Source organism: Salinicola salarius (assembly GCF_002179555.1).
In the GTDB taxonomy this organism is placed as follows: domain Bacteria; phylum Pseudomonadota; class Gammaproteobacteria; order Pseudomonadales; family Halomonadaceae; genus Salinicola; species Salinicola salarius_A.
In genome coordinates this window covers 1-57,671 of sequence record NZ_NHOU01000019.1, presented here as the reverse complement: position 1 = coordinate 57,671, position 57,671 = coordinate 1, and the positions used below count along the sequence as shown (strand labels likewise).

The 57,671-nt window shown below is 61.3% G+C and carries 48 protein-coding genes, 1 tRNA gene and 2 pseudogenes (1 of these 51 running past the window's edge); 28 read left to right on the top strand and 23 right to left on the bottom strand.

All coding sequences use genetic code 11. The annotated features are described in order from the left end of the window. The 6 genes from adk to fabV all read right to left on the bottom strand — a co-directional run. Positions 1 to 80 carry the start of an adenylate kinase gene (gene adk, locus CCD76_RS13910; RefSeq protein WP_087720055.1) on the bottom strand. 577 nt of this gene lie to the left of the window's left edge, so only the first 80 of its 657 coding nucleotides appear in the window; it begins with the start codon at positions 78 to 80; its stop codon lies off the left edge, out of view. A 268-nt stretch (positions 81 to 348) separates the two neighbouring features. Beyond that, a complete protein-coding gene (aceF, locus tag CCD76_RS13905) occupies positions 349 to 2,439 on the bottom strand; it encodes a dihydrolipoyllysine-residue acetyltransferase (protein ID WP_087720054.1) in 2,091 nt (696 codons plus the stop codon). Positions 2,440 to 2,565: 126 nt separating this feature from the next. Further along, complete coding sequence (aceE, locus tag CCD76_RS13900) at positions 2,566 to 5,256, bottom strand: pyruvate dehydrogenase (acetyl-transferring), homodimeric type (protein ID WP_087720053.1); 2,691 nt, start codon at positions 5,254 to 5,256, stop codon at positions 2,566 to 2,568. 374 nt (positions 5,257 to 5,630) lie between these two features. Beyond that, positions 5,631 to 6,281, bottom strand: a complete 651-nt coding sequence (locus CCD76_RS13895; protein WP_087720052.1) for an N-acetylmuramoyl-L-alanine amidase — start codon at positions 6,279 to 6,281, stop codon at positions 5,631 to 5,633. Beyond that, a complete protein-coding gene (locus CCD76_RS13890; RefSeq protein WP_087720051.1) occupies positions 6,278 to 7,264 on the bottom strand; it encodes a GlxA family transcriptional regulator in 987 nt (328 codons plus the stop codon). The genes CCD76_RS13895 and CCD76_RS13890 overlap by 4 nt, the downstream gene beginning before the upstream one ends. A 44-nt stretch (positions 7,265 to 7,308) precedes the next feature. Next, entirely contained in the window at positions 7,309 to 8,508 is a 1,200-nt protein-coding gene (fabV, locus tag CCD76_RS13885; protein WP_087720050.1) for an enoyl-ACP reductase FabV, read from the bottom strand. A 305-nt stretch (positions 8,509 to 8,813) separates the two neighbouring features. On the opposite strand from fabV, the gene CCD76_RS13880 reads away from it, so the two are divergent. Continuing rightward, a complete protein-coding gene (locus CCD76_RS13880; protein WP_087720049.1) occupies positions 8,814 to 9,221 on the top strand; it encodes a DUF7079 family protein in 408 nt (135 codons plus the stop codon). 94 nt (positions 9,222 to 9,315) lie between these two features. Here the strand turns inward: CCD76_RS13880 and CCD76_RS13875 are convergent, their stop codons facing one another. Both CCD76_RS13875 and CCD76_RS13870 read right to left on the bottom strand, forming a co-directional pair. Then, entirely contained in the window at positions 9,316 to 9,810 is a 495-nt protein-coding gene (locus CCD76_RS13875) for a glutathione peroxidase (protein WP_087720048.1), read from the bottom strand. A 138-nt stretch (positions 9,811 to 9,948) separates the two neighbouring features. Continuing rightward, entirely contained in the window at positions 9,949 to 10,470 is a 522-nt protein-coding gene (locus tag CCD76_RS13870; protein WP_256961312.1) for an NUDIX hydrolase, read from the bottom strand. 179 nt (positions 10,471 to 10,649) lie between these two features. Here CCD76_RS13870 and CCD76_RS13865 point away from each other — a divergent pair, with 179 nt between their 5' ends. Further along, the gene (locus CCD76_RS13865; RefSeq protein ID WP_087720046.1) at positions 10,650 to 12,314 is read left to right on the top strand and encodes an acyl-CoA dehydrogenase family protein; all 1,665 of its coding nucleotides are present in this window, start codon (positions 10,650 to 10,652) and stop codon (positions 12,312 to 12,314) included. A gap of 45 nt (positions 12,315 to 12,359) precedes the next feature. Here the strand turns inward: CCD76_RS13865 and CCD76_RS13860 are convergent, their stop codons facing one another. Further along, positions 12,360 to 12,968 carry a LysE family translocator gene (locus CCD76_RS13860; RefSeq protein ID WP_087720045.1) on the bottom strand — a complete coding sequence of 203 codons (609 nt, stop codon included), beginning with the start codon at positions 12,966 to 12,968 and terminating at the stop codon, positions 12,360 to 12,362. Positions 12,969 to 13,148: 180 nt separating this feature from the next. On the opposite strand from CCD76_RS13860, the gene CCD76_RS13855 reads away from it, so the two are divergent. Together CCD76_RS13855 and CCD76_RS13850 are read left to right on the top strand one after the other, a co-directional pair. Then, entirely contained in the window at positions 13,149 to 13,472 is a 324-nt protein-coding gene (locus CCD76_RS13855; protein WP_087720044.1) for a DUF883 family protein, read from the top strand. Positions 13,473 to 13,629: 157 nt separating this feature from the next. Continuing rightward, positions 13,630 to 14,040, top strand: a complete 411-nt coding sequence (locus CCD76_RS13850; RefSeq protein WP_087720043.1) for a carboxymuconolactone decarboxylase family protein — start codon at positions 13,630 to 13,632, stop codon at positions 14,038 to 14,040. 188 nt (positions 14,041 to 14,228) lie between these two features. Here CCD76_RS13850 and CCD76_RS13845 read toward each other — a convergent pair whose 3' ends face one another. The 3 genes from CCD76_RS13845 to CCD76_RS13835 form a co-directional block, all read right to left on the bottom strand. After that, positions 14,229 to 14,957: a Crp/Fnr family transcriptional regulator gene (locus CCD76_RS13845; protein ID WP_087720042.1), complete on the bottom strand. Its 729-nt coding sequence runs from the start codon at positions 14,955 to 14,957 to the stop codon at positions 14,229 to 14,231. 374 nt (positions 14,958 to 15,331) lie between these two features. Beyond that, entirely contained in the window at positions 15,332 to 15,946 is a 615-nt protein-coding gene (locus tag CCD76_RS13840; RefSeq protein ID WP_087720041.1) for a hypothetical protein, read from the bottom strand. Between the two features lie 175 nt (positions 15,947 to 16,121). Continuing rightward, the gene (locus tag CCD76_RS13835; protein WP_087720040.1) at positions 16,122 to 17,198 is read right to left on the bottom strand and encodes a glycosyltransferase family 4 protein; all 1,077 of its coding nucleotides are present in this window, start codon (positions 17,196 to 17,198) and stop codon (positions 16,122 to 16,124) included. A gap of 39 nt (positions 17,199 to 17,237) precedes the next feature. Here CCD76_RS13835 and CCD76_RS13830 point away from each other — a divergent pair, with 39 nt between their 5' ends. Together CCD76_RS13830 and CCD76_RS13825 are read left to right on the top strand one after the other, a co-directional pair. After that, positions 17,238 to 19,343, top strand: a complete 2,106-nt coding sequence (locus CCD76_RS13830) for an HAD-IIB family hydrolase (RefSeq protein ID WP_087720039.1) — start codon at positions 17,238 to 17,240, stop codon at positions 19,341 to 19,343. Beyond that, complete coding sequence (locus CCD76_RS13825) at positions 19,340 to 20,215, top strand: glycosyltransferase family 2 protein (protein ID WP_087720038.1); 876 nt, start codon at positions 19,340 to 19,342, stop codon at positions 20,213 to 20,215. Before CCD76_RS13830 ends, CCD76_RS13825 begins: the two co-directional genes overlap by 4 nt. On the opposite strand, the gene CCD76_RS13820 is transcribed toward CCD76_RS13825, so the two are convergent. From CCD76_RS13820 to CCD76_RS13795, 4 genes and pseudogenes are all read right to left on the bottom strand, one after another. Further along, the gene (locus CCD76_RS13820) at positions 20,206 to 21,405 is read right to left on the bottom strand and encodes a glycosyltransferase (RefSeq protein ID WP_143543295.1); all 1,200 of its coding nucleotides are present in this window, start codon (positions 21,403 to 21,405) and stop codon (positions 20,206 to 20,208) included. The genes CCD76_RS13825 and CCD76_RS13820 overlap by 10 nt on opposite strands. A gap of 984 nt (positions 21,406 to 22,389) precedes the next feature. Further along, positions 22,390 to 24,033, bottom strand: coding sequence for an alpha-glucosidase (locus CCD76_RS13810; protein ID WP_218777038.1), 1,644 nt, complete (start codon positions 24,031 to 24,033; stop codon positions 22,390 to 22,392). A 255-nt stretch (positions 24,034 to 24,288) separates the two neighbouring features. Then, positions 24,289 to 25,924 (bottom strand): annotated as a pseudogene (locus CCD76_RS13805) (alpha-amylase family glycosyl hydrolase). A 52-nt stretch (positions 25,925 to 25,976) separates the two neighbouring features. After that, positions 25,977 to 26,486 (bottom strand): DUF892 family protein, encoded by a 510-nt coding sequence (locus tag CCD76_RS13795; RefSeq protein ID WP_087720033.1) that lies wholly within the window; start codon positions 26,484 to 26,486, stop codon positions 25,977 to 25,979. 431 nt (positions 26,487 to 26,917) lie between these two features. Here CCD76_RS13795 and CCD76_RS13790 point away from each other — a divergent pair, with 431 nt between their 5' ends. From CCD76_RS13790 to CCD76_RS13740, 11 genes are all read left to right on the top strand, one after another. Continuing rightward, positions 26,918 to 27,271 (top strand): general stress protein, encoded by a 354-nt coding sequence (locus tag CCD76_RS13790; RefSeq protein WP_087720032.1) that lies wholly within the window; start codon positions 26,918 to 26,920, stop codon positions 27,269 to 27,271. Positions 27,272 to 27,616: 345 nt separating this feature from the next. Further along, positions 27,617 to 28,447 (top strand): Crp/Fnr family transcriptional regulator, encoded by an 831-nt coding sequence (locus tag CCD76_RS13785; protein WP_087720031.1) that lies wholly within the window; start codon positions 27,617 to 27,619, stop codon positions 28,445 to 28,447. 111 nt (positions 28,448 to 28,558) lie between these two features. Then, on the top strand, positions 28,559 to 30,349 hold the full coding sequence (locus CCD76_RS13780; protein WP_087720030.1) for a thiamine pyrophosphate-requiring protein: 1,791 nt from the start codon (positions 28,559 to 28,561) through the stop codon (positions 30,347 to 30,349). A gap of 13 nt (positions 30,350 to 30,362) precedes the next feature. Next, entirely contained in the window at positions 30,363 to 31,631 is a 1,269-nt protein-coding gene (locus CCD76_RS13775) for a cytochrome P450 (RefSeq protein WP_087720029.1), read from the top strand. Between the two features lie 195 nt (positions 31,632 to 31,826). After that, positions 31,827 to 32,309, top strand: coding sequence for a hypothetical protein (locus CCD76_RS19805; protein WP_143543294.1), 483 nt, complete (start codon positions 31,827 to 31,829; stop codon positions 32,307 to 32,309). Positions 32,310 to 32,597: 288 nt separating this feature from the next. Further along, complete coding sequence (fdhF, locus tag CCD76_RS13765) at positions 32,598 to 35,564, top strand: formate dehydrogenase subunit alpha (RefSeq protein ID WP_087720027.1); 2,967 nt, start codon at positions 32,598 to 32,600, stop codon at positions 35,562 to 35,564. Next, the gene (locus CCD76_RS13760; RefSeq protein ID WP_087720026.1) at positions 35,564 to 36,055 is read left to right on the top strand and encodes a hypothetical protein; all 492 of its coding nucleotides are present in this window, start codon (positions 35,564 to 35,566) and stop codon (positions 36,053 to 36,055) included. Before fdhF ends, CCD76_RS13760 begins: the two co-directional genes overlap by 1 nt. Before the next feature lie 51 nt (positions 36,056 to 36,106). Then, positions 36,107 to 37,459 carry a cytochrome ubiquinol oxidase subunit I gene (locus CCD76_RS13755; RefSeq protein ID WP_087720025.1) on the top strand — a complete coding sequence of 451 codons (1,353 nt, stop codon included), beginning with the start codon at positions 36,107 to 36,109 and terminating at the stop codon, positions 37,457 to 37,459. Continuing rightward, positions 37,459 to 38,412, top strand: coding sequence for a cytochrome d ubiquinol oxidase subunit II (locus tag CCD76_RS13750; protein ID WP_087720024.1), 954 nt, complete (start codon positions 37,459 to 37,461; stop codon positions 38,410 to 38,412). Before CCD76_RS13755 ends, CCD76_RS13750 begins: the two co-directional genes overlap by 1 nt. A 341-nt stretch (positions 38,413 to 38,753) precedes the next feature. After that, the gene (locus CCD76_RS13745) at positions 38,754 to 39,068 is read left to right on the top strand and encodes a hypothetical protein (protein WP_087720023.1); all 315 of its coding nucleotides are present in this window, start codon (positions 38,754 to 38,756) and stop codon (positions 39,066 to 39,068) included. A gap of 76 nt (positions 39,069 to 39,144) precedes the next feature. After that, complete coding sequence (locus tag CCD76_RS13740; RefSeq protein ID WP_087720022.1) at positions 39,145 to 39,975, top strand: MBL fold metallo-hydrolase; 831 nt, start codon at positions 39,145 to 39,147, stop codon at positions 39,973 to 39,975. Positions 39,976 to 40,164: 189 nt separating this feature from the next. Here the strand turns inward: CCD76_RS13740 and CCD76_RS13735 are convergent, their stop codons facing one another. Continuing rightward, a complete protein-coding gene (locus tag CCD76_RS13735) occupies positions 40,165 to 40,635 on the bottom strand; it encodes a universal stress protein (RefSeq protein ID WP_087720021.1) in 471 nt (156 codons plus the stop codon). A gap of 332 nt (positions 40,636 to 40,967) precedes the next feature. Here CCD76_RS13735 and greB point away from each other — a divergent pair, with 332 nt between their 5' ends. Both greB and CCD76_RS13725 read left to right on the top strand, forming a co-directional pair. Then, positions 40,968 to 41,507, top strand: coding sequence for a transcription elongation factor GreB (greB, locus tag CCD76_RS13730; RefSeq protein ID WP_087720020.1), 540 nt, complete (start codon positions 40,968 to 40,970; stop codon positions 41,505 to 41,507). A 124-nt stretch (positions 41,508 to 41,631) separates the two neighbouring features. After that, complete coding sequence (locus tag CCD76_RS13725; protein ID WP_087720019.1) at positions 41,632 to 42,873, top strand: EAL and HDOD domain-containing protein; 1,242 nt, start codon at positions 41,632 to 41,634, stop codon at positions 42,871 to 42,873. Here CCD76_RS13725 and CCD76_RS13720 read toward each other — a convergent pair. Together CCD76_RS13720 and CCD76_RS13715 are read right to left on the bottom strand one after the other, a co-directional pair. Further along, complete coding sequence (locus CCD76_RS13720) at positions 42,857 to 43,864, bottom strand: methyltransferase (RefSeq protein WP_087720018.1); 1,008 nt, start codon at positions 43,862 to 43,864, stop codon at positions 42,857 to 42,859. The two genes, CCD76_RS13725 and CCD76_RS13720, sit on opposite strands and share 17 nt — an antisense overlap. Continuing rightward, entirely contained in the window at positions 43,864 to 44,712 is an 849-nt protein-coding gene (locus CCD76_RS13715; protein ID WP_087720017.1) for a methyltransferase domain-containing protein, read from the bottom strand. The genes CCD76_RS13720 and CCD76_RS13715 overlap by 1 nt, the downstream gene beginning before the upstream one ends. A 183-nt stretch (positions 44,713 to 44,895) precedes the next feature. Here CCD76_RS13715 and CCD76_RS13710 point away from each other — a divergent pair. From CCD76_RS13710 to CCD76_RS13695, 4 genes are all read left to right on the top strand, one after another. Continuing rightward, positions 44,896 to 44,972 (top strand) — tRNA-Arg (locus CCD76_RS13710). A gap of 630 nt (positions 44,973 to 45,602) precedes the next feature. Continuing rightward, entirely contained in the window at positions 45,603 to 45,983 is a 381-nt protein-coding gene (locus CCD76_RS13705; RefSeq protein WP_087720016.1) for a hypothetical protein, read from the top strand. 264 nt (positions 45,984 to 46,247) lie between these two features. Beyond that, positions 46,248 to 47,492, top strand: a complete 1,245-nt coding sequence (locus CCD76_RS13700) for a hypothetical protein (protein WP_087720015.1) — start codon at positions 46,248 to 46,250, stop codon at positions 47,490 to 47,492. Positions 47,493 to 47,751: 259 nt separating this feature from the next. After that, complete coding sequence (locus CCD76_RS13695; RefSeq protein WP_087720014.1) at positions 47,752 to 48,339, top strand: hypothetical protein; 588 nt, start codon at positions 47,752 to 47,754, stop codon at positions 48,337 to 48,339. 135 nt (positions 48,340 to 48,474) lie between these two features. Here the strand turns inward: CCD76_RS13695 and CCD76_RS13690 are convergent, their stop codons facing one another. After that, on the bottom strand, positions 48,475 to 48,927 hold the full coding sequence (locus CCD76_RS13690) for a GNAT family N-acetyltransferase (RefSeq protein ID WP_087720013.1): 453 nt from the start codon (positions 48,925 to 48,927) through the stop codon (positions 48,475 to 48,477). Between the two features lie 450 nt (positions 48,928 to 49,377). Here CCD76_RS13690 and CCD76_RS13685 point away from each other — a divergent pair, with 450 nt between their 5' ends. The 3 genes from CCD76_RS13685 (at position 49,378) to acuI (ending at position 52,045) form a co-directional block, all read left to right on the top strand. Next, complete coding sequence (locus CCD76_RS13685; protein ID WP_087720012.1) at positions 49,378 to 49,611, top strand: hypothetical protein; 234 nt, start codon at positions 49,378 to 49,380, stop codon at positions 49,609 to 49,611. A gap of 251 nt (positions 49,612 to 49,862) precedes the next feature. Next, complete coding sequence (locus tag CCD76_RS13680; RefSeq protein WP_087720011.1) at positions 49,863 to 50,999, top strand: MFS transporter; 1,137 nt, start codon at positions 49,863 to 49,865, stop codon at positions 50,997 to 50,999. Between the two features lie 59 nt (positions 51,000 to 51,058). After that, a complete protein-coding gene (acuI, locus tag CCD76_RS13675; protein ID WP_087720010.1) occupies positions 51,059 to 52,045 on the top strand; it encodes an acrylyl-CoA reductase (NADPH) in 987 nt (328 codons plus the stop codon). Between the two features lie 34 nt (positions 52,046 to 52,079). On the opposite strand, the gene CCD76_RS13670 is transcribed toward acuI, so the two are convergent. Further along, complete coding sequence (locus tag CCD76_RS13670) at positions 52,080 to 52,514, bottom strand: Rrf2 family transcriptional regulator (RefSeq protein ID WP_087720009.1); 435 nt, start codon at positions 52,512 to 52,514, stop codon at positions 52,080 to 52,082. An 80-nt stretch (positions 52,515 to 52,594) separates the two neighbouring features. Here CCD76_RS13670 and hmpA point away from each other — a divergent pair, with 80 nt between their 5' ends. Together hmpA and CCD76_RS13660 are read left to right on the top strand one after the other, a co-directional pair. Then, entirely contained in the window at positions 52,595 to 53,815 is a 1,221-nt protein-coding gene (hmpA, locus tag CCD76_RS13665) for an NO-inducible flavohemoprotein (RefSeq protein ID WP_087720008.1), read from the top strand. A 40-nt stretch (positions 53,816 to 53,855) separates the two neighbouring features. Continuing rightward, on the top strand, positions 53,856 to 54,926 hold the full coding sequence (locus CCD76_RS13660) for an NAD(P)H-dependent flavin oxidoreductase (RefSeq protein WP_087720007.1): 1,071 nt from the start codon (positions 53,856 to 53,858) through the stop codon (positions 54,924 to 54,926). A gap of 109 nt (positions 54,927 to 55,035) precedes the next feature. Here CCD76_RS13660 and CCD76_RS13655 read toward each other — a convergent pair whose 3' ends face one another. Next, on the bottom strand, positions 55,036 to 55,674 hold the full coding sequence (locus CCD76_RS13655) for a hypothetical protein (RefSeq protein WP_087720006.1): 639 nt from the start codon (positions 55,672 to 55,674) through the stop codon (positions 55,036 to 55,038). A gap of 409 nt (positions 55,675 to 56,083) precedes the next feature. Beyond that, a pseudogene (locus CCD76_RS13650) lies at positions 56,084 to 57,596 on the bottom strand (BCCT family transporter); the annotation flags it as partial. Positions 57,597 to 57,671: the final 75 nt, after the last annotated feature.

The following is a 57,671-nucleotide window of genomic DNA, read 5'->3' as shown; positions in this document are numbered from 1 at the left end:
GGGATGTGGAAATGCTCGCAGATGAACTGGGCTTGGGTACCCTTGCCAGCGCCGGGGGCGCCCAAGAGGATCAAACGCATTGATACAGCTCCTTAGAATGGTATCGATTTTCAGACCGGCCAGCGGCGTCGGAGGCGCAACGCAGACGACATCGTCAATGGCTCAAGACGATACCTGCCGATCGGTTGACGCACAAGACTCGCTTTGGGCTAGGGCCTGCCAGGCGCGGCAGCAAGTTCGACGGGACCTCACCATTTCGTCGTATTCGTCACCGATCTGCCATGCCACCTGCAAAAACGCCAACGGCCCCCGAAGGAGCCGTTGGCGTTCGATGGACCGCTCGCCGTATCAGACCAGCATACGACGAATATCGGACAGCACCTGCGCCAGGAAGGCGGTAAAGCGTGCCGCATCGGCACCGTTGACCGCCCGGTGGTCATAGGAGAGCGACAGCGGCAACATCAGACGCGGCGTGAACTCGCTACCGTTCCACACCGGCTTCATCGACGACTTGGAGACACCCAGAATCGCTACCTCCGGCGTGTTGACGATCGGCGTGAAGGCCGTGCCACCGATCGAGCCCAGGCTCGAGATGGTGAAGCTGGCACCGCTCATCTCCTCGCGAGACAGCTTCTTGTTCTGGGCCTTCTTCGCCAGCTCGACCGACTCCTTGGCCAGGTCGATCAGCGACTTCTTGTCGGCGTCGCGAATCACCGGCACCATCAATCCATCCGGCGTATCGACTGCCACGCCGATATGCACGTAATGCTTGATGATCAGCTTGTCGCCGTCCGGATGCAGGCTCGAGTTGAACTGCGGGAACTTGCGCAGCGCATAGGCACACGCCTTGATCATGAACGGCAGCGGCGTCAGCTTGGCACCCTGAGACTCCGCCTCGGCCTTCATCGACTTGCGGAAAGCTTCGAGCTCGGTGATGTCCGCTTCGTCGAACTGCGTGACGTGCGGCACGTTGAGCCAGCTGCGATGCAGGTTGTTGGCGCCTGCCTTCATCAGACGACTCATCGGCTTCTCTTCGATCTCGCCGAACTGGCTGAAATCGATCGCCGGCACCTGCGGAATGCCTGCGCCACCGGTGGTGGCCGCTGCTGGTGCTGCGCCGCCACCGCTCTTGCGCTGCTTCATCACCTGCTTGACGAAGCCGTCGACGTCATCCTTCAGGATGCGGCCCTTGGGACCGGAGCCTTTGACTTCGCTGAGCTCGACGCCCAGTTCGCGGGCCAGCTTGCGCACGGCCGGGCCGGCATGAACGCGCGCACCTTCGGTCTTGTCGTCACCATGCTTGTGACGGGCTTCCGGGCTCGGTTCACCGCTGACGTCCTTCTCCGGCTTGGCGCCGGACTGCTTGCCGGCATCGGATTTGGCCGGGGCCTGCTTCGACTCACCGCCCTTCCTGGCACCGCTTTCGGCCGGCTTCTTCGCCCCCGCCCCCGGAGCGCCGGCCGCCTCGATATAGCCGATCAGATCGCCTTCAGAGACGCTGTCGCCTTCCTTGACCGATACTTCGACGACCTTGCCCTTGTAGGGGCTCGGCACGTCCATGGAAGCCTTGTCGGACTCCAGCGTGATCAGGGTGTCTTCTTCGTTGATCTCGTCGCCTTCGCTGATCGCGACCTCGATGATCTCGACGCCTTCGCTACCACCGATGTCGGGGACGCGGATTACCTTGCGGCCACCTTCGTCACCGCCTTCCTCTTCGTCGCCCTGATCTTCGGCGTCCTGTTCCTCGGCACCGTCGCTGGGCTCGGCACTGTCGGATTCCTCTGCCGGAGCAGCTTCGTCGGCGTCGCCTTCATCGTCGCCTTCGCCGGCGATTTCCATGGTGCCGATCAGATCGCCCTCGGAGACGCTATCGCCCTCCTTGACCGACAGCGAAACGATCTTGCCGCTGTAGGGGCTCGGCACATCCATCGAGGCCTTGTCGGATTCCAACGTGATCAGGGTATCTTCTTCGCTGATCTCGTCGCCTTCGCCGACGGCGACTTCGATGATCTCGACGCCTTCGCTGCCACCGATGTCCGGCACCTTGATCTCGACGGTCCGCTTGCCACCACCGGAAGACTTTTTCGACTTTCCGTTCGGCTTTTCCGATTTCTCGGCTTCGCCGCTGGCGTCGGCTTCTTCGGCACTCTTGCCGGGAGACGCTTCTTCAGCGTCATCCTGGCCATCGTCGTCACCCTCGCCTTCCACTTCGAGCTCGAGGATGTCATCGCCTTCGGAGACGGTGTCGCCTTCCTTCACCAGAAGCTTGACGACCCTACCACCTTTCGGCGCGGGGACGTCCATGCTGGCCTTGTCGGATTCCAGCGTGATCATGGTGTCTTCGGCGGAGATGACATCGCCGACGCTCACCGCGATCTCGATGATTTCGACATCGTCGCTGCCGCCGATGTCGGGAACTTTGATGATTTCGCTACTCAAGGTCGCGCTCCTTTATCATCTGTCGACCTGCCCGGGGGCAGGTCGACTCACTCAGGCAATCTGGCTACCGCCCCGCAGGGCGGCAGCGCCTTGACGTGACACTCCGGTCCAGACCAACCGCAGGGCTCAGGACAACAGAGGGCTGGGCTTGGCGGGATCGATGCCGTACTTCTTCATGGCATCGTTGACGACCTTGATGTCGATTTCGCCGCGATTGGCCAGCGCACGCAGTGCCTGAATCGTCACGTAGTAGCGGTCGACCTCGAAGAAGCGACGCAGCTGCTCACGGGTATCCGAACGGCCGAAGCCATCGGTTCCGAGGACATGGAAGTCGGTCGGCACCCAGGCGCGGATCTGATCGGCATACAGCTTCATGTAGTCGGTCGAGGCGATGACCGGCCCTTCGACACCGTCGAGCTGCTGGACGACCCACGGCTTCTCGCGCTTTTCATCGTAGTCGAGGAATTGCTGGCGATCGTATTCCAGCGCTTCGCGACGCAGTTCGTTGAAGCTGGTCACGCTCCAGACATCGGCAACCACGCCGTGATCTTCCGCCAGCAGCTCGGCCGCCGCTTCGACTTCGCGCAGGATCGTGCCGCTGCCCATGAGCTGAACCCGCGGCGCCTTCTTCTTGCCGGCGTTCTCGCCCGGCTTGAGCAGGTACATGCCGCGAACGATGCCCTCTTCGCTACCTTCCGGCATCTGCGGGTGCGAGTAGTTCTCGTTCATCACGGTCAGGTAGTAGAAGCAGTTTTCCTTGTCCTGGAACATCCGCTTCAGACCATCCTGCATGATGACTGCCAGCTCGTGACCGTAGCACGGATCGTAAGCGCGGCAGGTCGGCACGGTGGACATCAGGATATGGCTGTGGCCGTCCTGGTGCTGCAGGCCTTCACCGTTGATGGTGGTACGGCCAGCGGTGCCGCCGACCATGAAGCCGCGCGCCTGAAGGTCACCCGCGGCCCAGACCAGATCGCCGACCCGCTGATAGCCGAACATCGAGTAGTAGACGTAGAACGGAATCAACGGCAGGTGATGGTTGGCATAGGACGTGGCCGCCGCGATCCAGGCGGACATGGAACCGGCCTCGGTGATGCCTTCCTCGAGGATCTGACCTTTCTGGTCCTCGCGGTAATACATGATCTGGCCGGCATCCATCGGCTCGTACTTCTGCCCTTCGGCGGCATAGATACCGAGCTGGCGGAACATGCCTTCCATCCCGAACGTACGCGCTTCGTCAGGGATGATCGGCACGATGCGAGAGCCCAGCTGCTTGTGCTTGACCAGACCGTTGAGCACGCGCACGAAAGACATCGTGGTCGAGACTTCGCGGTCGCCGGTGCCCTTGAGCTGCGTCGCGAACATCTTGTCATCGAGAGCGGGGATCTCCATCGCCTCGAAATCCGCCTTGCGCGCCGGCAGGAAACCGCCGAGCTTCTCGCGCTGGAGATGCAGGTACTTCATCTCCGGGCTGTCGTCCGCGGGCTTGTAGTAAGGGATGTCGCCGCTTTCGATCTGCTCGTCGGAAACCGGGATGCCGAAGCGATCACGGAATGCCTTCAGCGCCTCGGTTTCCATGGACTTGATCTGGTGGGCTTCCATATCGGCTTCGCCGCTGCCGCCGCCCATGCCGTAACCCTTGACGGTATGCGCCAGGATGACCGTGGGCCGACCGTTGGCGTTGTTGACCGCTTCGTGATAGGCCGCGTAGACCTTCTGCGGATCGTGGCCACCGCGATTGAGCCGGAAGACCTGCTCGTCGGAGTAGTCCTTGACCATCTCCGCGGTCTCTTCGTACTTGCCGAAGAAATTGTCGCGGGTGTACTTGCCGCCCTGGGCCTTGTAGTTCTGGTACTCGCCGTCGACCGCCTCGTCCATGCGCTTCTGCAGCATGCCCTTGGTGTCCTGTTCGAACAGCGGATCCCACAGGCCGCCCCAGACGACCTTGATCACGTTCCAGCCGGCACCGCGGAAAACGCCTTCGAGCTCGTCGATGACCCGCGAGTTGCCGCGTACCGGACCGTCGAGACGCTGCAGGTTGCAGTTGATGACGAAGATCAGGTTGTCGAGCTTCTCGCGGCTGGCCAGGTGCAGCGCGCCCAGCGATTCCGGCTCGTCGCACTCGCCGTCGCCCAGGAATGCCCAGACCTTGCGGTCCTTCATGTCTTCCAGCTCACGCGAGTGCAGGTACTTCATCACGTGGGCCTGATAGATCGACTGGATCGGGCCCAGACCCATGGAAACGGTCGGGAACTGCCAGTAGTCCGGCATCAGATAGGGGTGTGGATAGGACGGCAGAGCTTCACCGTCGACTTCCTGGCGGAAGTTATCCATCTGCTCCTGAGTCAGGCGGCCTTCCAGGAACGAGCGCGCGTAGATGCCCGGCGTGACGTGGCCCTGGATGTAGAGCAGATCGCCCTTGTGGTCGCCGTTGTCGGCGCGGAAGAAGTGGTTGAAACCGACTTCATAAAGCGTGGCGCTGGACTGATAGCTGGCGATGTGACCGCCCAGGCCCTTGTGCTTCTTGTTGGCACGGAGCACCTGCACCATGGCGTTCCAGCGGATCGCCGAGCGGATCTTGCGCTCGATGAACATATCGCCGGGAATCTTGGCTTCACGATGCACGGGAATGGTGTTGCGGTGCGGCGTGGTACCGGAAAACGGCGGTGAAGAGCCATCACGACGCAGGCGGTCCGCCAACCGACTCAGAATGTATTGAGCGCGCTCTTCGCCCTCATGCTCGACGACCGAAGCCAGGGAATCCAACCACTCCGTGGTTTCGACCGGATCGAGATCTTCTCGTGTCTCCAGACTCATAGACAACTCTCCGAATGGGAAAAGGTTTGCCATTCGCCCGGCCGGGGCGGATAGCCGCAGCGGGGCTTGGGAATATGCGCTCTTCGGTGCCGGCACGGCTCTTTTGGGGCCGTTTTCCGAGATTTATTGGCTGTAATGGAATTACAGCAGGCGTGCGTGACGCGAGAAATCAGGCGAAGAAGATACCGCAAACGCTCGCATCTGCCAATTCGCGGACACATCGATTGTGCTAGGGACGGCGCGTAAATGCCGCAACTTCAGCAACTTGAAGGTCAATCTCGCAGAAGAAAGCGAGTACCGTTCCTGTAGCCAAATTACCAACATCAGGATCGCAGGCAATCCATGCGCACGATACCCCCACAAAAGCATAGCATTCAAACGATCTCCGTCAGACAACGCCGCAGATAAGCCCAGTCGAACGCGGGGCCGGGATCGGTCTTGCGCAGCGGCGCAATGTGCGCGTGGCTGGTAATCCGCGCGCTCGAGATTGCGGGGTAGCGCTGCATCAGCGCGCCCAGAACACCTGACAACGCGCGGTACTGCGCCTCCCGATAGGGCCTCTCGTCGGTGCCTTCGAGTTCGATGCCGACAGTGAAGTCATTGAGCCCTTCGCGCAGCTGCCCCTGGTGCTGGATGAGAGGCTGACGCTGGATGAAAGGCTGTCCCTGGCGCGGCAGCCTTTCATCCAGCCAGCGCGACTTGCCGGCATGCCAGGCACGACGGTCGAACGCCACGAACTGGACGCACTCGCCATCGCGCCGAATCAGTAGATGCGCCGAGACCCGCAACGAGGCGATCGCGGCGAAGGCCGGATGCGCATCCAGGTCCAGCATATTGGTGAACAGCCGCTCGATGGCGTCGCCGCCGAACTCCCCCGGCGGCAGGCTGATGCCGTGCAGCACCACGGCCGATATCTCGCCCGCCGGCCGCTCATTGGCGTTGGGCGATATCACTCGGCGAGCGGAGCCCAGCCAATGGCTGTCGTTTATGGTGTTGCCACCCCCGCCGACACATTGCTTCTTCATGATTCGCCTCCGGCCTGTCCCAATCGCTCATCTCGCGGGCTGATGCCGAAATGATGGCGATAGGCGGTGGAAAAATGCGCGCCCGACGAGAATCCGTGGGCCAGCGCGATCTCCCCCACCGCCTGGTCGCTTTCACGGAGCAGCCGGCGCGCCTGTTGCAGGCGCAGGTTCAGATAGTAACGGCTGGGTACGGCCTGCAGGTGTTTCTTGAACAAGCGCTCCAGCTGACGGCGGGAAAGGCCCAGGTGCGCCGACAGTTCGTGCGTGGTCAGCGGCTCCTCGATATTGGCTTCCATCAGCGCCACGGCATCGAGAAGACTCTGCGGCGCGTGCCCCAGCCGCGAGCGCAGCGGCAACTGCTGCGGCTCGTCGGCCATGCGGATGCGCTCGCAGACGAAATGCTCGGAGATCCGCTGCGCCAGCCCGGCGCCCTGCTGCTGCCCGATCAGTGTCATCAGCATATCCATCGCCGCGGTACCGCCGCCGCAGGTGAGGCGATCACGGTCGATCTCGAACAGCTGATGAGAGACATGAATCGTCGGAAACGTCCGCATGAACGCATCGGCACTGGCATAGGGGATCGAGGCCCGATAGCCATCCAGCACGCCGGCCCTGGCCAGCCAGTGCGTGCCGCCGGCAATACCGCCCAGCGTCACGCCTCGGCTCGCCAGGCGATGCAGCCAGTGGATCAGCGACTCGCCCTCTTCTTCCGCCGTTACTACACCGCTCGGCGTGGGCGCGCAGACGAACAGCATGTCGAGATGGCGCGCATCGCTGCCGGCCACGCTCTCCGGCGAGAGGGTCAATTCCGCCACGCTCTTCACCGGCCGGCCGTCGAGTCCGAACGTGGTGGCGGTATAGAGCCGCCGCTCCGCCAGCGTGTTGGCGACGATCAGCGGCTCCATGGCGCAGGCCTGCGCCAGCAGGGAGAACCCCGGCAGCATGACGAACCCCACCTGGCGCGGGGTGCCCTGTGCATTCATGACCGACTCATGACCGATGTTTCATGCGATGGGGTCGGGCGTGATCAAACCTGGACGACGTCGAATTTCACCAGCGGATCGACCTCGGCGTCATAATCCATGTCGTCACGCTCGAAGCCGAACAGCTTGAGGAATTCGTGCTTGTAGCCGGCGTAATCGGTCAACGCGAACAGGTTGTCGCTGGTCACCTGCGGCCACAGATCCTTGCAGGCCTGCTGGATATCGTCGCGCAGTTCCCAGTCGTCCAGGCGCAGACGTCCGGCTTCGTCCACCTCGGGCTCGCCATCGGCGTAAAGGCGCTCGCCGAACAGCCGGTTGAGCTGGTCGATGGTGCCCTCGTGAACGCCCTGTTCCTTCATCACCTTGTAGACCATGGAGATATAGAGCGGCATGACCGGAATCGCGGCGCTGGCCTGCGTCACCACGGACTTGAGCACGGCCACGTTGGCGCCGCCGCCGGTCGCCTTGAGGCGCTGGTCGATTTCGCTGGCGGCGCGATCGAGATCTTCCTTCGCCTTGCCCAGCGCACCGTGCCAGTAGATCGGCCAGGTGATATCGGTACCGATATAGCTGAACGCCACGGACTTGGCACCCGGCGCCAGCACGCCCGCCTTGTCCAGCGCATCCATCCACAGTTCCCAGTCCTGGCCGCCCATGACCTCGATGGTGTCGGCCACTTCCTGCTCGGTCGCCGGCTCGACGGTGGCTTCGGTGATGGTGTCCTTGTTGGTATCGATGGCGGTCGCCGTGTAGGTCTCGCCGATCGGCTTGAGGCTGGAGCGCTTGACCTCGCCGCTGTCCGGCAGCTTGCGCACCGGGGATGCCAGCGAATAGACCACCAAATCGATCTGCCCCATGTCCTCACGGATCAGCTCGATCGCCTTGTCGCGGACTTCATGGGAGAACGCATCGCCGTTGATCGACTTGCTGTAGAGGCCTTCGGCCTTGGCGAACTTGTCGAATGCTGCCGAGTTGTACCAGCCGGCGGTGCCGGGCTTGGTTTCGGTTCCGGGCTTTTCGAAGAACACGCCCAGCGTATCGGCGCCATAGCCGAATGCCGCCGTGATACGCGCCGCCAGCCCGTAGCCGCTGGACGCGCCAATGACCAGCACGTTGCGGGGGCCGGCCTGCTTGCCGCTCAGGTTGGCGCGGGTGGTCTCGATCTGTTCGAGTACGTTGCGCTCGCAGCCGAGCGGATGCGTCGTGGTACAGATGAAACCGCGAACCTTGGGCTTGATGATCACGTCTAACCTCGTCTTCTACAGCGAAACGGAAAGCCCCGGCGAGTCTCGCCGGGAAGTGGCATGGGTCGAATTCTATCAGGTCGAGTGCTATCCGGGCGCATTCTAACAGCGTGGTCAAAAAGGGGGCGAACTCGTGACATGACGCTTTCGCCGCAGTCCGCCGCCAGGTCCCGCGTTGCCCGACGAGAGGCGCGTACCCATCGGCTCGCCCGCGGGGAAAGCCGGTCAGGCTTGTCTCGCCGCTGCGGGTATTCGAAGATAGCCCACCGGCAAGCCGAGCCAGTCCAGAAAGCAGAGAAAGCCCCATGCACCACGAACAAGAGATCGAAGACCTGGTCGTCCGGCGCGGCGCGCTGTGGCTGGCGCTGTCGCCGCTATGGCTCGAGCGCGAGCCGCGCGAGTCCGAATACGCCCGCATGATCCGCGAGATCGAAGCCAGCGCACTGACGCTGCAGCAGCTGGAGTGGGTCTATCGGCTGGAGATGTCGCCGGTCATGGCACGCAACCAGCTCTCCGTGGCGGGCGAATGGCGCGCGTTCGACGAAACGGCGCTGCTGACGCGACTGGTGCGCCACAACCGCAAGCTCGGCGGCTGGCGCAAGGCCCTGTGGTCGCTGTTCTCGGGGTTGACGACGATGATGAGCCGGCCACGCTTCAATGAACTGGCGATCCGGCTCATGGCCGCGCGAGGCGAACGTCCGCCCGAAAGCTGAAGCCCCGCGGTAATCGAGACCGGACGAACCGAGGCCGGACAGGCTATCCGTGCAAGACGCCGGCCAGCGCGTCTGATGGAAGAACGGCGCTGGCTCAGGCCGAGAACGGCGTCTCCAGCGCGTCCTCGATGGCACGATGCAGCGATCGCGGCACGGCGCGCGGCCCGAAGCGACGAATGACCTGCCCGTCGCGCCCCACCAGAAACTTGGTGAAATTCCACTTGATCGGCGTACTCCCCAGCACGCCGGGCGCCTGGTGCCGCAGATACATGAACAGCGGATGCGCCTCGCCCCCGTTGACCTTGACCTTTTCCATCATCGGGAACGTGACCGCGTAACGCTGTTCGCAGAACGTGGCGAACATGGCCGAGGATTCCGGCGACTGGCGTCCGAACTGGTTGCAGGGAAACGCCAGCACGGTGAACCCCTGGTCGCGATATTGGCGATAGAGCTTTTCCAGCCCCTCCATCTGGGGCGTGAAACCGCAGCGGCTGGCGACATTGACGACCAGCAGCACCTGGCCGCGCAGCGCGCGCAGATTGAAGGGTTCGCCGGCATGTGTCCGGCAGTCTTGCGTATATAACGACATCGATGAGTCGACCCGAGGAACGCTAGTGTCAAATCGTGGGAACCGAAGCGCGAACGCAAGGCATCGCGCTTGTTCTGAACACGGGCGCCTGATTCAGAAAGCCGGTCCGGCCAAAAGAGTGCCACGCCAGCCGCGACTTCACCAGTGATCGAGCGAGACGGCCTTCGACAATGCCACCCGCGTGTCCGGCGTCGCCTTTTCCAGCGCCAGCGCCTCCGGGATCGGCAACCAGCGTACGGCGGCGACCTCCTCCGGCTGCAGGCGAAGCGCTCCATCGTAGCTCACCCAGTAGAGGCTGCCGTAGAGATTCAGCCCGGCCTCCTGGAACATGAATTCGCCACCGGACATCAGCTCGACGCCGCGAATGCCGAGCTCCTCGAACAGCTCCCGCCGCGCTGCCGGCCGGGACGCCTCGCCCGCGCCTACCACGCCGCCCGCGGCCAGATCGAACCAGCCCGGATGCGTCTCCTTGATCGATGTTCGCTCCTGCACGCAGATCTCGTCCTTGCCATTGCGCACGACGATGTACGTCGCCCGATGCCAGCAGTTCAACTGCCGCATCGTGACACGCGAGGCGCTGCCGCAGGGCCGGTTGCGCGGGTCGACGAGCTGCACCTGCTCGTCGGCGATGACCCGCTTGTTCACTGAAAACGGGCTCATGGAAAACGTGCTCATGGGGAGGCCTGACGATCGAAAACGGAACCGCAGCGTATCACGGGATGGCTTCGACCCGATCCACTGGCGGTATGTGGCACCGTCGGCATGCCGCATTGGTCGAAGGGAGCACACGGCGGCGAATGTCCGGTTTATGCTCGAGTCAGCCCACTCGGAGAATTCACATGGCCGACCATGCGCCCCGCATCGAACTGACCACGCATCGGGTCGAGAATCAGCCTGCCCCCGAGCCAGAACGCGACCTGTGGCGAGACGACCGCCCGTTGCGCGAGACAGTGTCGCACTTCGCCCCGGACTGGGTGAGCGAGCGTCTGGCACCGCTGGGGCAGCGCCTGGGCTCTGCAGAAGTCGAACGCTGGGGCGAGCAGGCCAACCGGTTCCCGCCCCAGTTGCACGCCTTCGACCGTCACGGCCGGCGCCTGGACGAGGTCGACTATCACCTCAGCTACCACTCGCTGATGGCGCTCGCGATTGGCGAGGGCTGGCACGCCGTCGCCTGGGAACGCGAGCATGACGGCGGGCACCAGGCGCACGCCGCCGCCCTCTATCTGTTGACCCAGGCCGAACCCGGCTTCTGCTGTCCGATCACCATGACCCACGCCGCCATGCCCGTGCTGCGCCATCTGCACGGTGGCGAGGCTTGGCGAGCCCGGCTGCTGGGCCGAGAGTACGAACCTGCGGCCATCCCCGCCTGGCACAAGACGACCAACACCTTCGGCATGGCCATGACCGAAAAGCAGGGCGGCAGCGACGTCCGCCGCAACAGCACGCAGGCGCGGCCGGTGTCATCGCCCGGTTCCGGCGAGTGGTATCGGCTCGAGGGGCACAAGTGGTTCTGCAGCGCACCGATGTCGGATGCCTTCCTGACGCTGGCCCAGACCGACGACGGGCTCTCCTGCTTCCTGGCGCCGCGGTTCACGCCGGAGGGTCAGCGCAACGCCATCGAGATCCAGCGGCTCAAGGACAAATGCGGCAATCGCGCCAACGCCTCGGCGGAGATCGAATACGCCGGCGCCTGGGCGCAGCTGGTCGGCGAACCCGGTCGTGGCGTGCCGGCCATCCTGGAGATGGTGCAACAGACGCGGCTCGATGCGGCCACCGCGCCGGCTGGCATGATGCGCCAGGCAATGCGGGAAGTCTGGCACCACGTTCAGGAGCGCCTGGTCTTCGATCGTCGGCTGTCCGACCAGCCTCTGATGCAGCGTGTCGTCGCCGATCTGGAGATCGAGACCGAGGCCAGCCTGCTGCTGGCGATGCGAGGCGCCCGTGCCATGGACCGCACCGCGGACGACGAGCACGAAGCCGCCCTGGCCCGCCTGCTCCCCGCGCTGGCCAAGTTCTGGCACAACAAGCGCTGCCCCGCGTTCATGGCCGAGGCGATGGAATGCCTGGGCGGCATCGGTTACGTCGAGGAAACGCCGCTGGCCCGGCTCTATCGCGAAGCGCCGGTCAATTCGATCTGGGAAGGTTCCGGCAACGTCATCTGCCTGGACGTGCTGAGAATCCTGGAACGGCACCCGGCCAGCATCGAAGCGTTGCGACAGGAACTCAACCTGGCCCGGGGCCACCATCCCGCCTTCGATGCCGCCGTCGACTCGCTCGACGCCCGACTGACGGCCAGCGCCGAACGGCTGCAGGCCGAGGCGCGCTGGCTAGCGCAGAGCATGGCGCAGATGCTGCAGGCCGCCCTGCTGATTCGTCATGCCCCTCATGCCATCGCCGACACCTTCTGCATCACGAGGCTTGCCAGCGCGTCGCCGATTTTCGGTGTACTGCCGGCCAACGCTCCCGTGCCGGCAATCCTCGAGCGTCTGAAGGAAAGTGTCTGAATGAAAAGGAAAGCGTTGAATGAAGTGAGCCGCCCGGACGCAGACTCAGCCCAGCGCCACACGAGCCGCCAACCCCAGCAGGACGATGCCCGTCAGGCGGTGTATCCACGCCGCGTGTCGCTGCAGCCACGGCAGCACACGGGAGTGGGATAGCAACAGCGCCACCAGCACGTACCAGCCGCCGTCCACCAGCGTGGCGGTGGCCACGATCAGCCAGCGCCCGGCCGTGCCCAGATCGGCGCTGACGAACTGGCTCAGCAGCGCGACGAAGAACACGATCAGCTTGGGATTGCCCAGCGCCACCAGCAGGCCATCGCGCATGGCACGGCGCCAGTCGCTCGCCCGCTCGGCGACGCTAAAGCTGCCGCTACCGCTGGCCCGGAGGGCTTGAATGCCCATCCAGGCCAGATAGAGCGCGCCGCCCCAGGTCACCAGTCGGTACAGCCAGGGCTGGTGAACGATGACCGCCGCCAGCCCCAGTACGGTCAACCCCGCATAGAGACCGACCCCCAGCGCATGGGTCACACCGGCGACCACGCCACACCAGCGGCCGCCACCGACCGTGTTCTGCATGACCATGGCCAGGCTGGGGCCCGGTGACATGGCCCCCAGAGCGCAAACCGCCAAGAGAGACAACCAGAGTTGCAACGACACGTCGACTTCCTGTTTCCGCCATCGAAATCCGCGCCCCGACTATACCCGACGCTTGCCGCCCGGCCGACTCCGCGAGGCACCGATCGACGAACGATCACAGGATTTCCGGCGGCACGGGCACTTTGCAGCGTCTACGCTGTCATACGCACCCAGGCCCATAATCCATCAGGGAGGTGAAACATGAGCCTATTCAAGCGTGAAGACCGCGAAGCCCGTACCGATCGCATTCGTGCCGATCTGGACGATATCGGTGATCAGGCCCAGGCACTGGGACGTGACCTGCGAGACGACACGCAAGACGCGATCGAAGAGGCACGGCTGCAAAGCGAGGCGCAGTATGTACGCATGGCCGACCAGGCGCGCCGGCGCAATCGCCGGTTCAAGCGTTCCGCCAACCAGTCAGCCAATGAGTGCGACCGTTACGTGCGTGAACACCCGTGGTCCAGTATCGGGGCAGCCACGCTGGCCGGCGCCGTGATCGGCCTGTTGATTGGCCGTCGCTAGCCTTTCCGACGCCCCGCCAAGCGGGGCGTTCTGTTTTCCGGTTACGTCTAAACCATAGTTTCAATCTTTAACTGCAATTAAACATTCCAATCAAGGCTGTGGAAACTTGAGAACGATAGTCGTTTAATCGCATGACACCTGAATTCAGGAGACCGAGATGAACGCTAACAAGTGGCAAACGATCGACGTTAAAAACATCGATAAATCAGCGAGATCACTGCACGCCTGCTCACTGGATCCGTCCATTCGCTGCCTGGCCGAGTTGCGCGCTTCGCAGATCAACGGTTGCCTGAGCTGCACGCATTTCCGTCGCGAGCAGGCCGAAGCACTGGGTATCTCTCCCAGCAAGCTGCAGGCGCTGGCCGCTTGGGCGGAGTCCGACGAGTTCGACGAGCGCGAAAAAGCCGCACTGGCCTGGTGTGAGTCCTTCACCCACTTTCGTCCCGCCAATCCGACCACCCGCAAGCTGGCGCTGAATGCCTTCTCGCCGCGGGAACTGGCGGATCTGACCATGGCGATTGAAATGACCAGCGCACTGAGCCGCGCCATGCGCCGCGCAGCGGTCTAGCAAGACTCCACGCCAAGTTTCATCTCGGCTCGCTCTCGTCAATTACGGGAGCGAGTTTTTGGCGTCTGGCGTTCGACTTTTGGCCTTCATTGCCAAACGCTCATGCATCGTTTTTCCACTTCCCCCCCTATTTCACCCCTTATCCCGCACGTCGCCCCGAAGCCGCAGCCTGCAGATAAAAGAACCGGTCAGGCAATGTGAGCGACGCGATCGTGCAGGCACCCCACCACGTGGCCCTCGCTGGCCAACGCCGGCTTGTCGAGCACGGTCACCCAGCCTCGGGCGAGCTTGATCACTCCTTCTTGGCGGAATGCCGTCAACGTCCGGCTGACATGGACCGGCGACAGACCGAGCGCATCGGCAAGCTGCTGTTGGGACAACGGCAAGCGAAAGCACTCGCCCGGATGGTCATCGTTATATTGCAGGCGGCAGAATATCTTGAGCAGCAAATAGGCCACACGCTGGCGAGCACTGCGACGCGAGAGATGCACCAATCGCTCGCTCAGCACGGCCTGCCGATAGGAACAGACCGCAAAGCAGACCGACATGAGACTCGATGATTCACGAAACAGGTCCAGCAATTGGCGGTTGGCGATGGTTCGAATCTCGCCGTCTTCCAGCATGGCAACGCTGGAGAGCCGATACTTGAACGAGAATTCATGTAAACCGATGATATCGCCGGGTAGAAATATGTCGAGGATGTGCCGCGTGCCATCCTCCATGTAGCGAAACGAAAAAGCCCACCCTCGTCGCAGTGCGCAGAAATCACGCACAAGGTCGCCCTCGTGCCAAATCACCTGTCCCTTGGTGGCATCAATCGCAGTACCTTCCAGTGCGTCGAGCTGACGACGGTCATTTTCAGAAAGTGTTGCGTAGCGACTGAAATGGTGGGCAATACAGCCTTCCTGCTGACCCATTCACTCGTGCCTTCTTAAATTTTTCAAGCATGACAGCATGTTAGCGAAGGGAGTTACATAACACCGGTTAGATAGGCAGGGTAAATCCGGCAATGGGATTGTTCGAGGCGTCAACTGGGAGGCTTTCTTCACCACTGTTCGACAATTTCAGTACTAACCAACAGTGACTCAGTACTACCCGACAGCGATTCAGTACCATTCAAGAGTGAAGGGTACGTGGGGTTATATTTTTGAAACGAGATACCTTCCGATACATTAATCAATAACAACTCAGGAATCGGGCCGCCCAAAGACGCCCCTCATCGACTGGCCGCCAGAGTATGTACGGAAAGCCGACGAGCGAGGGTCAGGCTCGCCGAGCATCGAAAAGACCGCTACCCCACCGTGCGATTCAAGGTGCCGATCAGATAGAGATCGTGCAGGTAGGCGTCGAGCCGGGAAATACCATGCGTCATGGCGATCACGGCGTAGATGAGCAACATCAGAATCCATTCGCTGTTCATCCAGGCCAGCGACGCCACCGGCACCTGATAGGCAATCGTGTAGAGGCTGAGCCCGCCGAAGAACATCACCACCAGGCAATTGATCAGCACCAGCGACAACAGCACCGGACGACTGTCGCTGACGGGCGGGTTGGTCTGCCAGGAGAGCGGATGACGCACGCGAACCTGGCCATTGGAGACAATCCGACGCTGGCGGCGCAGCAACGCCGCCAAGTACTGCGATGCATCGGGGCGGGAAGCCGCAGAAAGCGCAAGGCGTTTGTCGAAACGCGCGCCGAACAGCCGGCCGACGAGATCCAGCAACCCCTTGGACTCGCCCGTTGCCGCATACTGCTCTGCCTGTCGCGACAGCTGGCCAAGCGGGCTGTCGTCAAGCGTACGGCGCTCGTCATCCTCGAAGTTCTGGGCGTAATAGATGTCGTAGACCTGATAGACGGAGATCGCGACGCCCAGGAAAATCAGCAGGTACATCAATACGCTCAGCATGCTTGTCTACTCTCCTCAGCCTTCCCGTCGAGAGCGGCATCATAGCAAGTGGACGTCGAAACAAGCCATGCCCACCGGTGCGACAACGGGTCACCGCGATCGCAACCCGTCGGGCAGCCCGCCGGGATCGCCGGTGGCCCGCTCATCAGCGCGCCCGGCCGAACATCGTTCGGCTTCAGCCAGCTTCCCTGACGTCATCTCCCGCCAGCAGACGACGGTAGAGCTGCACGTAATCCTGCGCCATCCGCATGGCGGTAAACCGTGCCATGAATGCCTCGCGAACGCGGCGGCGGTCCAGCTCGGGCAGCCGCTTCACCGCCTCCACGGCTTCGTCGTGGGAATCGACGACGAAACCACTGACGCCCTCCTCGATGATCTCCTCGACGGCGCCGTTGCGCCAGGCGATCACCGGCGTCCCGCAGACCATCGCCTCGATCATGACCAGACCGAAGGGCTCCGGCCAATCGATCGGAAACAGCAGCGCCCTGGCATCGCCGAGCAACCGTTGCTTCTGGCGATCATTGACCGGGCCGATGTGTCGAATGTCCTCGTCGAGCTGCGGCAGCACATGCCGCTCGAACCACAGCGGATTGCCGACATCGATATCGCCCGCCAGGCGCAATGCATGGCCGCTGGCCCGCGCCACCTCGATGGCGCGATCCGGACGCTTCTGATCGGTCATCCGGCCGATGAAAGCCAGATAACCTCCTTCCCCCTTACCTACGTTAAAGCGCGCCGGATCGAGACCGTGGTAGACCGTTCCTTGACGGTTCGACTCCGGAATCGCGGCGCCCTGCGCGCGGGAGATCGCCGCTACGGGCAAATCGGGGAAGCCCGCGAAGAAAAGCTGGCGATCCAGTTCGTCCACCCGCCAATGGATGGTGGTCAAGCTGTGGCGACGCCGATCACCCAGCACCGCGGCGTGACAGAACTCGCCGTGACAGTGGATGACGTCGAACTCGTCCAGATGCTGGCGCAGCTGTTCGAGCACCAGCGATTCCAGAACGCCGGGGACGCCCGGCGGCACGTTGCTCCGGCGCCGTTGCCACTCGCTCAGGCTCGGTGACGTCTTAAGATGACGCGCGCTGGTATGACTGTCCGATGGGGCCAGGAGGGTCACATCATGGTTCATCGCCACCAACGCCTCGGTCAGATCGTGGACGATGCGTTCGGTGCCGCCGTTATCCACCGGCGGCACCGGAAAAATGACCGGGGCGACCTGAGCGATGCGTAATCGCGCTTCGAAGGCCATGGCAAGAACATTCCCTGTTCAGGTGAAAAGGATTTCATCATGCATATCGTACATGTGGCACTGCAGGGCTGCCTGCGTGGCAGCGATGTCGAGTATGGCATCACGGCCGACACCGGCGGCCATATTCGCTATCTGCTGGAACTGGTCGAGGCCTCGGCGCAGGATCCGGCGATCGAGCGCATCACCCTGGTCACTCGCGCTTTCGACTGCGACTTCAGCGAGCTGGACTACCGCTGCTCGAGCGAAACCGTCGGCCCCAAGGTGACGCTGGTTCGGCTGCCGACCGAGCACTCCGGCTATCTCCCCAAGGAGCAGCTGTGGCAGGAGCTGCCCTCGTTCATCGAGGCCTTCGAACGCTGGCTGGCAACGCTGCCGGCCCCGCCGGACGCCCTGCACGCCCACTACGCCGACGCGGGTGAAGTCGCCGCGGCAATTGGCGCCCGTCATCGCCTTCCGTTCGTGTTCACCGCCCACTCCCTGGGACGCGGCAAGCTTAAATGCCTGGCCGATGACGGCAAGGGGATCGACATCGAGACACAGCGCGTGCTGCAGCGGCGCATCGCGTTCGAAGAGCGCGCCATCAGCAAGGCCTCGCTGATCATCGCCAGCTCCCGCGACGAAGCCGAGGTGCAGTACGCCGACTACCTGCACTACGACGCCGGCCGCATTCGGGTGATCGCGCCCGGCAGTCACCTGGCCGATTTCACCGGAGCCACGTCCACTCCCGCGGTAGAGACGATGCTGGGCCAGTTCCTGCACGATCCCGACAAGCCGGCCATCCTGGCCATCGCGCGGCCGGTCACGCGCAAGAACCTGGCGGCCCTGCTACGAGCCTTCGGAGAGAACGAGGCACTGCGCGAAAAGGCCAACCTGGTGATCGTCGCCGGTGTCCGTGATCGCATCGATGCGCTGGAACCCGAACTCGCCGACAACCTGCGAGAACTGCTGGAGCTGATCGACGACTACGATCTCTACGGGCAGGTCGCGTATCCGCGGCATCACGCCCCCGAGGACGTGCCGGCCTTCTACGCCTGGGCCCGCGAACGCGGCGGTGTGTTCGTCAATCCGGCACTCAACGAGCCGTTCGGCCTGACCCTGCTGGAAGCTTCCGCGGCGGGCCTTCCGCTGATCGCCACGGACAGCGGCGGCCCCAACGACATCATCGAGCAGTGCGGCAACGGCATTCTGGTCAACCCACGCCATACCGAGCAGATTGCCGAACAGACGCTTGCCCTGGTCGAGGACCGTCCACGCTGGCTTCGCATGGCCCGCAACGGCCGGGAAGCGATCAAGGCGTTCGATTGGCAGCGCCACACGCAGCGCTACCATGACCTGCTCACGCGGCTCTGCCGGTCGCACTCGCCGTCGAAGCCACTGGCAAAGGTGCCGGCGCCGAGGGCGCTGCTGGTCTGCGACATCGACAACACGCTGACTGGCTCCTCGGCCGGCATTCGCGCCTTCAACGCCTGGTATCGGACGCAATTCCGGCTGGGGTTCGGAGTCGCCACCGGGCGCAGCTTCCATAGCGCCCTGTCGATTCTGGAGCAGGCCGGCATCCACTATCCGCAGTTGATCATCTCGTCGGTTGGCTCCGAGATTCACTACCTGGATGCCAACGGCGTGACCTATTACCAGGACCATGAATGGTCGGAGCAGATCGATCGCTGCTGGCAGCAGGAGGCGATTCAACAGGCACTGCTCGATTTCCCGGGACTGACGCCGCAGGGCGCGCTGGAGCAGCGTCGGCACAAGTTGAGCTATTTCAGCGACGGCGATCCCGGCCTCGTCGCCGATATCCAGGCGCATCTGCAGGCCCAAGGCCTGGCATCGACGGTCATTCACAGCCATGGGCGCTACGTCGATATCCTGCCGGTCGATGCGTCCAAGGGGCTAGCGGTCGAACACGTACGCCAGCGCCTGAAGATCGACCGCCAGTCGCTCTATGTCGCCGGCGACTCCGGTAACGATCTCGACATGCTGCGCTCGTCCCCGTGTTCGATCGTGGTCGCCAACCACAGCGACGGCCTGCTCGACGCGCCGGGCATGAAGCACGCCTATGCCGCCGGCGCCACGCACGCCCTCGGCATCATCGAAGGGGTCAGGCATTTTCAGCGGCGTCACGCGCCGGGAGATCTCGCCTCATGAAGCTGAGCGCACTGACGCTGGTTCGGCACCGCCGCGAACATCTGGTCAATCTGATGCTGAGCCTCGACGCCCAGCATCATCGCCCGGATGAGCTGGTCATCGCCTGGATGCAGCCCGAACCCGAGACGAACCTGCCCGCCACGCAGTTTCCCGTCAGGCACGTCATGGTGGAGGGCGATGCGCTGCCCCTGGCGCGGGCGCGCAATGCGGCAGTGGCCGCGGCTCGCTTCGAGGCGCTGGTGTTTCTCGATGTCGACTGCATCGCCTCCCCGACATTGATCGAGCGCTATCATCACGCCCTGCGCCAACGCTCGGCGCTTTACCTGGGGGAAGTGCACTACCTGCCGGCCGATGCCGTACGCCGTCGGGCCGATGGCACGCTGGACCGGGAGCGTCTGGCGAGACTGGGCGAGCGGCACCCGGCGCGACCGGCCATCGAGGCCGACGAGATTCGTCCCGAGCCGGACCCCGGCAACCTGTGGGGACTCTCGTTTGCGCTGATGCGCGAGGATCATCTGCGAGCCGGCGGCATGGACGAGGAATACGTCGGCTACGGCGGCGAGGAGACCGACTACGCCTGGCGGCTGGCGGCGGCCGAGGTGTCCTTCCACTGGGTCGGAGGCGCGTTGGCGTGGCACCAGCATCATCCGCTGTATGCCCCGCCCTGGCCCCACTTCGACGCCATCATTGCCAACGCCCGGCGCTTCCATCGACGCTGGCAGCGTTGGTGCATGGATTACTGGCTAGGGCAGTTTAGCGAAGCCGGTGCGATCGACTGGTCGCCCTCCGCCGATCGCATCGAGGTGCTGCGCCGCCCTGGCGAACAGGAAATCGCCGCCGCGCGTCTGCCGGCCAGCGCGCGCTACGGCTGATACCTCTCGCTGGCAACCGAGCGCCTATCATCCAGGGAAGTGACGCGATCGGGAAAACTTTCATTGGCTTCGTTAGCCGGCTGCCCCGTCGTGGTTCCCTCCCACAGCCGGTCGACGCAGCGCTCGAGCCACTGTGCAGCGCGACGGGCGGCATCGGCCGCGTAGAGCTCGCTGAGCCGGCTGATATCCAGAGCTCGCGCCTGCCCGAGAATCGACTGCCAGCCGGCGAAGTCGGCCGGCCATACCGGCATGTCGACCGCCGCGCCCAGCTCGGCCAGCCGCTCGGCCTTGCGGGTCTGCTCGCCGAAGTAGCGCCATTCCGGCGCGACGATATATGGCCTTTCCAGCATCGCGATCTCATGCACCGTGTTGTCGCCCGCAGAGGCCAGCACGATGTCGCTGGCAGCCAGGTAATCCACCACGTTGTCGACCCAGCCACAGTTGACCAGGTTGGCGAAATCGGTCTCGTGGCCCTCCAGGAGCAGCGGCCCGATGGTCAGAAACAGCGTCTCGGGCGCCGCCCGCGCCGCCACCGTCAACGGGGCGTAAGGCGTTCCCGAACCGCCGCCGCCGGTCAGCGCCACGACGATCTCCCGTTCCGGGTCCAGCCCCAGCCGCTGGCGCGCTTCCTCCCGGCTCGGCACCTGGGGCGCCGTGGTACAGAGCCCGCCGCTGTAGAAGGTCTTCCTGCGCAGCGCGTCGGGATAGTCGGCCTGCTCGAGACGTTCGTCATAAGGGGCCAGCATGCCGACACAGGCTTCGTAGGCCCCATGATGCCCCGGATCGTTGCGATCGCCATGCATGCGAATCTTGACCGCCGGAATGCTGGCGATACGGGACAGCAGCGCCAGTTCCGCCGAGACATCGATGACGAACAGCCCGGCGTCGATGTCATCGAGATGATCGATGATCCGGCGCATGGTCTGTCGCATCTCGACCACCCCCATCGGCACGCAGTGCATGACCGAGGGCGTCGGCTGCTCGAACAGGGCCTGCGTCGGGACATCGGCGCCGATCATGTCGGGCAGCTCGACCATGTCGATCTCGCGCTCGAAACCATCGAACAGCGACGGGTCGGCGGTCATGACGCTGACCGGCCGATCCGGGGAAAACTCGCGGATGATCGCCATGGTTCTCCGCGCATGGCCTCGGCCCTGGTGGTGAACGAAAAAGCTGACCGGTTTTTTCATGACACATTCCTTGTCGAAGAGGATTCCACGCCCGGTGGCGCCATTTCCCTGGCGGTTCTGGCCTCGCCACGCCTGCCATCGTCCTGAGCCATCATTACGAGCCATCGCCACGGGCCATCATTACGAACCATCGCCACCCGCTGCTGTTGCCGATGATCCCTCGATACGAAAGCCAGGCCCGATAAAACTCGACCCATCTGGTCCCAAAAGCCGATATTCGTTCGTGAAACAGGCGCTCGGATTAACCCAGATAAATAAGCGCACCGTTCGGACTGCCTCCTGATCCGAGTTGTTCGCGCCACCCTTCTCTTCAGCTAGCTTCAGAATGCGTAGCAGGAACCGCCATCTCCTAGAGCGTCGAGTTTCGAAAAGCGTCGTGTTCCGGAGAACGTCATGTTCTGGAGAGAATCATCCCGGCGTTCACCGAACCTTCACCGGGCTGTCGCGACCGGCTCGATACGCCATGCGTGGTGTGCGGTGCGTGGTGCTGCCGGTTCCCACTCAGTGAATGAAGCTCAGCGAATGAGGGTCCAATAGCGACTATTCTCATGGATGAGCCGATGCCGTCTGCGGCGGTGTCCACCTGCTCGGCTGGACAAATCTCTCCCACGAACTTCGCCGCCGCTACCTGGCCCAGCGGCGGACCGTCCCGGGCGGGCGCCATATCCACGGCGCCAACCTTGGCGTCAGCGTCGCCGCCTATCTCGCCGTGGGCGGGTTCGCGCCGCTGGTCGCTCATGAGGACGTCAAGCTCGTCGGCACGTTGAAGCGGCACGGCTTCACCATCGACTGGCTGCAGACCATGCGGGTCAAGACCAGTGCCCGGCGCGAATCCAGACCCCCGAAGGTCTGGGCGCACTGCTGCGTTCGCTCGAGGAAAACCGCGCCGGCGACACCCGCCGCCCCCGATCGCGACGTTCTGCCCTGTAGGTCGGGTCGGCGTCCGTCCACCGCGGCTTTGCGCTCAGAACAGCGGCTTTGCGTTCAGAACAGGAAAGCAACGCCGAATGGCGGCAGACGCAACTGCCCTTCCTGGATCAGCGCCTCGGATGAAGACGTTTCGCCCAGATGGTAGCCGGTCGTTCGCGCCGAGAAGGGCGACAGCTGCAGCGTCACGGTGTCGGCCGAGAAGTTGTAGACGCAGAGGACCTTGGCCTCCCCTTCCCCGCGTTCGAACGTCAGCACGTTGTCCTGAACATCGAACAGCGTCGTCTCTCCACCGCGCAGCGCCGGCGTCGCCTTTCGCCACTTCAACAGGCGGCGGTATTCGTTGAGCAGCGAAGCGTCATCGGCATCCTGACGTTGAACGGCCAGCGCGAGATGTTCGGCAGGCATCGGCAACCAGGCGCTGCGCGCTCGGGTAAAGCCGCCGTTGGGAAGGTCGTCGGTCCAGGGCATCGGCGTGCGGCAGCCATCTCGTCCCAGGATGTTGGGGTAGTTGGCGATGCCGTAAGGGTCGCGCAGCTGCTCGAAGGTCAGTTGCGCCTGGGTCAGCCCCAGCTCGTCGCCCTGGTAGATGCAGCAGGCGCCGGGCAGCCCGACCAGCAGCGCGGCCAGCAGCCCATCGAGGCGCCGCTCGAGCCCCTCGTCGAACTGCCCGTGCCCGGACCAGCGCCCCTTGAGCCGGGGGAAGTCATGGGTGCCGAACGTCCAGCACAGCCGGTTGTGAGGGAACAGCGCCAGGCAGCGCGACAGCAGCGTATGCAGGGTCTCGGCGGTGAACGGTCTATCGGTCACCAGCGAGGCGTTGTAAGCGAGATGCAGCCGTCCCTCCTCGACGTACGCCGCCGCATCGGCGATCGAATCCTCGGTGGAGGATATCTCCCCCAGCAGCAGCGTACCGGGATACTCGTCCGCCAGCGTGCGCAGCTCGGGCAGCATCTCCAGCGTCTCGGGGCGGCTGACCGTGCCGGCGTTGATGGTATCGAAGTAGGGGTCGGTAGCTCCCGCGCCGGCCGGTCTTGGCGCATCCGACGGACGGGGCGGGTTGTCGGCCAGGGTGCGATCGTGAGCGTAGAAGTTGACCACGTCGAGCCGAAAGCCGTCGACGCCGCGCTCCAGCCAGAAGCGCCCCGTCTCCAGCACAGCGGCGCGCACGTCGGGGTTGTACCAGTTGAGATCGGGCTGCGAGGCGAGAAAGTTGTGAAGGTAGTACTGGCGGCGCTGCTCATCGAAGGCCCAGGCCTCGCCGCCGAAAGTGGCCCGCCAGTTGTTGGGCGGGCCGCCGTCCTCGGCCGGCTCCGCCCAGACATACCAGTCAGCCTTGGGATTGTCGCGACTCGAGCGGCTCTCCTGGAACCAGGGATGCTGATCGGAGGTGTGATTCCAGACCTGATCCATCAGCACCTTGAGCCCGGCGTCGTGGGCTTCCGTCACCAGCGCCTCGAAGCTCGCCATATCGCCGAACATCGGCTCGATGGCACAGTAGTCGCTGACGTCGTAGCCAAAATCTTCCATCGGCGAGCGGACGAACGGGCTGATCCAGATGGCATCCACGCCCAGCGCGGCGATATACGGCAGCCGCTGGCGAATGCCGTCGAGATCGCCGATACCGTCGTCGTTGGCATCCATGAAGCTGCGCGGATAGATCTGGTAGATCGCGGCATCGTTGCGCCAATCTCGGGTCATCGTGGGGGCTCCTCGGTGGGTCATCCTCATGCGCAGGTCGTCTTAGCGTAGAAGACCGGCCGGCATAGAAGACCGGCCGGCATAGAAGACCGGCAATGTCGCCGGTCGGCCGCAGGCTCGATCGGCGACGCGGTCGTTCGCGCCGTGTTCGGCGGTTCTCGAGCGTTCTCTCAACGGTTCTTTCAGCGACTATTTCAACGAGTCTTTCAGCAGTGCTTTCCAGCAGTTCCTGCAGCAGTGCTTTCAGCGGCTTTTTCAACCGTTCCGGGTTGGCGCGGGGTCGACCAGGTCGGCCAGGAGCACGCCCCAGGGACCCAATCGGCAGGAGGCCTCCAGGCCGGCCGCGTGGCCCACCCCTTCCACCGGGCGCAGGTTGCCGAACGGTTCGAGATCCACGTCGATCGCTCGATCGGAGACGTTGAACAGGCAGAGCAGGCGCTGCTCCTGCGATTCTCGCAGCAGGCCGAATAGCGGATCGTCGTACGTCAGTATGGTGGTCCTGCCAGCCTTGAGCGCGGGCTGCAACGTGCGCCAACGCAGCAGACAGCGCCAGTGGTTGAGCATCGAATCCGGATCGGACTGTTGTCTCGCGACGCTCCGCTGATAGTGCGCCGCCGGTAGGGGCAACCATGGTTCCGCGCGACTGAAGCCCGCGTTGACGTCACCGTCGCCCCAAGGCATCGGCGTGCGCGAGCCATCGCGCCCCTTGAGCGTGGGGTACATGGTGCGACCGAACGGGTCCTTGAGCTTCTCGGGGGGAATGTCTTCGGGAATCCTCGCCTCTTCCAGGCCGAGCTCATCCCCCTGCCAGAGACAGAACGAGCCGGGCAGTATCAGCAGCAGCGTCGCCATCATGCGGTAGAATGCGGGCGGGTAATCCTCGTCGGCAGCGGCCCACTGGGAACGCAGCCGCCCGAAGTCGTGATTGCCGACGATCCAGCAGACGCCCTCCTCGCCGAACGCATCCAGCGCTCGGCTCACCACCTCACGCAGCCGGCCGGCCCGCATCCGCTCCTCGAACAGCAAGGCGCCGTGATAGGCCAGGTGCAGACGACGATCGCCCGCGGTGTACTCGGCGGCGAGCTGGATGGAGTCTTCGGCCTCGATCACCTCCCCCAGCAGCACCACGCCGGGATACTCATCGACCAGTTCGCGCAGCGGGGCGAGCCGTTCCAGTGTTTCCGGCCGGCAGAAACTGTTGACCAGCAGCTGTTCCGCCAGCGGATTGTCCATCGAGACGCCGTCGGGCACCCCGGACCCTTCTTCTCGTGGCGGATTGTCTCGTAGTTCGGGGTGATGACAGAAGAAATTGACCGCATCCAGACGCATCCCATCGATGCCGGCCTCCAGCCAGTAGCGGGCCGTGTCGAGTACCGCATCCCGCATATCATCGTTGAACCAGTTCAGATCCGGCTGGCTGGCGAGAAAGTTGGCGTAGTAGTACTGCTGGCGCGTTTCGTCATAGTGCCAGGCGGACTCGCCGGAAAACGAAGAGCGCCAGTTGTTGGGCGGGCCACCGTCTTCTGCAGGATCGGCCCAGACGTACCAGTCCGCCTTGGGATTCGACCAGCCGGGTGAAATCCTCCCGGGTGCCGAACAACGGCGCGATCTCGCGTTCGCCGGTCACGTCGTAGCCGAAATCGTCCATCGGCGAGACGAACACCGGCGTCAACCAGATCGCATCCACGCCCAGCGAGCCGATGTAGTCCAGACGCTGGATGATGCCTTGCAGGTCACCGATACCGTCGTCGTTACTGTCCTGGAAGCTCCAGGGGGACAATTGATAGATGACCGCGCTGCCCCACCAGTCGATTTTCGGTTCGCCAGCGGCATCGTGGAGCGAAGCACGACGATTGACGATGGGATCTCGCCACCAGGGCCTAGATTTCATCCTCACTCCAATCTCTCTGCGTCCAATGCATGATCCGAGTCCTCACCAAGTGTCAGCGTTTCGAAGGAACCCCTTTGATGCGCTCGCGCAGCAGATATAGATGGATGAGCTCAGGTACCTGCTGCTGAACACGGCTGACCAGCATGTGCTCTTGTTGACATAGCGTCTGGCACAACTCGGCTACCTCTTCGTCCGATGCTTCTTCCGCTGCCGCGGCCAGTATTTGATAGCTCGCTATTTCCATTTGCTTTTGGGTGACGAGCGCAATCACAGTCTCGATGACTTCATCGCCGCATAGACTCAACGATGCGCTGCGCGCCTCGCCTTGAAGTCGGGCTCGGAGGTGCTTCCAAGGTCCGGCATCCCTCGAGCGCTGTGCGATGAAATCTTCCAGCCGTTCGACTTGACAGTTGGTCTCGTGCAGGTGCGCCTCAAGCAGATCGTGTAGACTAGGGTAATGCACGATTCGTCCAAGCCGGGCACCGAGGAAAGCGCTGGATTCCCGCTCCATGGCGTGCGCGTCGCGTAACCAGCTATCGATACATTCCCGCATCTTTCGCATCCGGTCACCTTTCCTTATTGGTATCGCTTCCTTACCGACAGGATTTTACAGATCAAGGGATAACAATGAACCTAGATTCCATGAATAGTTATGTAATCCGTTAACATAAACATAAGTTAACCCCCTCCTCCCTTCACCCCTTCCCCAACCATAGCAAACATCCTTTATTTTCTTTTATCAAAGCCAACACAAAATTAACAATTAACATGGTTTATATTAAGCAGTTAGACTTAAAAACACTTTAAAAACAAAGGCTTATTTTAACAAAAAACCAAGCCCAACTAGGCGCAATAAAAAACACCATTTCCTAATTTCATTTAATAACATTTAAAAACCTGATTGGCTCGACCAACTACGAGATTCCACTATCTTGAGTACTGATGGCGACGGGCCATCATTTGTACCGAACCTAAGGAAAGGGAGAATCTGAAATGACTAACCGTAATCCCGGTAATTTTCAGAATGATCGTGAAAAGGCTTCGGAAGCCGGTCATAAAGGCGGCCAGGAAAGTTCCGGCAACTTCAAGAACGATCCCGAGAAGGCTGCAGAAGCTGGCCACAAGGGTGGCCAAGAGAGTTCCGGTAATTTCAAGAATGACCCCGAAAGAGCTGCCGAAGCTGGCCACAAGGGTGGTCAGGAGAGTTCCGGTAATTTCAAGAACGATCCTGAAAGAGCTGCCGAAGCTGGTCACAAGGGCGGTCAGGAGAGTTCCGGCAACTTCAAGAACGATCCGAAGAAGGCCTCCGAGGCTGGCCACAAGGGCGGTAAAAGTCAGGGCCATTGAGCCTTGTTGATAGCGAAAAAAGCAGCGCTTCAGGGCGCTGCCTTGAAAAAAGCACCTTTTCGATGATCCAGAGTCGAAGGACAGGCTCCATGACGGGTGCGGTAAACAACGCGGATAACGCCCCGTCAGCCTGCTCCTTTACGTGCGGTGAATGATCGGTTTTCGTCAACAATTCCGCCAGGATGCAAAGCCAACATCGAACAGCCGTGCCAGGCAGTTTGTAATAAAAGCCTTTTGCAAAGCGCTTTCAATGTCAGGCCAATGCGGCCAAAACGATTCTCGTAGAAAGGCTTTCAAGCCAATTTGCCGGACCATCTGACAGAACATTTGCCGAGGTAGATCACTATGTCTTCACTAGTCGAAGTGACTGGCCGACCATCCAAGCTTTCCCGACGAGTCTCGGCGAACTCCCAGCTATGGCATGACTATTCACTCTATTTCGAAATCTTCTCTCACCACGCACCACTGTCGATCAGCAACCGCGAAACGCTGGCTGAGCTACAGCAGGCACCCCGTCGCTTCAAAAAGGGAAGCGTGATCAAGAATCACAACCTGAATAACAGATATCTGTTGGCGATTCAGGATGGTTGGGCGTGCTCCTGTCGTGTCACCGAAGAAGGCAAGCGCCAGATCATCGATCTCTACCTGCCAGGCGACATCGTCGGCCTGCGGGACTATCACGCTGGTGGTCGTTTCGACGAGGTCATCATGTTGACCGACGGCCTGGTCATCCCGATGCACAAGTCCCAACTCGATCAGGTGATGCAGAAAGACCACAGCCTGGTGCATGCCATGCTCGCGGCCACCATGCACCAATGCAACATCATGGCGGATCGACTCAACAATCTGATCAGTCATGACGCAACGACACGGCTCGCCTATTTCGTGCTCGAACTGCATGCGCGTCTCAACTTTTCGCGCTCAGAGATGAGGGATCTGACCATCCCCCTATCCCAGCAGGTCATCGGTGATCTATTGGGCATGACCAACGTACATGTGTGTCGTTGTCTGAGCCAGCTCGAAGCCAAGGGTCTATTAACTCGGGATAAGGATTCACGCAATATTCGGCTTCTCGATTACCCGGCACTATTGGCGTTAGCCGGTTTCAATACGGCCTATCTGCATAGCTGCAGTCGCGCCAGGCAACGCGCCGCCACAGCATCCAAATCGCATTGATCCAATAGCCAATCCCACCGATTTGACCGTTTTATCGACACTGGCCTGACTGGTCATCGCACATTCACGGTTCAGGAAGAACCGGTAGCGCAGTGGATAAAGGAGGCCTCAATGGCAGAACAAGTCAGCGATTTCATCATCGGTCGGCTACAGGCATGGGGCATCACCCGGATATTTGGCTACTCCGGTGACGGCAATAACGGGCTCATGGGCGCGTTGAACCGTGCCGAAGGGGCGATCGACTTCATTCAGCCAAGGCACGAGGAAATGGCTGCCTTCATGGCTTGCGGGCACGCCAAGTTTACCGGCGAAGTCGGTATCTGCATGGCGACCTCGGGCCCTGGAGCGATCCATCTGCTCAATGGGCTCTACGATGCAAAGAAGGATCACGTGCCGGTGGTTGCCATCGTCGGACAGCAGGCCAGGACGGCGCTCGGCGGCGAATACCAGCAGGAGGTGGATCTGGTATCGCTGTTCAAGGATGTCGCCGGCGATTACGTGCACATGGCGACAAGCCCGGGGCAGGTTCGTCATCTGATCGATCGCGCCGTGCGCATCGCCCACGGCGAGCGTACCGTCACTGCCATCATCGTGCCCAACGACCTGCAGTCCCAGCAGGCCGTCGAAGTACCCGCGCATGCCCATGGCACCGTACATTCCGGGATTGGCTACACCTCGGCCAGCATCATGCCTGACGCTCGGGCACTCGCCCAGGCGGCAGAGGTGCTGAACGCGGGCAAGCGGGTTGCCATTCTCGTGGGCGCCGGGGCCAGAGGCGCGGAGCGGGAACTCGAGGAAGTCGCCGGCCTGCTCGGTGCCGGCGTTGCCAAGGCCCTTCTGGGGCGAGACGTACTGCCGGACGACCTGCCCTATGTCACCGGATCCATCGGCCTGCTGGGCACCAACCCCAGCTGGATCCTGATGTCCGAATGCGACACCTTGCTGATGATCGGCTCGAGCTTCCCCTATTCGGAATTCCTGCCGAAGGAAGGTCAGGCTCGCGGGGTACAGATCGATATCGAACCCCGCATGCTCGGGATGCGCTACCCGATGGAGGTCAATCTCAACGGTGATAGCGTGAGCACGCTCCAGGCGCTACTGCCGCTGCTCAAACGCAAGACCGACCGCCACTGGCAGCGCTCCATCGAGTCCGCCGTCGCCGAATGGTGGAAGCTGCTGGAAAAACGCGCCATGAGCGACGCCGACCCCATCAATCCGCAACGCGTGTTCTGGGAAGCTTCCGAACGCCTGCCCGACCGTTGCCTGCTAACCTGTGACTCCGGCTCGGCAGCCAACTGGTACGCCCGCGACCTTCGTTTTCGCGAAGGGATGCGAGGCTCGGTATCGGGTGGCCTGGCAACCATGGGCAACGCGGTGCCCTACGCGATCGCGGCAAAATTCGCCTTTCCCGATCGGGTCTCGATCGCTTTCGTCGGCGACGGTGCCATGCAGATGAACGGCAACGCGGAACTGATCACGGTCAGCAAGTACTGGCACCGCTGGGACGATCCACGGCTCATCGTGGTCGTGCTCAACAATCGCGATCTCAACCAGGTGACCTGGGAGATGCGCGTGCAGGACGGCGACCCCAAATACGAAGCCTCGCAGGATCTGCCGGCGTTCTCCTACGCCCGCTACGCCGCGTCGCTGGGACTGGTCGGGATCGAGGTGACGACGCCGGAGCAGATCGGCGATGCCTGGGACCAGGCACTCGGCAGCGACCGGCCAACGGTGCTCGATTTTCATACCGACCCGGACATTCCGCCCATCCCGCCCCATATCGCCAAGGAGCAGGCAAAGGCCTACATGTCGGCGCTGCTGCACGGCGACCCGGATGCCCTGGATACCATCAAGGCATCGGTCAAACAGTTCTCGAAAAGCTTCATCGCCAAGACACCTTGATCGGGATGCATGAATGAGCCGCTACCAGGAAGCTCCCCGGGCAAACCGGGACTGTACGCTCGCGTTGATTCAGGAAGGGTACGGCTATATCGGATCGCAGTGCGATCGGCTGGGTAGCGATGTATTCCGTTCCCGGCTCATGTTGCAGAAGACCCTGTTCCTGCGGGGCGAGGAAGCCGCCCGGCTGTTCTACGACCAGGATCGCCTGACCCGAGAGCAGGCGGCTCCCAAGCGAATGCAGAAGACGCTCTTTGGCGTCGGCGGCATCCAGGGGCTCGAGGGCGAATCCCATCGGCGCCGCAAGGCGATGTTTCTCGCCTTCATGTCCCAGGCGCGAATCGACGACCTGCTCCATCTCGTCGAGCAGTCCTGGCAGGCGCGAATGCCCCACTGGCAATCCGGTGCGTCTCTCGTTTTGCTGGACGAGTTCCACCAAATGCTCTGTCGCGCCGCCTGCGACTGGTGCGGTATCGCACTGAAAGAGAAGCATGTGGCGGGGTTGACGCAAAGTCTCGTGCTGATGATAGAGGGTGGAGGCAGCGTCGGCCCCAAGCACTGGAAAGCCCGTCGCGCCCGCCACCAGACCGAAAACACCTTGATGTCGATGATCGACGACTATCGGCGCCGCCCCGAATCGGTCGATCCCGCTCTCCCCCTGCCCGCCTTTGCCGACTTCCGGGACGAGACTGGCGCACGACTCCCCAGCCGTATCGTGGCCGTCGAGCTTCTCAATCTGATCCGCCCGATCGTGGCCGTCGCGCGCTATATGGTCTTCACCGTGCTGGCGATGCATGAGCATCCCGACAGCCTCGCAAAGCTGCAGCAGACGGCTGAAAGGAGCGCCTATCGCCGTGGCTTCATCGAGGAGGTTCGGCGCTACTATCCCTTCTTTCCCTTCCTGGTCGCGCGAGTCAGGCAGGATTTCGTCTGGCGTGACTACCGTTTCCATCACGGCTGGCAAGTCGTGCTGGACCTTTACGGCACCAACCACGACCCCAACCGCTGGGACGAACCCGATCGATTCCTGCCGGAGCGCTTCGAGCAGGAAAGCGAAGACTGCCATCGCTTCGCCACGATCCCGCAAGGCGGCGGCGAGTACGCCACCGGACACCGCTGCCCCGGGGAGTGGATCACGCTGGCGCTGATGGACTTGACCCTCGACAAGTTCGCGCATCAATTACGCTATCGCGTCCCGGACCAGGACCTTTCGATAGCTCTGACCCGCATGCCCGCCAATCCGCGTAGTGGGCTCGTCATTGACCGAGTCGACCGCATCGACTGAAGTCCGATACCCGCCAACGACGATGCCCCAGGCGCCTCAGGCGCGAAAGCGGCGGGTACTGTCCTGGCGTGCTTTCGAGCACATGTGCTCCCTTTTGCCATCCATTAGCAAAACTAATCCATGTTATGGTTATCTCATGATCTGAAACTATCATTAAATTTCGCCAATTAGCCAATCTCTTTTGATAGAGCTTTCATGAAATATGCCATCCAAGTATCAAAAGACAAAGCTGGCTATATCGCATTATGCCGAGAGTTTCCCAAGTTCGTTGCTACATCGAAATGTCTCGAAGACCTGTCTCAATTGACCGTTAAAAACCTGAGCGCAATCATCAAAGATTGTCTCGCCACGTCAGAGCATATTCCTCACAGCGTGGTGACGGATGAGGCAAGACACATCTGGTATCCTTCCATCAGCATTCGCTTGAAAGTGGCCATCTCGAACGGTCTCATCGACAAAGGCTGGTCGCGGGACGATTTCGCCGGCGCCATGGGATTGACGCTCTCCAGCATGAACAATTTTTTCGATAGCGAGATCAGTACGCGCCTTTCCACTCTCGATAGAGCCTTTCGTGTTCTCGGCCTCTACCCGCATCTGGATATCATCGAATCACCAGGCGATCTCTTCCTGGATTACAGCGAGTCTCACGCCGACAGCGAGACCCAGTCGACGTCTTAACCCAGATCAATGTTCGATCGTTCGCACCCTAGCCTATCGGTGAATCCTGACTAGGCTGAGCGTAGCTAAGGAAGCACTGAATCAATGCCTGCGGGCAATGGCTGCGTGCGTGATGCCGGGGCGCCAGTTCGATCGGAACCCTCGCCTGTCTCCTATAGACATCGGTTCCTGCGCTCCGCACACCTTGCGTTTTATCCGTACACCTTGCGCTTTACGCCGCCCGCTCATTGATTCAGCGCCTCCTCATCCTACAAAAGTGCTAAACGACCGTGACCGGGTGGACGAGCAATGGCGCAGTGCAAGCTATATGTCAACGACGAGACGCTGACCGGAGAGTCGGGCGTCTCTCTCGTCGATTTCCTCGAACAAAACGACATCGACATTCCCCATGTCTGTTACCTGAAGACGCTGGGCCCTATTCAGACTTGCGATACCTGCTGGGTGGAGATCGACGGTGAACTCAAGCGTAGTTGTGCCGTGAAGAGCGAAGCGGGCATGACGATTCACACCGACTCTTCGAAGGCAAGAGCCGCCCGAGAAGAGGGGATGGATCGCCTGCTGTCGAAGCACGAACTCTATTGCACGGTATGCGAGAACAACAACGGCGACTGCACCTTGCATAACACGGTCGCCGATATGGGAATCGACATCCAGCGCTACGACTACCAGCGCAAACCCTACCAAAAAGACACTTCCAGCCCGTTCTACACCTACGATCCCGATCAGTGCATTCTCTGCGGTCGCTGTGTCGAAGCGTGTCAGAACATCGAGGTCAACGAGACGCTGTCGATCGATTACAGCATGGAGAACCCGCGGGTGCTGTGGGATGGCGGCGAGCTGATCGACGAATCGAGCTGCGTCCACTGCGGTCACTGCGTCACGGTCTGCCCGTGTAACGCCCTGCTGGAAAACAGCATGCACGAAAACACCGGCCCGTTCACGTTCATGCCCAAGCAGCTCAAGCGCTCGATGATCGATCTGACCAAGCAGGTCGAGAAGACCACCGGTGCCCAGCTGATCACCGGCGTTTCGGTCATGGACATGGAATGGCGCCAGCCGGAAATCAAGCGCACCAAGACCGTCTGCACCTATTGCGGCGTGGGCTGCTCCTTCGAGATGTGGACGCGAGACCGTCACATTCTCAAGATCCAGCCGGTGGAAGACGCGCCGGTCAACGGGATATCGACCTGCATCAAGGGCAAGTTCGCCTGGGACTTCGTCAATTCGGACCGGCGCCTGAAGAAGCCACTGATCCGCGAAAACGGCGCCTTTCGCGAAGCGAGCTGGGAAGAGGCGCTGGACCTGGTGGCACGCCGGCTGCTCGAGGTGCGCGACACCTATGGCTCGGACAGCGTCGGCATCATCGGCTCCAGCAAGGCCAGCAACGAAGAGGCCTACCTGGCGCAAAAGCTGGCCCGACAAATCATCGGCACCAACAACATCGACAATTCGTCGCGCTACTGCCAGAGCCCCGCCTCCACCGGCCTCAAGCGCACCACGGGCTACGGCGCGGATGCCGGCCGGGTCGAGGACCTGCAGCTGGCCGATGTGGTGATCATGGTGGGCAGCAACACCGCCGAGAGCCACCCGGTCATCGCCTCGCGCCTGAAGTCGGCGCACAAGCAGGGCAATCAGAAGCATATCGTCGTCGACACCCGCAAACACGAGATGGCAGACCGCGCCGACCGCTTCCTGCAGCCGCGCGCCGGGACCGATCTCGCCTGGGTCCTGGCGATCACGCGCTATCAGTTCGATCACGGCTATGCCGATCTCGACTTTCTGGAACGGCGCGTCTCCGGCGTGGACGAATTCCGCCGATCGCTCGAACCCTATACGCTCGAATTCGCCGCCGAGGTCACCGGGCTCTCGCTGGAGACGCTGACCGAACTGGCGGAAACCGTCGGCCGCGCCGAACGGCTCTGCATCGTCTGGGCAATGGGCATCACCCAGCACGTCCATGGCACGGACACTAGCTCGGCCTTCGCCAACCTGCTGCTGACCACCGGTAACTATGGCCGTCCCGGCACCGGCGGCTACCCCATGCGCGGCCACAACAACGTGCAGGGCGCGAGCGACTTCGGCTGCCTGCGCAACACCTATCCCGGCTACGACTCGGTCACCGACGACGCAGTGCGCGAGCGCTGGGCCAAAGGCTGGGGCGTCGACAAGGAGACGCTCCCCGGCGAGGTGGGCGAAGGCAACTTCCTGATGGTGCAGGCGGCCGACAAGGGCGAGCTCAAGGCGATGTACGTGATGGGCGAGGAGACGGCCTTCTCGGACGCCGATACCAACAACGTTCACGAGGCCTTCAGCAATCTCGATTTTCTCGTCGTCCAGGACATGTTCGTCAGCCGCACGGCGCAGTTCGCCGATGTGGTGCTGCCGGCCTGCCCCAGCGTCGAAAAGGAAGGCACCTTCGTCAACACCGAGCGCCGCATCCAGCGCTTCTATGAAGTCATGCCACCCCTGGGAGACAGCCGCCCCGACTGGCAGATACTGACCGAGCTGGCCAACCGGATGGGCTATGACTGGGATTACAGCCACCCTTCCGACATCATGGCCGAGTGCGCGTCCATCTCGCCGCTCTTTGCCGGCGTCACCTATGAACGCCTGGCCGGCTGGAACTCCCTGCTGTGGCCGGTCGACGCCGATGGCACCGACTCTCCCTACCTTTTCCGCGACTCCTTCCCGCAGGATGACGGCAAGGCCAAGCTCTACGTGGTGGAGTGGCGGCCGCCGGCGGAATCCAACGACGACGACTACCCGTTCATGCTCGATAACGGCCGCCTGCTGGAGCACTTCCAGAGCATGAACCAGAGCGGCCAGACGGTAGGCACCCTGGAGCAGGTGCCCGAGTGGTTCGTCGAGGTCGGCGAGGACACGGCCCGCGAGATGGATCTCGAAGACGGTAGCTGGGTCCGCGTCTCGTCCCGACGCGGCAGCCTGGAGGTGAAGGTCTGCGTCACCGATCGGGTAAGCGGCCATACGCTGTTCATGCCGATTCACCAGGGCAAGCCGGGCCTGAACCTGCTGACGGGCGAACACCACGACCCTGATGTCGACACGCCGGCCTACAAGGAAACCGCGGTCAGGCTGGAACCGCTGCCCCGAGAGAAAGGCGAACCGCCCCTCCCCCGCAACAACTTTCGCTACGGCCACCGCACGCCGATCGACGGCGTCCCGGTCGAGGTCAAGTGGATGCAGGAGGACTATCGTCAGCCACCGCAACACCAATCGCATCCGGAGAAGAGCTGATGGCAGAACGTATCGACTACACGCCACCGCCCAACGGCGATCTCGATCCCAGTGCCCAGCAGGAGTGGGAACGCCTACTTGAGGGCCTACACGAGCATGGCTTCCTGCGCTTTGCCAACGATCTGGTCCGCAGCAATACCCAGCTGGCGCAGATACTCACCAACGCGCTCAGCCGCGAGGGGTCGCTGAATGCCATTCAGAACCTCTCTTCACTACTGATCGCGCTTTCCAGCATTCCGCCCGGGCAGTTCCACAAGACGGTCTACGCCGCGCGGGATGCGTTCGTCGCCATGGAGACGGAGGTTCGCTCGGAGCGTGAACACGACAAGGCGCCCGGCTTCAGCGGCGCCTTCCGTCTGCTCAAGGACGAAGAGCTGTGGCACGCGCTGACGCCCTTGATCGGCGGGCTGAAGACATTCACCGAGCGTCTGGATCGCGATGTCGAACGGCCGGTTTCCGACCGCACGGGCAAGCCCAGCGACTTTCAATAGGCGACCGATCAATAGGCGGCCGATGCGCCGCTCCTGAAAGGGTAACCAGCCATGTTCTCGTTGGACACGCTCGATCTCGCACGTCTGCAGTTCGCCAGCACCCTGCTGTTCCACATCATCTTTCTGGCACTGAGCATCGGCCTGTCCACCTACCTCGCCTTTCTGCGCTGCATGGCGGCGTGGAAAGGCGATGCGGTCTACATGGCGCTGTACCACTACTGGTTGCCCCACTTCACCGCCAACTATGGCGCCGGCGTGGTATCCGGCGTGGTCATGGCCTTCGAGCTGGGGCTCAACTGGCAGGGGTTTACCCGCGCCGCCGGCGGCATCAACGGGGTGCTGCTGAGCTACGAAGTGGTGACGGCGTTCTTCCTGGAGGCGACGTTCTTCGGCCTGATGATCTTCGGCGAAGGCAAGATCGGCACCCGCATGCACTGCTTCTCGGCGATCATGGTGGCTGTGGGCGCCTACCTCTCCTCGTTCTGGATCCTCGCTTCCAACAGCTGGATGCAGACGCCGGCAGGCTACGGGCGCGATGGCAGCACCTTCATCCCCGTCGACTGGTTCCAGGTGATCTTCAGCCCCTCCTCGATCTACCGTCTCGTCCACATGTCGCTGGCCGCGATGATCGCCACTGCCTTCGTCGTGGCCGCCATCGCGGCCTGGCACCTGCTCAAGGACCGCACCGACCCCGTCTCCCGCAAGATGCTGTCGATGGCGCTGTGGATGCTGACCTTCGTGGTGCCGCTGCAGATCGTGGCGGGCGATCTCCACGGGCTGAATACGCTCGAGAACCAGCCGGTCAAGGTGGCGGCCATGGAGGCCTACTGGGAGCACAAGCCGGAGCGCGGCGGCATGCCGATGGTCGTTGCCGCCTGGCCGGACAGCGACAGCGAGAGCAACCGCTTCGTATTGGAAATTCCCCGGCTCAGCAGCCTCTATCTCACCCACAGCCTGACGGAAAAGATCCAGCCGCTGACGGACTGGCCCGAGGCGGAACGCCCCAACGTGCCGCTGGTCTTCTGGTCCTTCCGGCTCATGGTCTATACCGGCTTCACCATGCTCGGCATCGTCGCGGTGTCGCTCTATCTCCGCCACCGACGGTCGCTTTTCGATGCCCGCTGGTTCCTGCGGGCGATGACCCTGACCCTGCCGGTGGGCCTCATCGCCATCGAGGCCGGCTGGATCACCACCGAAGCCGGCCGCCAGCCCTGGATCATCTACGGCGAGATGACGACACAGGAAGCCGTGACGCCCTATGGCACCTGGCAGCTCATCTCGAGCCTCGCCGTGCTGTGGACGATCTACACGCTGGTGTCCGGGGCGGGAACCTACCTGTTCTTCAAGCTCACGCGGCGTTCACCGCGCGCCATGTTGGCGAAAGACGATAACGGGGCCTCCTGATGGATACGCTGGCAACGGTACTCTACATCCTGATCGCCCTGGCGCTTTCCATCTACTTCCTGCTGGATGGCTACACGCTGGGTGTGGGCCTGAACATGCCCTTTCTCGGCCACAAGCAGGTTCGGGAACACGCCATCCATTCCGTCATCCCGTTCTGGGATGCCAACCAGACCTGGCTGGTCTTCGCGGTTTCGGCGCTGTACGGCGCCTTTCCGGCGCTCTATTCGACGATACTGCCAGCCTTCTACATCGAGATCGTCGTGCTGCTGATGCTGCTGTTCGTGCGCGGCATCGTGTTCGAATTCTATGAAAAGTTCTCGCGCCCTGCGCTCTTCCAGACACTGCTGTTTCTGACCGCCCTGGCCGCCGCCTATCTCCAGGGCGCCATCGCCACGCAGCTTCTCATGGGCCAGGGGCTCTCGGACGAACCTGGCCATGGCGACATCTGGCAATATGAAAGCGCCCTTGGCGGCGCCGTGTTCATCCTGGGCTATGCCGTGCTGGGCAGTGCCTGGCTGCGCATGACAATCTCCCAGACTAGCACCGGCAAGCAGTCGGCCTACCGCCTGACGCTGGGCATCGTGGCGCTCCTCATGCTCGTTCTCTGGATCGTCGTCTGTCTGATCGAGCAGCCGCTGCTCGCCTCTCGGGTAGGAGAACGAGGCGGCATCATCGCCGGGCTCTCCGCCGTCGGCTTTGTGGGCGCCGTACTCGTCAGACGTCTTACCAATAACCGTACGGCATCCTTTTTATGGGCCGCGTGCTCGGTGTTGCTGTTGACCTCGATCGTCTATGTCTGTATCTACCCCGATCTCCTGATCGGCAGTCCGGCGGAGGAAGGCGCGATTGCCTCGCATGCCAGCCTGCTGTTCCTCCTGGTCGGACTCGCGATAGCGCTGCCACTGATCGTGACCTACACCCTGTACAGCTATCGCTCTCTCCTGAAGTCTTGAGGCAGTCGGCAAACCAGCATCCACATGGCGTCAGACTGTGCCTGACCTGATAAAAGTATCAGCTTTTCGGCACGGTTATCTTCCCGATCAGGGGCCAGCCATTCGCGGGTAAATTCAGCGCTGCCATGAACAAAACAATGCCGAAAGCGGCCTCTTCGTCTTCAACATCGAGCAACGCATTTTAGCGATGCTTCGATATGAATAAGGGAATACGTCCTTCGATCCCCCTTCGATCCATGAGGATTGTTGATGCCGATTAATCATGCCCGCTGCATCAGCTTTAAACTGGAGACAAACTGACCGATTCTGTCTCGGGAATGTCTTCACTCAGGAGCAACGTGATGAACCGACAGACGGATGGGTCCAAAGGGACTGAAACAGAGCGTCAGCAAGCCAAGAAGGCGATGGACAAGGATACCCCCAATGCTGCCGAAGGCCGTAAAGCGGCACAATCCCATCACGAGGAGCCGACACCCTATCGCCCGGATGAAAACGTCGATAATCAAAAGTCTGCCAAGTCACGGCATACGCCCCACCATAACGACACGGTGAAGGAGACGCCCGTTCCTGGCGCCCAGCTCGCCAAGGAGAAGAAGGCCCACAAGTCCAACATCAATGACAAGGCCGATAAAGCGGACCCCAAGGCGAGCGGCTAGCGAATCTTGGCGCGCCTTCTTATCGAACCGAGTCGAATCGAGTCGAGTCATCCCGTCGTCCAGCACGAGATAAGCCATGAACGAAGAAACCCGTCAGAATCTTGCCCTGGGCCTGATATCAGTCCGCGATAATCAAAGTTCTCCGGTAGCACCCGGCGTGACGCAACTGACGCTCAAGTTTGTCAATATCTGCTTCGTGGCGGAGCCAAGCCAGGATCGCTGGGTGCTGGTCGATGCTGCGCTCCCCAGGCAAGAGGGAAAAATCATCGCCTGGGCCAAACGGCTCTTCGGCGATCGGGCACCCGCGGCAATCATCCTGACACATGGCCACTTCGACCATATCGGCTCGGCGCTGGCGCTCAGTCGCCACTGGCAGGTGCCGCTGTACGCGCATGCGCTGGAGTTCCCGTATCTGACCGGCTCGATGCCTTATCCACCAGCGGACGCCTCGGCGGGAGGCGGCGTCATCTCGCGCCTCTCCCCGCTGTTCTCGCGAGGCCCTTATCATTTCAACGACGTTCTCTCTCCGCTACCGGAGGACGGCTCGGTTCCCGGGCTGGATTCTTGGCGCTGGCTGGCGACGCCGGGCCATTCGCCGGGGCATGTCTCGCTATTCAGGCAGGAAGACAAGACGTTGATCGCGGGGGATGCCTTCGTGACCGTACAGCAGGAATCTCTCGGCCAGGTCATCCTGCAACGGGCCAAACTGAGCGGGCCACCGCGCTACTTCACCCACGACTGGAGGCAGGCCTTCGAGTCCATCAGGCGACTCGCGAAGCTGTCACCGGCGATGGCGACGACGGGTCATGGCCCGCCGGTCGGTGGTGCCCTTCTGACCAACGGGCTGGAGCACATTCTCAACCATTTCCATGCCGATCACATGCCGAAGCATACGTTCATGCACTAGGCNGTCAGGCAAGGCAAAAATCGGCAAAAAGACGGAGTTTACGCGGTGTAAATGAGTACTTTGAGCCGATTTTTAACGCCGTATGGCCGAGCGCAGACAGTTTTCAGACAAAGCCTAATTTGTCGAGAATCTGCCGAGCCGGGACTGCGTCATCGGTCCCGGTTCCGCGAGCCAGGCGAGTCAAATGCGTTAGGTGTCAGATGAGCCAGGCGAGTACTCCAGGACGACGCGCTCCTCTTCATCCACGATCGTCAATTTACAGGGCGTCGACTTCTTGACCTCGCCGATCATCCCTTCCCATTTCGGGGAGGATTTCGACGTACCCATGATGATCGTATCGACCTCCAGCCGCCGGGCCTCTTCAGCGATCGTCTCGGAAAGCTTCCCAGCCTTTACGACGAAATTCACGGCCGCCATGGGTTCGTTCAAACGGTCCCACCGAGCTTCCAGAAACGCTTCGGCACGCGCGACGTCTTCTTTGTCCAGAGTATGCGTAGCGGCGCCTGTCGCAGCGCCCAGAACATCCCCCGTCTCGCTGGGCTCGACGACATGCAGCAGATAAAGTCGAGTATGATCATGTTGGGCGATGCCTCTTGCCTTGCGCAAGGCCGCCATGGATGCCGACTTTTTTCCCATGGGAATGAGGATCGAATTCTGCATTGTCGCCTCTCGTTGTCATCTCGTTATCGAGTATAGCGAGCGTCCTTTCCTCCTCGTTAATCCGGATTAACCGCATAAAACCCTTCCCCGCTTTCCGTTACGCTTCGGCACACACCACGACGCCATTCGCCACGGCGACTTCCTGTCGCTACGGTTCTGCTTCCGTTTGCTACTGCCCGCTGCAACCCATACCGGCAGCCACGGAGCATTGCTCGACTGACGAGGCCTGGCTCGGCCAACGTCTCGCGGGCCGAGGGTATCGCCGTGCTCGTGGTGGTGGTCGGCGGATTCACGTTACGCTATCCGGATCTTCAGGCATCGAGAGACGTCTTATGCAAGGCCGAAACATGACGCGCTGGCGCGATCCCAAGAAAGACCCGCGTCAGGAAAAGAAAAGCAACCTGATCACCCCGCAGGGATTCGATCGACTGCAGGGCATCCACGACCATCTGTCACGTGTCAAACGGCCCCAGCTATCGGCGAAAGTCGGTGAGGCCGCCGCCCTGGGCGACCGTAGCGAAAACGCGGATTACACCTACAACAAGAAAGAGCTCAATCGCGTCATCGCACGGATTCGTTACCTGCGTAAACGCCTGGACGAGCTGCAGGTCGTCGACCGTTTGCCGGCCGATACCGGCAAGGTCTACTTCGGTGCCTACGTGACGCTGGAAGACGACGAGGGCGAAGAACTGTCGATACGCCTGGTCGGCCACGACGAGACCGATACCGACAAGCACTGGATCAGCGTCGACGCCCCCCTCGCCCGGGCATTGCTGGGGAAAGGGCTCGATGATGATGTCGTGGTCGCTGCACCGGGTGGCGAGACCCACTATATCGTGACCGACATCGCCTACTCGGATCGCGACCATTGAAACGAGAAGACGCCGAAAAAGCACCGGTAATTCAACAAATCCCCGAGGCGGTCGATAGAGGGTCAAAGGGCCAGCCAAACCTGGCCCGACAGATCAAAATGACAGGGACCCACTGAGGACAGCCATGCCGAACGCCTCCGAATCTCCAGCAACCTCGGTGTTGTTCGCACGGCAGCCGATCTTCGATGCCTCGCTCGAAATCGTCGCCTTCGAGTTGCTGTTTCGGCCGACCGATGGCGGGCCGATGCCGATATCATTCGATGGCAACCGAGCGACCAGCACGGTCTTGCTGAATGCCTTCACCCAGAGCGATCTGGAGACGGTCAGTCAAGGGAAGCCGCTGTACGTCAATTTTACCGCGACGACGCTGCGCGATGACCTGCCATTCGACCCTGCCTGCCTGGTCATCGAGCTACTCGAGGACATTCCGTTCGACGACGCCATCCGTGACCGACTGGTGCTGCTACGCCAGCAAGGCTTCACCATCGCCCTGGATGACTACGCCGAGGAGGATATCGAGCATCCTTATCTTCCCCTCGTGGATATCGTCAAGCTCGAATATCCACACTACTGCGACGATGCATTCGAGCGTATCGTGCAGCAGCTACGTCAACGCTATCCGCATCTCAAGATACTGGCCGAAAAGCTGGAGACGGCAACCGAGCTCAGCTGCTGCCAGCGTGCCGGTTGCGATCTGTTCCAAGGCTACTTTCTCGCCCGCCCCCAGATCATTCACGGCGCCACGTTGGTCACCGACCGCATCGCCATACTCAAACTCATCGCCACGCTCAGCAAGCCGGACGTGAGCGTGCGCGAGATATCCACCGCCATCGAGTACGACCCTACGCTTGGCGTGCGTCTACTCAGGCTGGTCAACAACACCAAACAACGCCAGGCCGATATCACCTCCCTGGAGCAAGCCGTTGGCCTGGTCGGCCCGCAACGCATCCGCAGTCTGGCGACGCTGTTGGCACTGTCCGAGATGGAAGACAAGCCGGAGTCACTGCCGCAGTCGGCGCTGGCGCGCGCCTGCCTGTGTCGGGAACTCGCGGCGGGCGATCCCGCGCTGGCCGAGAAAGCCTTCATCTCGGGCCTGTTTTCCTACCTGGAGGCCTTCTTCGATCGCCCACTGGTGGAACTCGTCGAGTCGCTGCCGCTGCACGCGTCGATCACCAGAGCACTGCTGACCCGCGCCGGCCCGGTGGGCGCGCTGCTGGAGACCGCCATCCGGCTGGAAAGCGAGTCATGGGACGAAATTACCTGGCCTCGGCTGCAGTTGATCGGCATTCAGGCCGAAGACGTCCGGGCCGCCGATCGGCGCGCTCGCCAGACGGCCCGAGAGCTACAGGCTAACGCCAGGCCTTGATGGCGCGATAGACGCGAAAGCGCCGGTTGTCGGCCAGGATCTCGAAGCTGCCAAATGCGGCCTCGAGCCAGTCCGGGTACGGCAGAAACGCATTGGCGACCAGCGTCAGGCTGCCGCCATCGACCAGATGCGCCGGCGCCTCGCGGATCAGTCGCTCGGCGGGGCCGTAATCGACCGCACGCTGCTGATGGAACGGCGGATTGCTGACGATGGCCTCGAAGGTGCCCTCCAACTGGCGGTAGACATCGCTCTGAACGACCGTGCCGGTCAACCGATTCGCCGCCAGCGTGCGATGCGTCGCCTCGACCGCGAACTCGTTGATGTCCACCGCGGTGACCTCGCAGCCCTGCCGTGCCAGCCACGCCGCCAGGATGCCGTCGCCGCAGCCGACATCCAGCGCGCGCAGCGATGCATTGCCGCGCGCCGGTAACGGCGACTGCTGCAACGCCTCCATCAACAGCCGCGTGCCCTCGTCGAGTTTGCCGTGACCGAAGACGCCGGGATGCGTCGCCAGCGTCAGCCCCTCTGCCGTGAACGTCTGCCAGACCGCATCCGGATCGCGAACGGGCTCGACCGTGCGGGTGGCGAACAGCGTACAGCGACGCGCCGTATCCAGCTTGCGGCATTCCTGCTGAAAGCCTTCCAGTATTTTCGGCACACGCTTGATGCCGCCCTGATTCTCGCCGACGACCTGCAGCGGCGTGCCAGCCGGCAAAGACGCATTCAGTGCCGCCAGCCACCATTCCCCCAGGGCATGGCTCTTGGGCCAGAACAGCACCGCCCCCGGCACCTCGGCCGGCGGCGCGCTCAGGGCGCCGTAGGCTGGCCGGCCGGCCTGACGCCAGGCGTTGCAGACATCCAGCTCCGCGCTCCAGACGCTGCCCTCGCCGGACTCGAGCCAGCCATCGCGGGGCGGCGCGACCCACAGCCAGCCGCGATAATCCGCGTCCTGGCGGGCAAGCAGTTGACACGCCGGGGGTTGCGTCGACATCAGTACGTCTCCTCTGGGCCCGCGCTGTCGGCGTGCCGAATCATGTAGTGAAGGTAACGCCCCAGGCGCCAGTGGGGCTCGACCTGGCAGTAGCGCTTCTCGAGCTCGATGATCGTCGCGAGCTGGGCTTCGCTCGGCGAGCGTTCCCGCAGGTAATCGTGAAAGATCCGGATGCCGGCAACGCTTTCGATCACCAGCCCCTCTTCCCGGCACCAGCGTTCGATATCGGCATGCGTCAACGGCGAGATCGGCGTCAACCGCTGGCGCTGGCCGGTGCCCGAAAGCCGATCCTCCAGCGCCTTGTCGAGGTTGCCCTTGACCACGTTGGAAAAACGCAGCGCATCGCGGTTGAACACCATCAGCGACAGGCGACCGCCCGGCGCCAGCAGGGATTTCAGCGTGGCAACCGCCTGACGCGGCTGGGCCAGCCACTCCAGCACCGCGTGACACACGATCAGCGGCCACGGCCCCGGCGCCAGCTCCGGCAATGCCTGGATCGGCGCCTGCAGCGCCCGGATGGGCAACTCGCCGAATTCGGCTCGCGCATGCGCCAGCATCTCCGCGGAAGGCTCCGCCAGCGTGACATCATGCCCCCGCTCCGCCAGCCACACGCTCATCTGGCCGAGGCCACCGCCTACATCCAGCGCGGGCGCGCCGTCCTGCGGCAAGGAGCGCGACAGCACCTGATCGAGCACCGCCAGACGGATCTGGCCGCGCGCCATGGCATAGAGGCTGTTGGCGAACTTGTCGGCCAGGCCGTCGAAGATCCGGTCCTGCCCCACGGGGATATCGTTGCCGTGGCGCGGGCTCGCGGCGGGCAGCTCGGAAGCGTCATCAGAACTAGGCATGAGAACACGGCATGAGATAGCGACGGCTCGAATCGGAAAGGCGGCATTGTATCAACACCAACGCAGAGCGTCCCGACGCAATGGCCACGGCGGGTTTATCTCGACGAATCCGGCGCTTATACTATGCGCCGCTCGAGACACATGCTTCGCTCGACGAACAGCGGTAGTGCTGTCCTGCCTCCCGCCCCCATAGCTCAGCTGGATAGAGCGTCCCCCTCCTAAGGGGAAGGTCTCAGGTTCGAATCCTGATGGGGGCACCAAGTCTTCTTCATCGATACTCCCGAGAACGTCATAAAGCGCCTTGGCTCATGGCGTTACGCTCATTTCCGGTTCCCGGCATTCCCGATCTACCCCGAGTCCGGTATGCCGATGGCGTGCTCAGGGGAATGCACCTGTTCGATTTTCCCCTCGTATACCACCACGCCACCAGCCCTATGAAAGACCGAAACCATCAAGCCTAACCCCACAAGCAATCGCCCCGCCCGCCAGCCGGACGCGCCATGCGCTATTCGTAGGCTGAAGCGGACGAGCATCGTTCAAGCCTGGCCTTCGCATGCCGATAGGGAGAGAAAGGCTCGGGTTTCCTGGCGCCCCGCCTGTGCACTAAGGGGCTGGCTTTGATGCAGCGTTGCAGAGGGCGAGAAGCCGCGTCGTTGTTGGGCTGCGGGCGGCTTGTGGCGGCCGAAAATCGATGCGGAATGATGCGTTTCTCCGCTCACTCGATGAAAGGCGGGAGGACTCTGGATAGAGAAGTGAAACGGAATGTGTCAGATTGATACACAAAGTATTCCGAATAGAGCTTGAGAAAGCTGACGGGTTTCGACCCAAAGCGGTCCTCCCAAGTAATGCTGCACGCACGTTTATCCATGTTAGCTGTACAAGGAGAAATAATGAAAAAATTGCTTTTATCAGTATTCGCATGGTGTGCAATGACAGCACAAGCTGACGAAGTTGATGATCTCATCAATGACATTATCGATGCTGAGCTCACAGTAAACTATTGCATGTTAATCGATAGAGATCTAATTAACGATAAGGTGCTCCAATCCTCTGCAGTTTTTAGTAAATACCTCCACGAATCTAAGGGCTGGCGGTGGGGGCAAGAGCCAAGTAGATATGTCAACAGAGCAGCTGTTATTTGGGCTTCCGATTCGCAGAGCAGCATGCCGCTTGCTGAACGTTGTAAAAACATTTTGAACTATGGTATTCACATGCAAGCTCGTTCTATCGAAGACAAAGTAAGAGAGCTTAAGCGTAATGGGACTTTGTAGTAAAGCAGCTAACAAGGCCAGACAGCATCGCCAAAGAAAAACGCGCATATATCTCGTTTCACTCGGCCGCCTGCTATCGACCTGAAGCGGACATGTGGTAAGGCTTAACGCTCGCTTATTGAAGTTATATGGACAGTCTCAATAAAAATTCACATTAAAACCAGCTGGTTGATATTGCAATACAAGAATGCTGAACGCGCACGCTCGTTCAAGGGGAACGTGCATACTGGCTAGCACCTGCTATAAATCAGAAGGTTTCGATATATGAGCTTGGAAGTATTTAAAAATAGACTTGAGAGTTTAGGTTGCATTATTATCGAAGCGGAGGGCACCCTCAACGTTGATGTTGATGTTGATGAAAATAAAATTTCAATTACATTGACTGATGAATGGAAGCAAGCCATTGATAATTTTTACAAAGCTAGGCAGTACCGTTTTGATGTTGACCAGCGGGTTCTCATGGCTAACCGCTCGGCAGAGTTCCAGCTAACCCGATTGGACCCTGGCTACTTCTTCAGAAATGAGCATAAGTTTGAGGATAAAAAAGGAAATATCATACATATTTCTCCCGCCACTAAGGAGTTTTTGCTTTCGTATTATGAATCTGATCGTTACGAAACAACTTTTAATCGTATTAAGGAGCGAATTCATCGACGTTGCAAGTTTCGACAAAACAGGGCGCGCTCCGATAGCCGAGTTCGATTCCGAGTTGACGACATTATGATGGTTTTTCATACTGCCCGATATATAGCAAAACGCAAACCACGTAATGAAGATATTGGCGCTGTAGCGGTTGACCGTATTCGCGCATGTTTGTTCAGTCTTGCGCAAAGTAAAGGCGAGTGCTGGGAAATTAGTCATGATATTAAGTCGAGAGGGCTTGTTCTTACGCAACCATTAGATGATGACTCTGAGGTGATGAGTATTCCGAGCGCTTGTTATGAGGCCAGCGTGGTTAGTTACTACAAGGTGGCCAAAAGCAGCCAGTTTCCGAGCCAAGTCTTTCTATCTTATTACCACATCCTTGAGTATCACTTCCTGAGAGTTGCAGATGAAACACTGTTTTCTGCAGTTAGATCTAAGCTAAATGACCCGACTTTTCAAGTGAACTATGATAGCGTTTCAAAGTTGGTGGCAACCATTAAAAAAAATGACAGCACGGTAGATGAGAAAAAGATGCTTCGGGATGTGCTAGATAAGTATGTTCCTGAAGAAGATTTCATTGAATTCGTGAGTAATCTCGAGCAGGATAGGGGTGAAAAGCTCTATTCTGGCTCTAAACAAAAAATTTTCGGAGAACAGCTATCCATCAAGCTGGAGAAAGGACACGCGCTGTCTAATACATCTGCATTATTGAAGCATATCCGTAATGCTCTTGTTCATTCAAGCGACAGGTATTCGCGAGATGACTGCTTTTTACCATTTACAGAGTCAGAAGAAATTGTCGTGAAGTATCTTCCATTAGTTCAGTATATGGCAGAAAAGGTGATATTTGCGACCGCAAAATAATGCCATTGTAATGATTTTTAGCTGTCCGCTGTTGCTATGCGAGCTATCCGCTCCTGTCGTCGCGCCCCTGACTGGTATCGTAATAACTGCACTGGCCGAAAGCGACCCAAAGCGGCTATTTCAGCAAAAGCAGCCAGCACGTTCATTGATGTTAATCGAGTATGTTGTATAACATACTTGGACGCGAATGTTCGTTCAGTTAATAAGCAATCGTGCAACATGGTACTTTTAGTGATCAAGGAATAGTTTAGGGGATGGTATGTCAGTTCTAGCACAAATTATTGCGTACATCATTAGCCCGCTCGCAACTATGCTTGCTGTCTGGGTAGCTTATCTGTCTCTGCTCACTCGCTATCAACCACAGCTACTGATCTACTATCAGCCCAATCCCGATATTCCCTCCCTTATCGACTTGGTTGTTGAAAACATCGGCAGCGGCAACGCTATAGAAGTAGCGTTTTCTGAGCCTTTGCCTATTGCCTGTTTTGGTATCGAGAAACCAAACGGCGATGGGGCAGAAATTCCCAAAAAAGGTTTTCCCGCAGTATCACCTGGGCAACGCTACGTATTCAATGGCGGACAATACGCAGGCCTAGAAAGTAAAGTCGGAGATGGGTTGGAGGTACGAGCTTCGTACAAATTCCGAAATCCAATTGGGTTTCTTCGAACCAAAAAAGTGACGTTCGTACTTGGAGTTGATCACTTGCAGAAAATGCCGACGCGAACAAGTGCTAATCAAGCGATCGTAGATGCGCTGAAGGGACCGAATAAAACCACTGTCCAGGAAATTCGCGATGAGCTCCATGCTCTCAACAGACAACTGACAATGCTCGGAAAAAAGAGATGATTCCCGGAGTGGAGATGTTGATGCCTAACGAGGCGCTGCAGTTGACTACTGTTCCGCTTCGCTCCACAACGGCAACTGAGCTTCGGCGCTATATCAGAAAAACCGGGATGGCCGCTTCTGGCCGAATGCTGTCACTCACAGATCACCCGGAGCGGATCGGGCTTTGATAAACTTCATCAAGCCGCGATCCCGCTTCTCAACGGGAAGCCAGCCGGCACGCTCGTAAAACGCATAGGCTCGACTGCCAATCTCGGTTTCCAGCCAGATCTCGTCGAATTTGGCGAATAAGTGGCGTTCGGCTCTCTCGAGAAGTAAGCGGCCCACACCTCGCCCTTCATGGTCGGCGCGGACGAATAGCCCAAATACGCATCCGGTCTCGTCGCGAATCATCGAAAAGCCCACGGGTACTTGATCAATCTCCGCAACCCATAGACAAGGGCCCTGGGCGAGCATAGCGGCAATGGCTCCAGGCGTGATGCCCATCTCGGTGAGTTGCTCGTACGAAAGGTGGTTCTCCGCCACGCTGGTACGGATGGCGAAGATCTCATCGATATCAGCCTTACGGGCTTCTCTTACTTGAATTGGCATGTGTCGATACCTTGGCAGCAACGGCTCGTCACTGATGAAAAAGCCGGCGAGTAGTTATTCTGAATCACCTAATGCCTAACGGCGAGCTCGCTTGGCGGCTTGCGGTCATAGACCGCGGACCAGCAACATGAACGCGATACCCAAAGCTGTGGCCCGCGCTCATCTCAACAAACCCAACCACAGAGCGAGTTGTACAACTTCATACCTCATCGCCCTCTCCCCAGCGAAGCCTTTTCCACGTCGCTGCAGTGCATCGAGGCCCTGGCGCAGTCTTGATGAAAAACTGTACACTAAAACTTTATTGCACAAGTTTTGGTGACGTGCCATTATCGTTCTGTCGGCAAGGATCGCCGGCACGGGGTGAGGCTTCAGCCGCCTGACCCTACGGTATATGCCCCCACATAGACCGATCAGGATGATGGGTTGGTAACAAGCCAAGGAAGGCTATCCATGAAACATGATATTTCCTGCCCGCGATGCGGTTGTTCCGAGGCGCTTTCCAGTGACAAAGACCAGGACTGGGACGAGATCACCTGCATCGCGTGTGACGAGTTCATTGGCACCCGGGATTATCTCAGCGGGTTTCACTCCCGGAACTATCGGTTGCATGCCTTGAGCCTGTCGCTAGGCATGATGATCCAGATGACGCATGAGGGAGGTCTTTTGTCCCCGAAAGCGGCCTGATGCCCGATCGATCGACAGACGAGTCGTAGCCGCGGTCACGATGAACGTCAGGTTCGATGTCGACCTTCGCCGCTTTCTGCTCTATGCGCCCGCCTACATCCGGTTCGAGTTGTTCTAGTGGTCTGTTCCCTGTGTGCCGCTCTCCTCGAGCGGCTTTTTTTGATTCGATGGGCCGAGCAGCGGTTTACGTTCGGACGCTACAATGATCTCTTCCTGAACCGCGTCGAATGACCCGCAAGTGGAGCTCGTTCATGCCTAGCGCCCGTAAAACCTGGCTCGCCGTGGCGGCCGCCTTCGTGCTGAATGGCGGGCTCTTCGGCGCCTGGGCCTCGCGAATCCCCAGCGTCGTCCAGCAGAACGCCATCGATGGCGGCCAGTTGGGGCTGCTGCTGCTGTTGCTGGCGCTGGGCGCCATCGTCTCCTTCCCGCTGGCCGGACGCGCGTCGGACACGTTCGGCGCGGCGCGCACGACGCTCGCCATCGCGGCCTTCTACGCGCTGGCGCTGATCCTGATCGCACTGGCGCCCAACCTGTGGCTGCTCGCCCCGGCGCTCTTTCTGTTCGGTGGTGCTCACGGTTCCATGGATGTGGCCATGAACAGCTGGGCCGGCGAGGCCGAGCGCTACATCGGCCGGCGGGTGATGTCGTCGCTTCACGCGATGTGGAGTTTGGGTGCCGGTCTCGGTGCCGCCGCCGGTTACCTGGCGGTCAAGCTCGACCTGAGCCTGGTCGTCCATTTCACGGTCTTTGCCGTCCTGCTCTACGCCGTTACCAGCCGGTTCGCCCATATCGGCTGGCAGTCCGAAACCCGCCCCCGATCACCCGGCGGCAGCCTGTTTCCGCTGCCCAAGGGGCCGCTGCTGTGGGTGGGGATCATCGCCATGTGCGCGTCGATCGGTGAAGGCGCCATGGCGGACTGGAGCGCGCTCTTCCTGGTCTCCGTCACTGCCGCCGGCGAGGCCCAGGCCGCGCTCGGCTATACCGTCTTCTCGATGGCGATGGTGATCATGCGGCTCATCGGCGACCGCGTGATATCGATCCTCGGCCCGACTCAGGCGGCGCGGTTTGCCGGTTCCTCGGCGCTGGCCGGCGTGCTGCTGGCCGTGCTGTTTGCCAACCTGTACACGGCGTTGGCGGGGTTCGTGCTGCTCGGCGTGGGCTATGCCCTGATCATGCCGCTGGCGATCACCCGCGCCGCCAATGACCCGCAGACGCCGCCGGGCGTGGCGATCGCCAGCGTTGCCACGCTGGGTTACGGCGCCATGCTGTTCGGCCCGCCGGCGATCGGATTCACCGCCCACTTCATTACACTGCACTATGCTTTTTGCCTATTGGGGATCCTGGCGTTCTTCATCATCCTGTTCGCCCCGGCGCTGGATCGGCGGTAATCGCCCCTCGTCACCGTTCGCCCTTCCCCTGATGCCCGATCTCGTTCGAGGAGAGAGCCATGTTCAACGCCATCCTGGTCAACCAGAAGGAAGACAACTCATCCGAGGCGGTGCTGTCTCGACTGGAAACGGACGAGCTTCCGCCGGGCGATGTGCTCGTCCGGGTGGAATGGAGCACGCTCAACTACAAGGACGCCCTGGCGATCACCGGCAAGGGGGCGGTGGTTCGGCAATTCCCGATGGTGCCCGGCATCGATCTGGCCGGCACGGTGGAACAGAGCGACAACCCAGACTGGCGACCGGGCGACCGCGTGCTGATCAACGGCTGGGGTATCGGTGAAACGCACTGGGGCGGGCTGGCGCAGATGGCGCGGGTGCGCTCCGAGTGGCTGACCGCCCTGCCCGACGGGCTCGACCTGCGCCAGACCATGGCGATCGGCACCGCGGGCTATACCGCCATGCTCAGCCTCATCGCGCTGGAGCGCCACGGGCTCACGCCGGAGAGCGGCGACGTGCTGGTCACCGGCGCCAGCGGCGGCGTGGGGAGTTTCGCCGTCATGCTGCTGGCGCGGCGGGGCTATCGCGTCATCGCCGCGACCGGGCGCGTCGAGGAGCGGGACTATCTGGAACGTCTCGGCGCCGCCGAGATTCTGCCGCGTGCCGAGCTGGAGAAACCGGGCCGCCCGCTCGACAAGGCGCGCTGGGCCGGCGTCATCGATTCGGTCGGCAGCCATACCCTCGCCAACGCCTGCGCGCAGACCCAGGTCGACGGGCTGGTGGCGGCCTGCGGGCTGGCCCAGGGAATGGATTTCCCGGCCACCGTCGCGCCGTTCATCCTGCGAGGCGTGTCGCTGCTCGGCATCAACAGTGTCTTCCGGCCCCACGCGGAACGAGCCGTGGCGTGGTCCCGCCTGGCGACGGAGCTCGATCTGGACCGGCTCGAGCAGACCACCACCGAAATCGGCCTGTCGGAGGCGATCGCCGCGGCAAGCGATCTGCTCTCCGGCCACGTTCGCGGCCGGCTGGTGGTGGATGTCAATCGGTAAACGGCCGAGCGCTCTTGTATCACGGACGCACGGCTCAGCCGGGGCTGCCCAGCAGTATCCGCAGCTCTTGGCGATTCTCGACGAGATCGGCCAGCACGTAGCCGTCCAGCACGGTCAGAAATGCCTGCTGGGCTTTCCATAGCACGCCCTTCAACCGGCAGCCCGGCTCGATCGGGCAGGTGGAATCCGGCCCGAAGCACTCCAGCAGTTCCAGGTTCTCGGTCTGTTTCACCAGCGCGCCGATGTTGATCTCCTCGGCGGGCAACTGAAGCCGCAGACCGCCTCCCCGCCCGCGCAGACTCACCACGTAGCCCAGCTGTACCAGCGTCTGGGCGACCTTGGCCAGATGGTGCGCGGAAATGCCGTAATGCGTCGCGGCCGACTGTACCGTGGCAGGCATCTCTTCGCTTCTCGCCGCCAGGTAGATCAGCAGCCTCAGGGCGTAATCGGTGTGTGTCGTCAGTTTCATCAGCGCTTGACAGCCATAATTTGGTAAACAATACTCCTATTTAAAGAAGTATCCTAAATACTCATTAAGAAGGAGGCAGCATGCCCACTCCCGCCCAGATCGATGTCATCAAGCAGACCGTTCCGGTGCTCCAGCAGCACGGCGAGACACTGACCCGCCACTTCTATGCCCGAATGTTCGAGCATAACCCGGAGGTCAAGCGTTACTTCAATCCCGCGCATCAGCGCTCCGGCGGCCAACAGCGCGCCCTGGCCGGCGCCATTCTGGCCTACGCCCAGCACATCGAAGACCCTTCGGCGCTGGCTGGTGCCATCGAAGTGATCGCCCAGAAGCACACTTCATTGACGATCCAGCCGGAGCACTACCCGATCGTCGGCGAGAACCTGCTGGCTTCGATCCAGGAAGTACTGGGCGACGCGGCCACCGATGAAATTCTCGATGCCTGGGCCGCCGCCTACGGCGAACTGGCGCAGGTCTTCATCGATCGCGAGCAGGCGATCTACACCCAGCAGCGCGAACAGCAGGGCTGGGCGGGCTTCAAGCCGTTCACGGTCGTGCGACGCCAGGTCGAGAGCGACAACATCGTCTCCCTGTATCTTGCGCCGGCAGACGGCAGCACACCGCCCGCTCACCTGCCGGGGCAGTATGTCTCGATCCGCCTGCAGGACGCCGACGGCAACACCGCCATGCGCAACTATAGCCTTTCCAACGCGCCGGGAGCGTCCGCCTATCGAATCAGCGTCAAGCGCGAGCTCGGTGACAACGACGTGCCGGACGGCGATGTCTCTAACCGCATTCACGACGGGCTGGCCAAGGGCGACCGTATCGAGCTTTCCCCGCCCTGCGGTGCGTTTACGCTCGAGCTGCCGGCCCCGGCGGAAAAGCCGCTGGTCTTCATTGCCGGTGGCGTCGGCATCACGCCGCTGATCTCCATGGCCCATGCCGCGCTGAACGCCTCCGCCTCGCGACCGGTGACCTTCGTCCAGGCCGCACGCCACGGCGGGCTGCGCGCCTTCACGAGCGAGCTGGAAGCGCTGGCAAGGGATTACCCGAACTTCGAGCTGCACACCTGCTTCAGCGAGCCCCGGGAAGCAGATCTCAACGACGATAATCGGGTGAAAGGCGGCGAGCTGGAAGCGGACGATCTGGAGCGTTGGGTCGGCGGCTGGAACGCGACCTATTACTTCTGCGGCCCGCTGCCCATGATGCAAAGTGTCGACCAGATGCTGGAAGCGAAGGGTGTGGCAGCCGATGATCGGCGTTACGAGTGCTTCGGCCCCTTGCAGCCGCTGAAGGCCTGACAGGCTACGCCCGGTCACCGCAACGACGGAGGTAACAGACATGTCTAGCGGATTGCTCGTCGAGCTCGGCCTGGAGATTCCGATTCTGCAGGCACCCATGGCAGGCGTTTCGACGCCGGCCATGGCGGCGGCGGTCTCCAATGCGGGAGGCTTGGGCGCCCTCGGGCTCGGCGCTTCGACACCAGAGGCAGCGCACCGGGTCATTCTGGAAACGCAGGCGCTGACCTCTCGGCCGTTCAACGTCAACTTCTTCTGCCATGCATCTGCGGTGCGTGACGGCACGCGGGAACGACGATGGATCGAACGGGCCCGCCCGCTGTTCGAAAGCTTCGACGCCACACCGCCGGAAACGCTGGAAGAGATCTACGCGCCCTTCCAGACCAGCGACGCGATGCTCGAGGTGCTGCTGGCAACCCGCCCAGCCGTGGTCAGCTTCCATTTCGGCCTGCCCAGGCCGGCGCAGATCGAAGCGCTGCGCCAGGCGGGATGCCGGCTGATTGCTACCGCGACATCGCTTGACGAGGCGCGCCAGATCGCGGCCAGCGGGCTCGATGCCGTCGTCGCCCAGGGTTGGGCGGCGGGCGGCCATCGTGGTGTGTTCGATCCCTCGGCGCCGGATGAACAGCGATCGACCCAGGCGCTGACCCGCGAGATCGTTCGCGAGATTCCGCTGCCGGTCATCGCCGCCGGCGGGCTGATGGATGGCGCCGACGTTCAGCAGGCGCAGACCTGGGGCGCGGCAGCGGCCCAACTGGGCACGGCGTTCATCGGTTGCCCGGAAAGCGCCGCCGACGAGGCCTACCGGGCTCGGCTGGCATCCCGCGCCGGCACCGTGATGACCCGCGCCATCTCCGGCCGTCCGGCGCGCTGTCTCGTCAATCGATTCACCGCCTGGGCCGAGAGCGCTGCGGCGGGCGACATTCCGCCCTACCCCTGCGCGTACGATCTCGGCAAGGCACTGAATGCCGCCGCCAGGGCCAGAGGCGAAAGCGGCTTCGGGGCACAATGGGCCGGCACCGGCGCCGCAAGGGCGACTCACCTGCCGGCGGGAGCCTTGCTCGGCACGCTGGAAGCCCAAAGACAGGCCGCGAGCCGCCACGCCCACTCCTGAATACGTCCCCCTGAACAAGCTCCCTGAACACGCGGCTGACCAAGACAACGCTTCGCCAATCCCCCAAAGCCGGGAACGAGACGTATCGCTATTTCATGCCTTCGGTTGCCTAGCCGTCCTGCTCTCGCATCCACCGGCGAACTTCGCGCCGTTTCGGTCTCGATGCGTACCGGCGAGTATCGAGACGGGTCGGCACCAGAACTTCCCCTTCCGAGCTCATCGTCAGCGCGAACGTTCGGGAAGCCCCGACGGGGGAATCCTCACTGCCATAGACAGCGATGACGCGCAGCTCTATCGCCTGCAGCGTACGGCCATCGGTCGCCCGGAAATCCTCGGACGGAAGGTCATGGAAACGCAGAACGCGATCGATGATGTCGCGGAAGGAACCGATGTGGTTGTAGCTGCCGGAGAGCATCGGCCCCTGCCGCGTGGTCTCGACCAGCCGATCCGCTTCGCCCTGGCCGGCGGTCGATTCCTCGAAATCGATCAGATCCCGGGAAATTGCGCCCTGGTCGGTGTGAAGGATGGCGATGATATGTTCGATGAAAATCGGCTCGGGGCTCATGTTGCTGATGACGCAACGCGCCTGCATCGTACGACCAAAGCCACGATTGATGATGATCTTGGGTTGGCGTTGCCGCTTGAAGTTGAGGTAAAGCAACTGGGCATAGAAGAGCCATACCAACAACGTGCATAGACTGGTCAGCGCCGTGATGGCGGAGCTGTTCTGGGAAATCCAATCCATCATTTCTCTGCTCACTGCCGACGGTCACGGCCCGGGGAACGTAGATGCCAATCGACGCAAGGCGCCACCAAGAAAAGCCCAGCGAAGAAGGCGCACTAAGAAAAACACAACGAAGAAAAGCACAACGAAGAAAGGGAGTCGGTTGGCCGACTCCCCAAACGTTGCTCGTCCTTGCCAAATCACCACGGCTTCCTGCCGTGCATCCCTGTGTCGCCGCATCCTGCAGCGTTCGTCCCTGTCAAAACGCCTTCCTGACGTTGACCTTTACTGTGGACCTCATCGGCACTCGATAACTTGATCCACGGCAAGTATGGTCGCCAGATTTGTTTCAATACGTTTCCCGATTGGCCTGAACCGCTTTCCGTTAGCCAACCAGGCGACACCTGCGATCTTGAAGGAGGACGGGGAGAAACACCAAAGCCGGCGCAGCGCGCTGGGAAACCGATGCATCCGTCTTCCCGCCTGCCGTGAGGGAATCGATGACCAACGATCCGGAACCCGATGACGTGACGAAGAACATGATTACCAGAATGACGCCCACGGACGTGATGGTAGCAAGCGGCAACTGGTCCAGCATGACGAAGAGTTTCAGCTCCAGCGCGGCATTCTGTACCCCCTGAAACCCCGAGTCGAGCTGCTGATGGATCGCCGTTTCACCAAAGGCGGTCATCCAGAGAATCGAAACCACGGTCGGCACCAGCATCACCGAAATCAGGAACTCCCGGACGGTACGTCCACGGCTCACGCGAGCGATGAACATGCCCACGAACGGCGACCAGGAAATCCACCAAGCCCAGTACACGGCGCTCCAGCCTTGGCTATAGTTGGCATCTTCCCGCCCGAAAGGCATCGATAGCGCGGGCAGATACTCCAGGTAAGAACCGATGTTGCTGAAGAATCCCTTGGCGATCAGCAAGGTCGGGCCCACGATGATGACAAAGGTCATCAGGATGAACGCCAGGGCCATGTTGACCATCGAGAGCCGCTGCACCCCTTTATCCAGTCCGGACAGAACGGAAACCAGGGCCACTGCCGTGATCGCGATGATCAGCAAGGTCATCGTGACGTTATTGTTGGGAACCCCGAACAGATAATGCAGCCCGGCGGAAGCCTAGGAGGCGCCAAACCCCAGAGAGGTGGCAAGGCCGAACAGGGTGGAGAAAACCGCCAGAATATCGATGCAGTGACCGGGCCAGCCCCATACCCGTTCGCCCAGGATCGGGTAGAAAATCGAGCGGATCGTCAGCGGCAAACCCTTGTTGAACGAGAATAGCGCCAGCGCCAGGGCAACGAGACTGTAAATCGCCCACGGATGAAGGCCCCAGTGGTAGATCGTTGCCGCCATGCCAAGCGACAGCGCCCCGGCTTCATCCCCCGCGGCACCACCGAGTGGCGCAAAATCGGTACGAATCCCGTCGGCCCCCACGGCAGGCCCCGCCAGGGATGTACCGAAATGGCTCATGGGCTCGGAAACGCCATAGAACACCAGGCCGATGCCCATGCCCGCCGCGAACAGCATGGCAAACCAGCCGAAGTAGCTGAAATCGGGTTTGGCGTCCGGCCCGCCGAGACGCACCTTGCCAAGCGGTGACAGAATCAGGCCAATACAGACCACGACGAAGAAATCCACCGCTATCAGAAAAACCCAACTGAGATTGCCGGTCAGCCAGTCTCGAACTCCGCTGAGTATCGGTTCCACCTGAGCCTGAAATGCCAGGGTCAAGAAGACGAAGAGGAGCACGACGATCGAGGAGATCGTGAACACCTTGCCATGCAGGTCGAGATTGATGCCTAACGCACGAGATGTTGTCCTGACCAATGACATAATCCGTGTCGATTATTGCCGTTTTACCTTCCGGACGCCGGATCCCTTCCCCCGCCGAGGAATCGCCGGAAGAATCCTGCGGTTCTTGAGAATTTGCCATCGAAAATAATCCCCAGAGATTGACTTACACTATTGAAAATTTTCTGTAACTATTCAGGTCACGCTGCCTGATCCA

Excerpts from the sequence above, each read along its gene's own strand:
- CCD76_RS13890 (WP_087720051.1), bottom strand. The coding sequence starts at position 7,264 with ATGAATGCACAGGGCACCCCGCGCCAGGTGGGGTTCGTCATGCTGCCG.
- CCD76_RS13780 (WP_087720030.1), top strand. The coding sequence starts at position 28,559 with ATGGCAGAACAAGTCAGCGATTTCATCATCGGTCGGCTACAGGCATGG.
- CCD76_RS13695 (WP_087720014.1), top strand. The coding sequence starts at position 47,752 with ATGTCAGTTCTAGCACAAATTATTGCGTACATCATTAGCCCGCTCGCA.
- CCD76_RS13760 (WP_087720026.1), top strand. The coding sequence starts at position 35,564 with ATGGCAGAACGTATCGACTACACGCCACCGCCCAACGGCGATCTCGAT.
- CCD76_RS13655 (WP_087720006.1), bottom strand. The coding sequence starts at position 55,674 with ATGATGGATTGGATTTCCCAGAACAGCTCCGCCATCACGGCGCTGACC.
- CCD76_RS13750 (WP_087720024.1), top strand. The coding sequence starts at position 37,459 with ATGGATACGCTGGCAACGGTACTCTACATCCTGATCGCCCTGGCGCTT.
- acuI (WP_087720010.1), top strand. The coding sequence starts at position 51,059 with ATGTTCAACGCCATCCTGGTCAACCAGAAGGAAGACAACTCATCCGAG.
- CCD76_RS13785 (WP_087720031.1), top strand. The coding sequence starts at position 27,617 with ATGTCTTCACTAGTCGAAGTGACTGGCCGACCATCCAAGCTTTCCCGA.
- CCD76_RS13670 (WP_087720009.1), bottom strand. The coding sequence starts at position 52,514 with ATGAAACTGACGACACACACCGATTACGCCCTGAGGCTGCTGATCTAC.
- CCD76_RS13840 (WP_087720041.1), bottom strand. The coding sequence starts at position 15,946 with ATGCTGAGCGTATTGATGTACCTGCTGATTTTCCTGGGCGTCGCGATC.
- CCD76_RS13820 (WP_143543295.1), bottom strand. The coding sequence starts at position 21,405 with ATGAAAAAACCGGTCAGCTTTTTCGTTCACCACCAGGGCCGAGGCCAT.
- CCD76_RS13755 (WP_087720025.1), top strand. The coding sequence starts at position 36,107 with ATGTTCTCGTTGGACACGCTCGATCTCGCACGTCTGCAGTTCGCCAGC.
- CCD76_RS13685 (WP_087720012.1), top strand. The coding sequence starts at position 49,378 with ATGAAACATGATATTTCCTGCCCGCGATGCGGTTGTTCCGAGGCGCTT.
- CCD76_RS13740 (WP_087720022.1), top strand. The coding sequence starts at position 39,145 with ATGAACGAAGAAACCCGTCAGAATCTTGCCCTGGGCCTGATATCAGTC.
- CCD76_RS13795 (WP_087720033.1), bottom strand. The coding sequence starts at position 26,486 with ATGCGAAAGATGCGGGAATGTATCGATAGCTGGTTACGCGACGCGCAC.
- CCD76_RS13810 (WP_218777038.1), bottom strand. The coding sequence starts at position 24,033 with ATGACCCGAGATTGGCGCAACGATGCCGCGATCTACCAGATCTATCCG.
- CCD76_RS13850 (WP_087720043.1), top strand. The coding sequence starts at position 13,630 with ATGAACGCTAACAAGTGGCAAACGATCGACGTTAAAAACATCGATAAA.
- CCD76_RS13725 (WP_087720019.1), top strand. The coding sequence starts at position 41,632 with ATGCCGAACGCCTCCGAATCTCCAGCAACCTCGGTGTTGTTCGCACGG.
- greB (WP_087720020.1), top strand. The coding sequence starts at position 40,968 with ATGCAAGGCCGAAACATGACGCGCTGGCGCGATCCCAAGAAAGACCCG.
- CCD76_RS13845 (WP_087720042.1), bottom strand. The coding sequence starts at position 14,957 with ATGGGTCAGCAGGAAGGCTGTATTGCCCACCATTTCAGTCGCTACGCA.
- CCD76_RS13715 (WP_087720017.1), bottom strand. The coding sequence starts at position 44,712 with ATGCCTAGTTCTGATGACGCTTCCGAGCTGCCCGCCGCGAGCCCGCGC.
- CCD76_RS13745 (WP_087720023.1), top strand. The coding sequence starts at position 38,754 with ATGAACCGACAGACGGATGGGTCCAAAGGGACTGAAACAGAGCGTCAG.
- CCD76_RS13870 (WP_256961312.1), bottom strand. The coding sequence starts at position 10,470 with ATGAGCCCGTTTTCAGTGAACAAGCGGGTCATCGCCGACGAGCAGGTG.
- CCD76_RS13660 (WP_087720007.1), top strand. The coding sequence starts at position 53,856 with ATGTCTAGCGGATTGCTCGTCGAGCTCGGCCTGGAGATTCCGATTCTG.
- CCD76_RS13680 (WP_087720011.1), top strand. The coding sequence starts at position 49,863 with ATGCCTAGCGCCCGTAAAACCTGGCTCGCCGTGGCGGCCGCCTTCGTG.
- aceE (WP_087720053.1), bottom strand. The coding sequence starts at position 5,256 with ATGAGTCTGGAGACACGAGAAGATCTCGATCCGGTCGAAACCACGGAG.
- CCD76_RS13880 (WP_087720049.1), top strand. The coding sequence starts at position 8,814 with ATGCACCACGAACAAGAGATCGAAGACCTGGTCGTCCGGCGCGGCGCG.
- CCD76_RS13855 (WP_087720044.1), top strand. The coding sequence starts at position 13,149 with ATGAGCCTATTCAAGCGTGAAGACCGCGAAGCCCGTACCGATCGCATT.
- CCD76_RS13865 (WP_087720046.1), top strand. The coding sequence starts at position 10,650 with ATGGCCGACCATGCGCCCCGCATCGAACTGACCACGCATCGGGTCGAG.
- CCD76_RS13830 (WP_087720039.1), top strand. The coding sequence starts at position 17,238 with ATGCATATCGTACATGTGGCACTGCAGGGCTGCCTGCGTGGCAGCGAT.
- CCD76_RS13700 (WP_087720015.1), top strand. The coding sequence starts at position 46,248 with ATGAGCTTGGAAGTATTTAAAAATAGACTTGAGAGTTTAGGTTGCATT.
- fdhF (WP_087720027.1), top strand. The coding sequence starts at position 32,598 with ATGGCGCAGTGCAAGCTATATGTCAACGACGAGACGCTGACCGGAGAG.
- CCD76_RS13825 (WP_087720038.1), top strand. The coding sequence starts at position 19,340 with ATGAAGCTGAGCGCACTGACGCTGGTTCGGCACCGCCGCGAACATCTG.
- hmpA (WP_087720008.1), top strand. The coding sequence starts at position 52,595 with ATGCCCACTCCCGCCCAGATCGATGTCATCAAGCAGACCGTTCCGGTG.
- CCD76_RS13835 (WP_087720040.1), bottom strand. The coding sequence starts at position 17,198 with ATGGCCTTCGAAGCGCGATTACGCATCGCTCAGGTCGCCCCGGTCATT.
- CCD76_RS13895 (WP_087720052.1), bottom strand. The coding sequence starts at position 6,281 with ATGAAGAAGCAATGTGTCGGCGGGGGTGGCAACACCATAAACGACAGC.
- CCD76_RS13690 (WP_087720013.1), bottom strand. The coding sequence starts at position 48,927 with ATGCCAATTCAAGTAAGAGAAGCCCGTAAGGCTGATATCGATGAGATC.
- CCD76_RS13775 (WP_087720029.1), top strand. The coding sequence starts at position 30,363 with ATGAGCCGCTACCAGGAAGCTCCCCGGGCAAACCGGGACTGTACGCTC.
- CCD76_RS19805 (WP_143543294.1), top strand. The coding sequence starts at position 31,827 with ATGAAATATGCCATCCAAGTATCAAAAGACAAAGCTGGCTATATCGCA.
- CCD76_RS13705 (WP_087720016.1), top strand. The coding sequence starts at position 45,603 with ATGAAAAAATTGCTTTTATCAGTATTCGCATGGTGTGCAATGACAGCA.
- CCD76_RS13735 (WP_087720021.1), bottom strand. The coding sequence starts at position 40,635 with ATGCAGAATTCGATCCTCATTCCCATGGGAAAAAAGTCGGCATCCATG.
- CCD76_RS13875 (WP_087720048.1), bottom strand. The coding sequence starts at position 9,810 with ATGTCGTTATATACGCAAGACTGCCGGACACATGCCGGCGAACCCTTC.
- CCD76_RS13790 (WP_087720032.1), top strand. The coding sequence starts at position 26,918 with ATGACTAACCGTAATCCCGGTAATTTTCAGAATGATCGTGAAAAGGCT.
- CCD76_RS13720 (WP_087720018.1), bottom strand. The coding sequence starts at position 43,864 with ATGTCGACGCAACCCCCGGCGTGTCAACTGCTTGCCCGCCAGGACGCG.